Annotated in this window: 49 protein-coding genes (2 of these 49 only partly in view); 30 read left to right on the forward strand and 19 right to left on the reverse strand. The window is 59.4% G+C overall.

The genetic code is table 11. From position 1 onward, the window contains the following. From OHL20_RS14495 to OHL20_RS14515, 5 genes are all read right to left on the reverse strand, one after another. Positions 1–1,647: the 5' portion of an MFS transporter gene (locus tag OHL20_RS14495; RefSeq protein ID WP_263383889.1), read on the reverse strand. 21 nt of this gene lie to the left of the window's left edge; only the first 1,647 of its 1,668 coding nucleotides appear in the window; the start codon lies at positions 1,645–1,647; its stop codon lies beyond the left edge, outside the window. Positions 1,648–1,751: 104 nt separating this feature from the next. Then, on the reverse strand, positions 1,752–3,320 hold the full coding sequence (locus tag OHL20_RS14500; RefSeq protein WP_263383890.1) for a DUF5597 domain-containing protein: 1,569 nt from the start codon (positions 3,318–3,320) through the stop codon (positions 1,752–1,754). A gap of 258 nt (positions 3,321–3,578) precedes the next feature. Then, positions 3,579–5,384: a phosphoenolpyruvate carboxykinase (GTP) gene (locus OHL20_RS14505; RefSeq protein WP_263383891.1), complete on the reverse strand. Its 1,806-nt coding sequence runs from the start codon at positions 5,382–5,384 to the stop codon at positions 3,579–3,581. Positions 5,385–5,555: 171 nt separating this feature from the next. Continuing rightward, positions 5,556–5,942, reverse strand: coding sequence for a hypothetical protein (locus tag OHL20_RS14510; protein ID WP_263383892.1), 387 nt, complete (start codon positions 5,940–5,942; stop codon positions 5,556–5,558). Positions 5,943–5,970: 28 nt separating this feature from the next. After that, on the reverse strand, positions 5,971–6,600 hold the full coding sequence (locus OHL20_RS14515) for an FMN-dependent NADH-azoreductase (RefSeq protein ID WP_263383893.1): 630 nt from the start codon (positions 6,598–6,600) through the stop codon (positions 5,971–5,973). Positions 6,601–6,718: 118 nt separating this feature from the next. On the opposite strand from OHL20_RS14515, the gene OHL20_RS14520 reads away from it, so the two are divergent. After that, the gene (locus tag OHL20_RS14520) at positions 6,719–7,339 is read left to right on the forward strand and encodes a TetR/AcrR family transcriptional regulator (RefSeq protein ID WP_263383894.1); all 621 of its coding nucleotides are present in this window, start codon (positions 6,719–6,721) and stop codon (positions 7,337–7,339) included. Here OHL20_RS14520 and pgm read toward each other — a convergent pair. Beyond that, complete coding sequence (pgm, locus tag OHL20_RS14525) at positions 7,329–8,978, reverse strand: phosphoglucomutase (alpha-D-glucose-1,6-bisphosphate-dependent) (RefSeq protein ID WP_263383895.1); 1,650 nt, start codon at positions 8,976–8,978, stop codon at positions 7,329–7,331. The two genes, OHL20_RS14520 and pgm, sit on opposite strands and share 11 nt — an antisense overlap. 295 nt (positions 8,979–9,273) lie before the next feature. Between pgm and OHL20_RS14530 the strand changes: the two genes are divergently transcribed. Continuing rightward, positions 9,274–12,264 carry a DNRLRE domain-containing protein gene (locus OHL20_RS14530; protein ID WP_263383896.1) on the forward strand — a complete coding sequence of 997 codons (2,991 nt, stop codon included), beginning with the start codon at positions 9,274–9,276 and terminating at the stop codon, positions 12,262–12,264. A gap of 228 nt (positions 12,265–12,492) precedes the next feature. Here the strand turns inward: OHL20_RS14530 and OHL20_RS14535 are convergent, their stop codons facing one another. Continuing rightward, complete coding sequence (locus OHL20_RS14535) at positions 12,493–13,560, reverse strand: 1,9-bis(guanidino)-5-aza-nonane synthase (RefSeq protein ID WP_263383897.1); 1,068 nt, start codon at positions 13,558–13,560, stop codon at positions 12,493–12,495. A 177-nt stretch (positions 13,561–13,737) separates the two neighbouring features. On the opposite strand from OHL20_RS14535, the gene OHL20_RS14540 reads away from it, so the two are divergent. The 5 genes from OHL20_RS14540 (at position 13,738) to OHL20_RS14560 (ending at position 19,034) form a co-directional block, all read left to right on the forward strand. Next, positions 13,738–14,622 carry a hypothetical protein gene (locus OHL20_RS14540; RefSeq protein WP_263383898.1) on the forward strand — a complete coding sequence of 295 codons (885 nt, stop codon included), beginning with the start codon at positions 13,738–13,740 and terminating at the stop codon, positions 14,620–14,622. 144 nt (positions 14,623–14,766) lie between these two features. Further along, positions 14,767–15,147 carry a nuclear transport factor 2-like protein gene (locus tag OHL20_RS14545; RefSeq protein WP_263383899.1) on the forward strand — a complete coding sequence of 127 codons (381 nt, stop codon included), beginning with the start codon at positions 14,767–14,769 and terminating at the stop codon, positions 15,145–15,147. Positions 15,148–15,289: 142 nt separating this feature from the next. Next, positions 15,290–15,784: a VOC family protein gene (locus tag OHL20_RS14550; RefSeq protein WP_263383900.1), complete on the forward strand. Its 495-nt coding sequence runs from the start codon at positions 15,290–15,292 to the stop codon at positions 15,782–15,784. A gap of 392 nt (positions 15,785–16,176) precedes the next feature. Continuing rightward, the gene (locus tag OHL20_RS14555; RefSeq protein ID WP_263383901.1) at positions 16,177–17,433 is read left to right on the forward strand and encodes a threonine synthase; all 1,257 of its coding nucleotides are present in this window, start codon (positions 16,177–16,179) and stop codon (positions 17,431–17,433) included. A gap of 209 nt (positions 17,434–17,642) precedes the next feature. After that, positions 17,643–19,034: an MATE family efflux transporter gene (locus OHL20_RS14560; protein ID WP_263383902.1), complete on the forward strand. Its 1,392-nt coding sequence runs from the start codon at positions 17,643–17,645 to the stop codon at positions 19,032–19,034. 161 nt (positions 19,035–19,195) lie between these two features. Here the strand turns inward: OHL20_RS14560 and OHL20_RS14565 are convergent, their stop codons facing one another. The 3 genes from OHL20_RS14565 to OHL20_RS14575 form a co-directional block, all read right to left on the reverse strand. Beyond that, complete coding sequence (locus OHL20_RS14565; RefSeq protein WP_263383903.1) at positions 19,196–20,530, reverse strand: M20/M25/M40 family metallo-hydrolase; 1,335 nt, start codon at positions 20,528–20,530, stop codon at positions 19,196–19,198. A gap of 26 nt (positions 20,531–20,556) precedes the next feature. Then, complete coding sequence (locus OHL20_RS14570) at positions 20,557–21,468, reverse strand: DMT family transporter (protein ID WP_263383904.1); 912 nt, start codon at positions 21,466–21,468, stop codon at positions 20,557–20,559. Between the two features lie 119 nt (positions 21,469–21,587). Further along, positions 21,588–23,708: a M13 family metallopeptidase gene (locus OHL20_RS14575; protein WP_263383905.1), complete on the reverse strand. Its 2,121-nt coding sequence runs from the start codon at positions 23,706–23,708 to the stop codon at positions 21,588–21,590. 143 nt (positions 23,709–23,851) lie between these two features. On the opposite strand from OHL20_RS14575, the gene OHL20_RS14580 reads away from it, so the two are divergent. Continuing rightward, the gene (locus OHL20_RS14580; RefSeq protein ID WP_263383906.1) at positions 23,852–25,369 is read left to right on the forward strand and encodes a hypothetical protein; all 1,518 of its coding nucleotides are present in this window, start codon (positions 23,852–23,854) and stop codon (positions 25,367–25,369) included. A gap of 58 nt (positions 25,370–25,427) precedes the next feature. Here OHL20_RS14580 and rpsT read toward each other — a convergent pair whose 3' ends face one another. After that, the gene (gene rpsT / locus OHL20_RS14585) at positions 25,428–25,706 is read right to left on the reverse strand and encodes a 30S ribosomal protein S20 (protein WP_263383907.1); all 279 of its coding nucleotides are present in this window, start codon (positions 25,704–25,706) and stop codon (positions 25,428–25,430) included. 409 nt (positions 25,707–26,115) lie between these two features. On the opposite strand from rpsT, the gene OHL20_RS14590 reads away from it, so the two are divergent. The 6 genes from OHL20_RS14590 to OHL20_RS14615 all read left to right on the forward strand — a co-directional run bounded on the left by OHL20_RS14590 (position 26,116) and on the right by OHL20_RS14615 (position 32,787). After that, entirely contained in the window at positions 26,116–27,153 is a 1,038-nt protein-coding gene (locus OHL20_RS14590; RefSeq protein ID WP_263383908.1) for a PhoH family protein, read from the forward strand. Between the two features lie 79 nt (positions 27,154–27,232). Beyond that, positions 27,233–27,724, forward strand: a complete 492-nt coding sequence (ybeY, locus tag OHL20_RS14595) for an rRNA maturation RNase YbeY (protein ID WP_263383909.1) — start codon at positions 27,233–27,235, stop codon at positions 27,722–27,724. Further along, positions 27,721–29,121: a hemolysin family protein gene (locus tag OHL20_RS14600; protein ID WP_263383910.1), complete on the forward strand. Its 1,401-nt coding sequence runs from the start codon at positions 27,721–27,723 to the stop codon at positions 29,119–29,121. The genes ybeY and OHL20_RS14600 overlap by 4 nt, the downstream gene beginning before the upstream one ends. Before the next feature lie 37 nt (positions 29,122–29,158). Then, a complete protein-coding gene (era, locus tag OHL20_RS14605) occupies positions 29,159–30,253 on the forward strand; it encodes a GTPase Era (protein WP_263383911.1) in 1,095 nt (364 codons plus the stop codon). 11 nt (positions 30,254–30,264) lie between these two features. Beyond that, positions 30,265–31,431 carry an alpha/beta fold hydrolase gene (locus OHL20_RS14610; RefSeq protein ID WP_263383912.1) on the forward strand — a complete coding sequence of 389 codons (1,167 nt, stop codon included), beginning with the start codon at positions 30,265–30,267 and terminating at the stop codon, positions 31,429–31,431. Positions 31,432–31,488: 57 nt separating this feature from the next. Further along, complete coding sequence (locus OHL20_RS14615; protein ID WP_263383913.1) at positions 31,489–32,787, forward strand: glycosyltransferase family 4 protein; 1,299 nt, start codon at positions 31,489–31,491, stop codon at positions 32,785–32,787. Positions 32,788–32,850: 63 nt separating this feature from the next. Here OHL20_RS14615 and efp read toward each other — a convergent pair whose 3' ends face one another. From efp to OHL20_RS14630, 3 genes are all read right to left on the reverse strand, one after another. Then, a complete protein-coding gene (gene efp / locus OHL20_RS14620; RefSeq protein ID WP_263383914.1) occupies positions 32,851–33,408 on the reverse strand; it encodes an elongation factor P in 558 nt (185 codons plus the stop codon). A gap of 108 nt (positions 33,409–33,516) precedes the next feature. After that, a complete protein-coding gene (locus OHL20_RS14625) occupies positions 33,517–34,422 on the reverse strand; it encodes a nuclease (protein WP_263383915.1) in 906 nt (301 codons plus the stop codon). Positions 34,423–34,431: 9 nt separating this feature from the next. Then, positions 34,432–35,025, reverse strand: coding sequence for an anthranilate synthase component II (locus OHL20_RS14630; protein WP_263383916.1), 594 nt, complete (start codon positions 35,023–35,025; stop codon positions 34,432–34,434). 96 nt (positions 35,026–35,121) lie between these two features. Between OHL20_RS14630 and OHL20_RS14635 the strand changes: the two genes are divergently transcribed. Beyond that, on the forward strand, positions 35,122–35,358 hold the full coding sequence (locus OHL20_RS14635; RefSeq protein ID WP_263383917.1) for a hypothetical protein: 237 nt from the start codon (positions 35,122–35,124) through the stop codon (positions 35,356–35,358). Between the two features lie 71 nt (positions 35,359–35,429). After that, positions 35,430–36,029: a peptide-methionine (R)-S-oxide reductase MsrB gene (msrB, locus tag OHL20_RS14640; protein WP_263383918.1), complete on the forward strand. Its 600-nt coding sequence runs from the start codon at positions 35,430–35,432 to the stop codon at positions 36,027–36,029. Positions 36,030–36,033: 4 nt separating this feature from the next. On the opposite strand, the gene trpE is transcribed toward msrB, so the two are convergent. Next, on the reverse strand, positions 36,034–37,539 hold the full coding sequence (gene trpE / locus OHL20_RS14645; protein ID WP_263383919.1) for an anthranilate synthase component I: 1,506 nt from the start codon (positions 37,537–37,539) through the stop codon (positions 36,034–36,036). Positions 37,540–37,828: 289 nt separating this feature from the next. On the opposite strand from trpE, the gene OHL20_RS14650 reads away from it, so the two are divergent. Beyond that, positions 37,829–39,118 (forward strand): Glu/Leu/Phe/Val family dehydrogenase, encoded by a 1,290-nt coding sequence (locus OHL20_RS14650; protein ID WP_263383920.1) that lies wholly within the window; start codon positions 37,829–37,831, stop codon positions 39,116–39,118. A gap of 28 nt (positions 39,119–39,146) precedes the next feature. Here OHL20_RS14650 and OHL20_RS14655 read toward each other — a convergent pair whose 3' ends face one another. Next, positions 39,147–39,794 (reverse strand): hypothetical protein, encoded by a 648-nt coding sequence (locus OHL20_RS14655; RefSeq protein ID WP_263383921.1) that lies wholly within the window; start codon positions 39,792–39,794, stop codon positions 39,147–39,149. Positions 39,795–39,977: 183 nt separating this feature from the next. Between OHL20_RS14655 and pgsA the strand changes: the two genes are divergently transcribed. From pgsA to OHL20_RS14670, 3 genes are all read left to right on the forward strand, one after another. Beyond that, a complete protein-coding gene (pgsA, locus tag OHL20_RS14660; protein WP_263385018.1) occupies positions 39,978–40,670 on the forward strand; it encodes a CDP-diacylglycerol--glycerol-3-phosphate 3-phosphatidyltransferase in 693 nt (230 codons plus the stop codon). 345 nt (positions 40,671–41,015) lie between these two features. Next, the gene (locus tag OHL20_RS14665) at positions 41,016–42,398 is read left to right on the forward strand and encodes a dicarboxylate/amino acid:cation symporter (protein WP_263383922.1); all 1,383 of its coding nucleotides are present in this window, start codon (positions 41,016–41,018) and stop codon (positions 42,396–42,398) included. Positions 42,399–42,498: 100 nt separating this feature from the next. After that, positions 42,499–43,782: a metallophosphoesterase family protein gene (locus OHL20_RS14670; protein ID WP_263383923.1), complete on the forward strand. Its 1,284-nt coding sequence runs from the start codon at positions 42,499–42,501 to the stop codon at positions 43,780–43,782. Between the two features lies 1 nt (position 43,783). Here the strand turns inward: OHL20_RS14670 and OHL20_RS14675 are convergent, their stop codons facing one another. After that, entirely contained in the window at positions 43,784–44,170 is a 387-nt protein-coding gene (locus OHL20_RS14675; protein WP_263383924.1) for a hypothetical protein, read from the reverse strand. 39 nt (positions 44,171–44,209) lie between these two features. Between OHL20_RS14675 and OHL20_RS14680 the strand changes: the two genes are divergently transcribed. Continuing rightward, positions 44,210–45,274, forward strand: coding sequence for a DUF3298 domain-containing protein (locus tag OHL20_RS14680; protein WP_263383925.1), 1,065 nt, complete (start codon positions 44,210–44,212; stop codon positions 45,272–45,274). Positions 45,275–45,408: 134 nt separating this feature from the next. Further along, on the forward strand, positions 45,409–47,304 hold the full coding sequence (dxs, locus tag OHL20_RS14685) for a 1-deoxy-D-xylulose-5-phosphate synthase (protein ID WP_263383926.1): 1,896 nt from the start codon (positions 45,409–45,411) through the stop codon (positions 47,302–47,304). 34 nt (positions 47,305–47,338) lie between these two features. Here dxs and OHL20_RS14690 read toward each other — a convergent pair whose 3' ends face one another. Both OHL20_RS14690 and OHL20_RS14695 read right to left on the reverse strand, forming a co-directional pair. Beyond that, entirely contained in the window at positions 47,339–47,860 is a 522-nt protein-coding gene (locus OHL20_RS14690; protein ID WP_263383927.1) for an SRPBCC family protein, read from the reverse strand. 262 nt (positions 47,861–48,122) lie between these two features. After that, positions 48,123–48,674, reverse strand: a complete 552-nt coding sequence (locus tag OHL20_RS14695; protein ID WP_263383928.1) for a fasciclin domain-containing protein — start codon at positions 48,672–48,674, stop codon at positions 48,123–48,125. A gap of 266 nt (positions 48,675–48,940) precedes the next feature. Between OHL20_RS14695 and OHL20_RS14700 the strand changes: the two genes are divergently transcribed. The 8 genes from OHL20_RS14700 to OHL20_RS14735 form a co-directional block, all read left to right on the forward strand. Beyond that, entirely contained in the window at positions 48,941–49,498 is a 558-nt protein-coding gene (locus OHL20_RS14700; RefSeq protein WP_263383929.1) for a DUF2127 domain-containing protein, read from the forward strand. A 316-nt stretch (positions 49,499–49,814) separates the two neighbouring features. Next, the gene (locus tag OHL20_RS14705; RefSeq protein WP_263383930.1) at positions 49,815–50,252 is read left to right on the forward strand and encodes a division/cell wall cluster transcriptional repressor MraZ; all 438 of its coding nucleotides are present in this window, start codon (positions 49,815–49,817) and stop codon (positions 50,250–50,252) included. 57 nt (positions 50,253–50,309) lie between these two features. Beyond that, positions 50,310–51,203, forward strand: coding sequence for a 16S rRNA (cytosine(1402)-N(4))-methyltransferase RsmH (gene rsmH / locus OHL20_RS14710; RefSeq protein WP_263385019.1), 894 nt, complete (start codon positions 50,310–50,312; stop codon positions 51,201–51,203). 192 nt (positions 51,204–51,395) lie between these two features. After that, positions 51,396–51,926 carry an FtsB/FtsL family cell division protein gene (locus OHL20_RS14715; RefSeq protein ID WP_263383931.1) on the forward strand — a complete coding sequence of 177 codons (531 nt, stop codon included), beginning with the start codon at positions 51,396–51,398 and terminating at the stop codon, positions 51,924–51,926. A gap of 43 nt (positions 51,927–51,969) precedes the next feature. After that, positions 51,970–54,297, forward strand: coding sequence for a penicillin-binding transpeptidase domain-containing protein (locus OHL20_RS14720; protein WP_263383932.1), 2,328 nt, complete (start codon positions 51,970–51,972; stop codon positions 54,295–54,297). Positions 54,298–54,339: 42 nt separating this feature from the next. Then, the gene (locus OHL20_RS14725; protein ID WP_263383933.1) at positions 54,340–55,827 is read left to right on the forward strand and encodes a UDP-N-acetylmuramoyl-L-alanyl-D-glutamate--2,6-diaminopimelate ligase; all 1,488 of its coding nucleotides are present in this window, start codon (positions 54,340–54,342) and stop codon (positions 55,825–55,827) included. Next, positions 55,824–57,215, forward strand: a complete 1,392-nt coding sequence (locus OHL20_RS14730) for a UDP-N-acetylmuramoyl-tripeptide--D-alanyl-D-alanine ligase (protein WP_263383934.1) — start codon at positions 55,824–55,826, stop codon at positions 57,213–57,215. The genes OHL20_RS14725 and OHL20_RS14730 overlap by 4 nt, the downstream gene beginning before the upstream one ends. Before the next feature lie 32 nt (positions 57,216–57,247). Then, positions 57,248–57,671, forward strand: partial view of a hypothetical protein gene (locus OHL20_RS14735; RefSeq protein ID WP_263383935.1) — the 5' portion only. The gene runs 221 nt beyond the window's last position; 424 of the gene's 645 nt are visible here — the first part of the coding sequence; its start codon is at positions 57,248–57,250; the stop codon falls past the right edge of the window.

Genomic DNA, 57,671 nt, shown 5'->3' on the forward strand with positions numbered 1-57,671 from the left:
CGTAATCTCTTTCGCATAGATCTGGTGAGTCGTAATCGGCGGTGTGTCCGCTCGATGGAGCGCCCACACGCCTTCTCGAATCAGGGCATCGCTCGCAGTAACGCGTTCGCGGGAGCGCAGGTAGTCCAGCCACGACTCCATCACGAACGTCTCGTTCAGGTTCTCCGGCTCGTTCACGTCGCGGAAGACTCCCCAACGAATCGCTCCGTCCCGCAACCGTACGCCGCGCATCTGGTGGATCGCCCTCGTGAACGCCGGATAGTTCTCCAGCGGGACCCGGTAGGTGATCGAGATCCGCACCGGTCCTGCCGTTGGTTCAGAGTCCAGATAGTCCAGCACAAACTGTGGCGCAGGGCGCTTCCACTGGTACGGCGTAAAGTCCGGCCTGGCCCCACGCAGGATGTGGAAGCGCCGCGCTAGCGGGTAGCTGATCGAGAGACCGACAGCGGCGGTGACCAGCGCCTTGGTCGTCGAAGTGTGCTCGGCGATATATCCCCACAAAACACTGCCGAGAGCAAGCCCGCCTTGGAAGGTCATCAGGTACGCTCCGAGCACGCGAGCCTGCACCCATGCTGGTACTGAGAGTTGCACCGATGTGTTGAGCGTCGCCATGGTGCTCGTCCACGCGAAACCTGCCACGATCAACGTCGCGATGATGATCGCGGGCAGTTTGATGAACGCAAGGATCAGCAGCGTGACGATGTACACGCCGGTCGAAGCCGCGATGATTGAATCCGCGCTGAAGCGGCTGCGCAGCCGATGGAGCGTACTCGCGGCGATCACGGCGCCCAGCCCCATGCTGCCGTTCAGGATGCCGTATCCCATCGCACCCTGGTGCAGATCGCGCTGGGCCACGACCGCCAGCAGCGACCACACCGCCGAGACGAAGAACGTAAAGACAAACGCTCGCAGCAGGGAAGCCTGAATATCCGGAGCATAGCGAATGTAGCGCAGCCCCGCCCGCATCGACCCGGCCATACGTTCTGCCGGCAGCGTGCTCTTGAAGAGCGGAATGCGCTTCCAGTTCACCAACACCCAGATCACCGCGCCAAACGAGATGGCGTTGAGGAAGAAGACGGCACCTGCACCGTTGTCCGTCTTCTTGAAGGCAGCGACCATCAGGCCGCCGAGCGCCGGGCCCACCGCACGCGCAAGATTGTTGCTCGCCGAGCTGAGCGACACGGCGTCTGGAATCAGTTCGCGTGGGATCAGCTCCGGGACGATCGCCTGCCACGCTGGGTTGTTCATCGCGGAGCCGATGTTCAGCAGAAAGGTGAACGCCAGCAGTGCCCAGGGCGAGATGTGTCCGAAGAAGGTCAGCACGGCCAGGATGGCGACCGAGGCCAGCATCCAGACCTGCCAGAAGATCAGCAGCTTTCTCCGGTCGAATACGTCCGCAGTCGCACCCGCCAACAGTCCAAGGAAGAGCACGGGCAGACTCGCCGCCGTCTGCATCAGGGCAATCAGCAGGGGCGACGACGTGAGCGAGGTCATCAGCCACGTGCCCGCCGTATCCTGCATCCACGTACCCACACTGGAGATGGTCGAGGCGATCCACCGGTCGCGGAAGAGCGCGATGCGCAGCGGGCCAAAGCCCCCGGCTGAGGGTAGAGGTATTACTTCGGGAGTGATCTCAGGTGTGTCCAACGACCTCGTCTCTGCTTCTGAATACGATGTGCCGACACTCCATAGCGACTACGGGGCGCATGCAGACTCTACTCAAATTATGCACGAGGGACCGTTGAAGAACGTTAGTACGACATAAGCTTCACGCGAATCATCTTGCCCTCCGCAGGCAGACGAATGCCGAAGAAGGTTTCATCGCCGTTCAGAAGGTGGGTCGTCTTCCACTGCCCATCCACGAAGGTCCCTTCCTCAGCCCGCAGGAATTGGGCGCTCTGATCCTTCGCGCCGACCAGTGGCCGGAAGTCCGCACGCGCGTCGAAGCCGATGATGATGAACTCGTCCGGCGCAAGCTCCGCAACCAGCGCCCTGCCACTCATCTTCGGCGTCTGCGTACCGAAGATGCCGCCGTACTCAGGATGCGGATTGCCAAACTGAATCAGCACATCGAAGCGCGAGGAGCGGACGAGATGCTCCGTCAGGTACTGCTCTTCGACCGCCGCGTGGAGTTTGCCCGTCCCCTGCATCGTCGCAATGAAAGGCAGCGCAGGCGTCAGCAGGCGGAGATCGTCTGCGAGGGGCTGCACCGCCTCCTTCACCTTCGCTCCATCCAGCATCTTGTCGAGGCCGAAGGGCGCGTAACCGAGCGCATCATAGTCGCCCAACGCATAAAAGATGTTCGAGGCGAAGCGCGGCCCACCGGTCTCCGGCACAAGCAGCGGATTGTCAGCGCGATGATAGCCCGCAAGGATCGCCCGATAGTTCACATAGTCCAGCAGGTAGTTATCCGGCGCAACTGCATCGAGCGAAGGCGTCATCGCCTTCCACAACGGAAGCATGTTGAGCGTCCCGCCGCCACTCGGATACGCCTCACCCGGCCGCATGAAGTTCTTCATCTCGCGCAGCCAGACGTTCGCGTAGAAGGGCAGCGGATACTCCTTCTTGCCAGCCTCGGCGACCGAGTTTACATAGCGCGAGACATAGTAGGCGGCGAAGGTCTCACTCGCTTCAGCACCGAAGACCTCCGTCCACGTCCCAGGCTTTTTGTGCAGCGCTGTCAAGACCTCAGCCGGCACCTGCGCAGCAAACTTCGCTTCAGCATCAGGCGAGTGATCACGATCCGTAAAGAGGGAGCCGGACTCATTCTCAACCTGCACCATGATCACCGTGTGCTGGTCGCCGTCGACCTGCTTCAGGTGCTTCATCAGCGCAGCGAACGCTGTGCGATCGGCCACGCGATTGTGGTCGCTCAACGGCGTTAGCACGCGTACAGGCGAATGACCCTGATCGAGCATGCGGGGAAACCGCACCGGATCAGCCTTCACCCAGGCGGGCGCATAGTCCATCGCGCCGTTCTTCCATGTGCCGAACCAGAGCAGGACCAGCCGGAAGTTGTGGGCACGGGCAGACTCAATAATCTTGTCGAACGTATCGAAGTGAAACTCACCTTCACGCGGCTCAATGTCCTCCCAATACGCCGGAACCTCAAGGGTGTTCAAACCCATCGCCGTAGCGCCGGGCAGCAGCGCCTCAAACGGGGCAGGCCAGCCGCTCGAATTGTCGACCTGCGCTCCAAGAACGATGTACGGTTTGCCGTCGACCATCAGCGTGTATTTATCCGCCGTATGGACGATCTGGGGCATCGAAGAAGCAAACATGGCGGTAGAGGCAAGCAGCAGGCAGGGAAGTAGCTTCATAGGTTCAGTCTCAGATCGTGCACGAAGGTGATTGCCCGGTGCAGCGAAGCATACCGGTGCACACGATCCTGACGCAAGTGATGAGGGCTCAGTGACTTAAAATGGAAACCCACGCAGCGCGGTGGGGGCTGATGCGTGGGTGTTCCAGTAAAGCAACGAAGTGGGTGGACTTCGTTGTGGCTAACTCGACCCGAAGGGAGTTCCGCCACTTACTTAAAATAGTGGCTTTTTACCGTCCTGTCAAGCAAGATTCAAGCTCTACAAGCGGCAGATAAGCAACTCCCGCTCGTAAATCATCTCCGCCGGTAGGTGATCGTGGAGAGCCAGAAATAGCTCCTCATGGCCCATCACCTCCTGCTTCCATTGACTCCGATCCACAGTCTGGAGGGTATCAAAGGTCGTTCGCGGAAAGTCGAGACCCTTCCAGTTCATGTCCTCGAAATGCGGCGTCCAGCCGATTGGCGTCTCCTTACCGCGCACCTTGCCGCGCACCCGATCGACGATCCACTTCAGCACGCGCATGTTCTCGGAGTAGCCGGGCCAGAGAAACTTGCCATCATCATCCTTGCGGAACCAGTTCACATGGAAGACCCGCGGCGTAGCCGAAAGGCTGCGCTGCATGCGGAGCCAATGCCGGAAGTAGTCGCCCATGTGATACCCGCAAAAGGGCAGCATCGCCATCGGATCGCGTCGAACCTTGCCCGTCGCTCCGGCTGAGGCAGCGGTTGTCTCCGAGCCCATGGTCGCGCCGATGTACACACCTGCCGACCAGTTGAACGCCTGATAGACAAGCGGCATGGTCGTCGGTCGTCGACCGCCAAAGATGAACGCCGAAATTGGCACGCCCTCAGGATTCTCCCAATCCGGATCGATGGTAGGACATTGGCTGGCCGGGGCCGTAAACCGCCCATTGGGATGCGCGGCCGGAGTCTTCGACGCGGGCGTCCAGTGATTGCCGCGCCAGTCGAGACACTCCGCTGGCGGCGTATCCGTCATCCCCTCCCACCACACGCCGCCGTCAGGAGTCAGTGCAACATTCGTGAAGATCGTGTTCTTCGCCAGTGTCGCCATGGCATTCGGATTGGTCTTTGCCGACGTCCCCGGCGCAACGCCAAAGAATCCAGCCTCAGGGTTAATCGCACGAAGCTGTCCCGTCGCATCAGGCTTGATCCAGGCGATATCGTCGCCGACCGTGTGGATCTTCCAGCCCTCAAACCCATCCGGTGGAATCATCATCGCGAAGTTCGTCTTGCCGCAGGCCGAAGGGAACGCTGCGGCGACATACGTCTTTTCGCCCTCAGGCGATTCGGCCCCGAGGATGAGCATGTGCTCCGCCATCCATCCCTCGTCGCGGGCGATGTTGGAAGCGATGCGCAACGCAAAGCACTTCTTGCCCAGCAGCGCATTCCCGCCGTAGCCCGACCCATAGCTCCAGATCTCGCGCGTCTCCGGGAAGTGGACGATGTACTTCTGCTCGTTGCACGGCCACGACACATCCTGCTGACCGGGAGCAAGCGGTGCACCGACCGTGTGCATGCACGGCACAACACGCTTCTCATCCTTGTCGATCTCGCGAAAGACCGGCGCGCCGATCCGCGCCATGATGCGCATGTTCACCACGGCATACGCGGAGTCCGTAAGCTGCACCCCGATCTGCGACATGGGCGAACCGATCGGCCCCATGCTGTACGGCAGGACATACATCACGCGCCCGCGCATCGAACCCTTGAAGAGTCCCTTCAACTTCTTGCGCATCACGAACGGATCTTCCCAATTATTCGTCGGTCCTGCATTGTCCTTCGAGAGCGAGCAGATGAAGGTCCTGTCCTCAACGCGAGCTACATCATTGGATGCAGAGCGGGCGTAGAAGCAACCGGGCCACAGATCTTCATTCAGCGGGAAGAAGGTCCCAGCCTCGACGAGCACATCGCAGAGCCGGTCATACTCCTCCTGCGAGCCGTCGATCCAGTGCACCGAGCTTGGCTGCGTCAGGTCGGCCATCTTCTCGACCCAGCGGATAAGGTGCTTGTTCGTCGTAGGCGGTGCGCTGATCTCGGTTTTCATAGGTATCGCTCCCTATAAGAATTAGCGATACACGGGCGAGTGTCAACTCGCAACGAAAAACAAGCGCTTCATCCCGATTATTGGCCTGACAGCCAAACCAATACTGGAGAAGCGACCCGCATAAGGTTGCTCATCCAGTATTGGTTCATGGTGCGATCACAACGTGTTGGGTCAGCTTTGTACGCGTTGTTGAAAGATCCCTGCAAACGCAGACCGAACACTGAGGAACGTCAGTATCCACAACACCGTGACGACCAGCGCAAGCGGGAGCCCGCTCGGTGCCATCAACGCATGAAAGAGGAAGATGTTGACGATCACCGGCGCAAGCAGCGCCAATGCCAACGGCACATACCGACCCGCAAGCAGCAGGATAGCTGGTACCAGTTGCAGCAGAAAGATCGGTACTAGGTAGTGTGAGATGAAGAGCGCCCCCATAAACTGCCCGGCAGGTCCAGGCGGCGGAGGCGGCATCGGAATGAAGTGCAGAAAGCCGTTGAGTCCGAAGACGAGGAAGATAAAACCGAGCAGATACCGGGCAATCGTGGAGGCGATCTTCATGCGGGTGTTTCTCCTTCAACTCAGAGGATTAAGCAGCCTTGAAGCTGGAGCGGATAGCCGTAACGTGAGGCGTCAGGAACGTCTCGCGATCGACCTTGCCCTGCATGATGGCAGAGACTCCACCAGCGGCGAGGACCGTCACGTCGGTAACGCCCAGAAAGCCCAGAACGGTCCGAAGATACGGATCGGCAAAGTTGTACGAAGCCATCGCCGTGCCCGCATCGTAGACGCCACCTGCAGCGATAAGAATGGTAGCCTTCTTGCCGGTAAGCAGGCCCTTCGGCACGCCAGTCGCATACGAGAAGGTCTTGTTGACACGCGCAATCTGGTCGATCCAGAGTTTCAGCGTCGAGGGGATGCTGAAGTTATGCATCGGTACGCCAAAGACGTACTCATCCGCAGTTTGCAGCTCACCGATCAGGGTGTCCGAGAGGGCAGTGATCTGCTTCTGCTCAGGCGTAAGCGCTTCAGCAGGCGTGTAGACCGCACCAACCCAGGCGGCGTTGACCGGCAGAATCACAGTAGACGAGACGTCGCGGGTAATGACCTGTCCCTGGGGATTTGCGGTCTTCCAACCCTGAACGAATTCGCTGGTGAGGTGACGCGAGACCGAGGCCTCGCCGAGAGGGCTTGAATCGATGTGCAGAAGAGTGGGCATGGTTTGAATCTCCTTTACGACAGTAGATGTCTAAACAACAGGTGTCGACTCAGGAAAACACAACAGTCGTTGTTTAGGCAATTTCTCCGTAGTCAGATATTCTGAAATCAGGTCCCTCATGGCTGAAAGCTGTAACGAGATCGTCGATCCACGCATCCGGCGGACGCGCCTCCTGCTCCAGCACGCGCTCGGCACGCTGCTCGAGACGATGGAGTTCGACAAGATCTCTGTGCAGGAGATCGCCGAAGCCGCCACGGTAAACCGCGCCACCTTCTACGATCACTATCCCGACAAGTTCGCTCTGCTCGAGTGCATGGTCGGCACGCGATTCCACGAACTCCTCGTCCAGCGAGGAGTCCATTTCAGCGGCGGCTGCTCCTCCGCGCTCACCGGCATCGTCCTCGGCGTCTGCGACTATCTCGCCGAGATCCCCGGCCTCGCCTGCGGTCGCCAGCGCCAACTGGAGCCACATCTGGAATCGGCAGTCATCACCGTCGTCCGATCCATCATCCTCGAAGGCCTGCGAAGGCACGACGACGGCAGTAGCCCGGCTTCCCCTGAGATGCGCGCCACCACCGTCAGCTGGGCAATCTACGGAGCAGCCAAGGAATGGGTTCGCACTCCAAATCGCGTGCCGTCGGAGGAGATCGTGCAAACCGTCATGCTGCTCGTCGCGCCCATCGCGCACCCGGCACCCGCCTCAATACCTATCTCTGCTGAGCCTCTACTTACCCGATAGCCGCGTTCACCAGCGCCTGCGCCTCCGTCTGTATCTGCTTCAAATGCTCCAAGCCCTTGAACGACTCCGCATAGATCTTGTACACGTCCTCCGTACCCGAGGGCCGCGCGGCAAACCAGCCCTCATCCGTCGTCACCTTCAGCCCTCCGATGCTCGCATGGTTTCCCGGAGCCTCCGTAAGGATCGCCGTAATCGCATCACCCGCAAGCTCCTTCGCCGTCACCTCCGTGGGTGAAAGCTTCCCAAGCTTGGCCTTCTGCTCCTTGCTCGCCGCCGCATCAATCCGCTGATACACAGGGTCGCCATACTTCGCCGTCAGCTCGCCATACAGCAGCCCTGGGTCCTTACCCGTCCGGGCCGTCATCTCCGCAGCCAGCAGGCCCGGTATCAGCCCATCCTTATCCGTAGTCCACACCTTGCCGTTGCGCCGCAGGAAGGTCGCCCCGGCAGACTCCTCCCCCACAAAGCCCAGCGTCCCATCGATCAGCCCATCGACAAACCACTTGAAGCCGACCGGCACCTCAAGCATCGGCCGCCCAAGCCCCTTCGCCACGCGGTCGATGATGCTCGACGACACCAGCGTCTTCCCAATCCCTACATTCGCAGCCCAGTCAGGCCGATGTGTAAAGAGGTACTGAATGCACACAGCCAGGTAGTGGTTCGGATTCAGCAGCCCCGTCGTGCGAGTCACAACACCATGCCGATCATGGTCCGTATCGCAAGCCCACGCCACGTCGAACTTGTCCTTATTGGCGATCATCGAAGCCATTGCAAACGGACTCGAGCAATCCATCCGCACCTTGCCATCCCAGTCGCACGTCATAAACCGAAACGTCGGATCGACATACGGGTTCAGGATCGTCAGCGGCAACTTATACTGCTCGGCGATCCTCGGCCAATAGAAGACGCCCGCCCCGCCCAGCGGATCGACGCCCAGCGTCAGCCCACTCGACCGAATCACGTCAAAGTCGATCACGTTCGCAAGGTCGTTGATGTAGTTGGTCGTGTAGTCATATCGATGCGTCGTGTTCGCGCGCAGAGCCGCAGTGTACGGCATGCGGCGAACCTCCTTCAGGCCGCCCACAATGATCTCGTTCGCCCGGTTCTCGATCCACTTCGTAGCGGACGTATCCGCCGGGCCGCCATTCGGCGGGTTGTACTTGAAGCCCCCATCATCCGGCGGATTGTGCGAAGGCGTAATCACGATGCCGTCGGCAAGATCACTCTTGCGCCCATCGTTATAGGTCAGAATGGCATGCGAAAGCGCCGGCGTCGGCGTGTACGCAAGCTCCTGGTCGATCATCACCTCAATGCCATTACCCGCCAGCACCTCGAGCGCCGCAGCAAACGCCGGCTCCGAAAGCGCATGCGTATCCTGCGCCAGAAAGAGTGGCCCGGTAATCCCCTGGGCCTGCCGGTACTCGCAGATCGCCTGCGTAATCGCGAGGATATGGTCCTCATTAAAAGCAGTATGCAAGGAGCTGCCGCGATGCCCCGACGTACCGAACGCAACCCTCTGGGCCGCCACCGACGCATCCGGATGCAGCGCGTAGAAGGCGGTCACAAGGCGGGGAATATTGACGAGCAGGGCGGGATTCGGTTGCTGGCCGGGTGTGTTCGCGGGCGCGGAAGCTGGCATGAGTCAGAGACCTTTCGAGGCAGAGTGCCGATTGACTGCACTATAAGGGATGCCGATGGAGAAGGGAATGTCGGCCAATCTTCTACTGAAAACCTGACACACGACAATAGTCCTTGCTATACCAATTTGGGAACGGTAGAACCAAGGTATTCCCACGGGCCAGATTCAACGCATCCGCAGGGCCAGGCGTATGGCCAGCGGCAACGTGCACTGCTGAGTTTTGATCGTTGAGACGGGTCGATTTCTCGTTGCGCACCTTTCAGGTGTCGTACCGGAGATCCTCCCGGGAGCTTGAATGCGCCTGCAAGTAAGAAGATCGTGCAGGATTGGAGGGCTGTGGCTGGCGTTCACGGGGGCGATCCTCGGTGTGCCGCTCCGCGCCCAACAAGCAACATTAGTAGCTGACGCCCACGTCAACAGCGCCCTCCCTGCAGTCAACAGCGGAGCCATCTCCAACCTCAACGTCGGCAACGGCTATACGACCCTCCTGCAGTTCGACCTCGGCCTCCTGCCTAGCGGAACCACCGCTACCCAGGTCACCCGTGCCATCCTCCTCCTCTACTGCAACCGGATCAACACCGCAGGCCCCGTCTCGCTCAGCGCCGTCAACGCCGCATGGGGCGAGTACAGCGTCACCTGGCAGACCCTCCCCACTCTCGCAGCCTCCGCCCAGACCGTCTCCGTCAGCCAAGCCGGAGCCTATGTCGCCATCGATGTCACGGCACAGGTCAAAGGCTGGATCACGACCCCAACCTCGAACAACGGCGTCGCCCTTACTGCCACAACCGCTGACCTCCAGTTCGACAGCAAAGAAAATGACCAGACGGCCCACGCACCCGTCCTCCAGATCGCGCTCGCAAGCAGCGGAGCCACAGGCGCAACCGGCCTCACCGGGCTAACCGGCCCAGCAGGCGCAGCCGGTCCCGCCGGGGCCAACGGAACAACCGGCTCAAGCGGAGCAGCCGGCGTACAAGGTCTAAAAGGCGATGCAGGCTCAGCAGGGTCAACCGGCCCCGCAGGACTCACCGGTCCCGCAGGTTCCGCCGGTGCATCTGGTCCAGTCGGGAGCGCAGGCCTCGTCGGTCCAGCCGGGGCACCCGGACTGGTCTATCAAGGTACCTACACCTCAACCACAAACTACACCCTGGGCGATGTTGTTCTCTGGCAAGGGGCAAGCTACGCCTCACTCGCCGCAGCAAACCACGGCAACACACCCAGCCTTGTCACGTCCGCATGGGGTGTCCTTACGGCAGTTGGACCCGCAGGCATAGCAGGCCCGCAGGGAGTCGTCGGCTCTACTGGTTCGCAAGGGCTCCCCGGCTTTGTCGGACCCGCCGGCCCACTCGGCACCCAGGGCGTCGCCGGTCCGCAAGGTCCCTCAGGCGCTCAAGGCCTTACCGGCCCCGCTGGCTCCACCGGCGACCACGGCGCTCAAGGTCTGCAGGGAATCGCCGGACAGGCAGGCGCGCAGGGCATCCCAGGCTCCACCGGCGCACAGGGACTCTCCGGCCCGATCGGCCTGCAGGGAATCGCCGGTCCCGTCGGGATGAGCTTTCAAGGCGCGTACTCCTCGATAACGAACTACGGCTTAGGCGAAGGCGTCCTGTACGGAGGCGCTGGCTACGTCTCCCTCACCGCCAGCAACCACGGCAACACGCCCGATCTCAGCCCCGCGCAATGGGCGGAGTTCGCCTCAGGAGGCGCTGGCCCCGCCGGTCCAACAGGCCCAATCGGCATCACCGGAGCCAGCGGCGCTTCAGGGCTGAACGGCGCAACCGGCATCGCTGGCCCACAAGGAGCCATCGGCCCACAGGGACCTGCCGTGGCGAACTACACCGGAGCATACCTCTCCGCGACCAACTACGCGCTACACGACGCCGTCAGCTACAACGGCTCAACCTATGTCTCGCTTACCGCCACCAATCACGGCAACACGCCCGACCAGAGTCCTCAGCAATGGGCAGTCCTGGCCGCGCAGGGAATCGCGGGACCAATCGGCTCAGCCGGGATCGCCGGACCTGCAGGTGCTGCCGGAACGTCTGGAGTCGCCGGAGCCGCAGGCCCACAAGGACCTCCCGTCCAGTTCTCAGGCGGCTGGATCATCAGCACCACCTACACCATTGGCCAGGCGATCTCCTACGCCGGTTCAAGCTACATTGCCCTGACAGCAAACACAGGCCGCCAACCCGATCTCAGCCCACAATACTGGGGTCTCCTCGCGCAGGCGGGCGTTGGCTCGGCTGGGGCAACCGGCCCCACCGGCCCACAAGGAAGCCTCGGTTTCCCCGGCCCTATCGGTGTCACGGGCACCTCCGGCCCGCAAGGGATTCAAGGGCTCGTCGGCGCCCTCGGGCCCTCCGGAGCAACAGGCCCAGCCGGTTCAGCGGGACCGACCGGAGCCACAGGCATCGCCGGGCTGGCCTATCGCGGCACCTACGTCTCGAACACCAACTACGGCCTCAACGATGCCGTCACGTTTCAGGGCGCAAGCTACATCTCCCTCACCACAACCAACGTAGGCCAGACCCCAGGCCTGAGCGCGAACTGGAGCCTGTTAGCCGCGCAAGGTGCAGCCGGAGCCGTCGGAGCCCGTTTCCGAGGCCCCTGGGGCTCAGGCGTTCCGTACGCGCTTAGCGATGCCGTCTCCTTTGCCGGGTCAACCTACCTGGCGCAGGCAGCCAACTCCGCGCTCGAACCGGATACCAACCCAGCAATATGGTCGGTCATGGCCAGCATCGGAGCCACCGGTCCCACAGGCCCATCCGGCCCCTCAGGGCAAGCCGCAACCATCACCGTCGGTTCGGTAGCCACTGGCTTAGCAGGCTCACCAGCCTCCGTCACCAACAGCGGCTCATCCGCCGCCGCAGTCCTCAACTTCATCATCCCACAGGGCGCTGCCGGTTCTTCAGGCGGTGGCAGCAGCGGCTCCGGCATCTCCGCAGCCTCGGTCTACCACCCCATCTCGAACAGCTTCCTCTTCTACTCCGTAACGACAGCCAACTCCGGCATCACCGACACGGCCCCCGTCCTTACCTGGGTCCCCAACGGCTGCACCGCTACCAGCCTCATGGTCTACTCCGAGCAGGGAAACCAGATCACGGTACGCCTACGGCAAGGTTCGCCCACCGCCCTGAACGACACCGCCCTCACCTGCACAGCCTCAGCCAACATCCCCTGCACCGCTACCGGCAGCGTCCCTGTACCACCCGGCAGCTTCATCGACCTCAGTGTCCTCGGAGCCAACGGCACCGCCTCACCCGTATGGACAGCCCTCGTCTGTAACTAAGCAAAATCGTCAATGATGACGCACGCTTGAGGCCCACGACCCTCGGAAGCGTTCCACCGAAATGTATATCTCGAATCGTTTTCAAAAGACCAAACCGTACAAAATCATACAAAATTGAAGTCCAGACTTAACCCGCCTGTTATGAACACTTTGGACCTAAAACGAAAAAAGAATGCCCCACCCCTCGCCACAATCGGCAAAGGGTGGGGCATCGACCTACGGTAAAAACTAAGCCGTGACAGCAACCCGATCAAGGATCGTCGCGAAGTTCTTACCCGTCCGCGCCGCCTGAGCATCCTTGTGGAAGGCGTAGCCCGCGATCAGCGGCAGCGCCATCGTCGCCTCGGCAAAGACCATCTGCTCATAGGTCAGGTCGACCTTACCCCAGGAGCTAGCCTCCTTCAGGGTCGATCCCGAAAGCGCCCCATCGCGAGCATCCGCCACCGTGATCTGGATCGCGTACTTGTGCATCGAAGCCTCGGTGCCCAGAATGTCAGCGGCCACAACAATATCCTGCGCGAAGTTCTTGGGAACACCGCCGCCGATCATCAGCAGACCGGTCGTTGGATTCTCGATCTTCAGCTTCGTGATCTCGTAGAAGTCCTTGGCCGAGTCGATCGAGACCATCGGCTTACCCTGCCGTGCATGCTGATGAGCAACCAGCCCAAAGCCCGCCGAGCAGTCCGAGAAGGCCGGGCAGAAGATCGGAACATTCTTCTCATACGCCGCCAGAACGATCGAGTCGCGACCGCCATCCTGCGGAGTCTTCTGGTTGTCGACAAGGTACTTGCCCATCGCCTGGATGAACTCGCGCGAGCTGTAAGGACGCGGCTCAAGCGAGTTCGTGATCTGGTGAGTCGCCTCGTCGCAGATACGAAGCTCTTCCTCATCGATGAAGGTGTCGTAGATGCGATCGATCATCAACTCGCGAAGCGTCGCGTCTTCAGCGCCGTACTTATACTCATCGCCGGCGATGTAGTGGTTGAAGCCAAGTGCCTCGAAGAAATCCTGGTCAACGATGTTGGCGCCGGTCGAAACAATGGCGTCCACCATGTTGTTGCGCACGAGGTCGACGATGATCTTTTGCAGACCGGCGGAGATCAGCGACCCAGCCAGGCAGAGGATGACGCCGCACTCGGTATCGCGCAGCATCATGTCGTAGATGGAAGCGGCGCGGGCGGTGTCACGCGAGCTGTAAGCCATCTTGCTCATCGCTTCGACGAGGGGGACGACGTTGTGCTGCTTGATGTCGATGTGCTGAATGGGGCGGGAGAGAAGCTCTTTTTTCGTAGGCATGTCGTTATATAGGATACCAAGTCGAAGTGCTGATCCGACGCGGGGTTCTATGAATTTTGAAGCATAACAAAGGTAGAGAGCCTGCGGTCCGACCCTTCCAGAAGCGCCAAACGCTCAACGCTGGCCTTTGCGAACGTCGCTTGGCTGGTAAATTGGTGGCTTAGTTCGGAGGGTGCTGTGCTGCGATGGCTGCCGCTGCTTTTGACCGTAATCTCTGTTTCAGCAGTGCCTGCAATCTCCCCACCGCAGGCCGAGGCAGAGTCAGGAATTCTTCAAAGAAGGTATGCCGAAGGGTCTGTTCTGCACTATCTGATGACAGGCAATAATGACGGTCGGCAGTACACGATTCTAGCTACGGACATCGTCAAGCGTGATGCCAACCGTCGCTACTACGAAGAAGTCGCATGGTCCGGCCTCACATCTAACGAGCAGCAGGCGCTCACTCTCGTCAGCCTTGCCATGCGCCAGACTCTCTCTTTGGATGACCCTGCTACCTATCTGAAGGTGCCAGACCTGTCTAACGTTCAGCCGCTCATGATTGGACCTATCACCGATACGCTGACCTTCTATAGCGATCTCCTTCTCGCCACGAAGGCGCAGCTTGTGCAGCCAGGGCAGAGCACCTATGTGGCGCGTACCGCTCCCAACTCCTGGGCTGATGGACAACGCGTCTTACTCGGCCAGGACGTCGTTGATTTTTCACTCAAAGTCGATGCGGTTGATCCGGTTGAACATACGGAAACTCTGCTCATCCAGCACCTGCCCCCTCCCGCACTCCACGTGCAGCTCCCTGCAAAGTGGATGGAAGAACCAACGTCGGTGAAGCCCAACAACTTCGTCCAGATCTCCAGGCAGAACGATGAGTTTGTTGCCGAAACCGGAAAGGAGACGTTTGACGTGCGGCTTACCGTGGATACCCGTGATGGCCACATCGTTTCGGCAGCGATGCACAACCCTGTTGTTCTAAGGGTACGTACCTGTAAAGACAGGCAACTGACGCAATGCGATCCAGAAACTTCGAAGACTATTCTTCGTGAGATCACCTGGAAACTCGTACCGTAACGCACCTGCCTACGTCCTCTCTCGAGGGTCTAGTCTTGCCGGGTCAAACCTATTGCGGCGCAAGGCGGAGTTACAAAACTCCAACACGCCACCACCGATGGGCGAATAAGATTGCGAAACACTACTTCTCATCTGGAGCAACTCATGCAAGAGCAAATCCGGGAAGCCCTGAACGCGCATTGGCATGCCTCGGCAGTAGGCGATGCAAACGCGGAACACGATATCTACGACGACGATGCCATCTGTGATTATCCCCAGTCCGGCGAGCGGATCTTCGGTCGAAGCAATCTGCAGGCCTTGCGGAGTCATCATCCTGGTAAGCCATCAGGATTCAACGTCAGGCGGATCTCCGGAAAGGGTGATCTCTGGATCACGGAGTACACCATCACCTATCAAGGCCGACCGGCATACACAGTCAGCATCATGGAGTTCCGCAACGGTAAGGTCGTGCACGAGACGCAGTATTTCGCAGACCCTTTCGAGGCTCCGGCCTGGCGGAGCGAGTGGGTTCAGCGCATCGGATAACGCCTCATCCAGTCGCATGTGATGAGGGTTCGCCTTCGTGGAGTACTGCCAGCGTAAGCATCGACTCCTACCGGACCTTGCAGCGGGATAGTCCGATGTCTATTTTGGTTTGAGAAAGTCATCCTGTACGTCTGGAGGAGTTATGAAGATGCAACGCCGCGAAGTGCTTGCAGTACTCACCGCCGCTGCCGGATCGGCACTGCTGCCTGGATCATTTTTGGGCGCAGAGACAGCGCCAGTACCCAACGCTTTGCCAAAGGAGAGAGTGACTGGTATCGGTGGCCTGTTTTTTCGTGCGCAGGATCCCAAGGCTTTGGCGCAGTGGTATCAAGACCATCTCGGTGTCTTCGTCACTCCGCAGAGTAGTGACGATCCTGTTTGGAATCAGCAGGCAGGACCGACGAGCTTTACACCCTTCCCCGAGAAGACCAAATACATTGGCGATGCGACCAAGCAGTGGATGATCAACTTTCGTGTGGTCGATCTGGACAAGATGGTCGCGCAGCTGGAGTCGGCAGGTGTCACAGTGAAGTTGGATCCTACAGCGTACCCCTATGGTCGCTTTGCACACACTCATGACCCGGAAGGCAATTCAATCGAGCTATGGCAGCCTCAAACTTCGGCAGCCGTGAAGTAAGGATTGAGTTTGGCAACTAGGCTTCGCTCCGGACCGCTGCGAAGCCTGAACCTGACGAGACACTGGCTCTCAAGCATGCTCTTTACAGGTAGCAAGCACTTTGGCCTGCTTCAGCGTGCCCGCTCCTCTCGTAGAGGCTGCTGCAAGCGATCTACAGCAGCATCTTGTTGGCAAAGCTATCGTGGACGAGTTCCGACGCCATCTCCGCGTGCCTTGATGACGCATTCGATGGCGAGATAGAGATCAGGTCAACCAGCGCGGCACCTGACAAGCCCTGGTCCGCGAAAAACGGGGGTTTTCGGAAACAACAGGTTTTGCACTCAAGATTTGGATAAGCCCATGGAAGCACCCTCGGGGTACCCGACCGCGATCGGGGCAAGTACGATAGAGAGATGCCTGCTATCGCTTACCTCGAGTGTGTTCGTTGCCATCACCACGTCTCTGCTGAGACCCCGCAGACCCTCTGCCCACTCTGCGCAGGGTCGCTCTACGTCCGCTACGATATGGAGTCGCTGAAGAAGACCGCAAAGCGCGAGGAGATCGTTCCCCGCGCCGCCGCCAGTCCGGCGAGCCTTGGCATGTGGCGCTACGCAAGCGTCCTGCCCGACGTAACCCCCGTGACCCTCGGCGAAGGCTGGACGCCGATGATCCAAAGCAAACGGTACGCCGGGCTGTTCGTTAAGGAAGAGGGCGCGAACCCCACAGGCACCTTCAAGGCGCGCGGCCTCGGGCTCGCCGTCACGATGGCGAAGCACTATGGCCTGCAGCATCTCGCCGTGCCAAGCGCCGGTAATGCAGCCGGAGCACTAGCCGCCTACGCCGCAGCGGCGGGCATTGCGGCACACATCTTCATGCCGCAGGACGTTCCCTTCGCGAACTATCTGGAAGGCATCATCTATGGCGCGGACGTCACGATGGTCGACGGCCTCATCTCCGACTGCGCCCGCATGGTCGGCGAGAACATCAAGGCCCAAAAGGAAGCAGGCACTCCAGCGAACGAGGTCTGGTTCGACATCTCAACCTTGAAGGAGCCCTTCCGCGTCGAGGGTAAGAAGACCATGGGCTATGAACTGGTCGAGCAGCTCGGCTGGACCTACCCGGATGCAGTCTTCTATCCAACCGGCGGTGGCGTAGGCCTGATCGGTATGTGGAAGGCCTTCGAGGAGATGGAAGCACTAGGCTGGGTATCAGGAAAACGTCCAAAGATGTACGCACTCCAGGCGAGTGGCTGTGCGCCCGTTGTCAAGGCGTTCGATGAGGGCAAGGAAGCCAGCGAGTTCTACCAGAACGCAGCAACATTTGCGGCAGGCCTGCGCGTGCCTAAACCCTACGGCGACGCCATCATTCTCGACATCCTACGACAGTCAGGCGGCGAAGCCATCGCGTCGACCGACGAAGAAATTCTGGCAAGTATCCTCGATTGGGCCAAAAACGAAGGCCTCTTCCTCTCACCCGAGGGCGCAGCCGCAACGGCAGCCTACGACAAACTGCTGGCAAGCGGCGACTTGAAGGCTTCAGACAAGGTCGTCCTCTTCAACACCGGCGCAGGTCTCAAATACACCGACATGACCGCCGAGGCCATGCACCTCAAGCGCCCGGGCAGCCTGCCCACCTCCATCAAGATGGGCGGCATCATCTATCCGCAATGAAGCGGCCGCTCTTAGTTCTCTCTCTATCCACAGAACTGTCATCCTGATCGGAGTCGAAGGACCTGCGGTTTGCCCTCGCCTCTCCCTGTCAGTCCCGTCGGTGTCATCTGCACTGATCGGCGCCAGGCCGTTCCCCATCCCCAAAACCTCTCATTTTTGAGAGTCGGATAGACTCTGAGTACCGCCTGGCCCAGTAATCCAACCTGCCCATGAAACACATACGCCGTGAAATCCCGCTCATGTTCCGCCTCGCTCTGCCCCTCATCCTGGCGGAGATCGGCTGGATGTCGATGGGCATCGTCGACACAGTGATGGTCGGGCATCTGCCGAACTCGGCGGTCTCACTCGGAGCCGCAGCGCTCGGACAGGTGCTGTACCACACGCTGGCCTTCGGAGTGGGCGGCGTACTCATCGGTCTGGACACGGTCCTGTCCCAGGCCTTCGGCGCAAAGCGGATCGACGACGCAAACCGCTCGCTGCAACATGGCCTGCTCCTGGCTGCCGGACTGACCGTGATCCTGATGTTGATGGTGGCAGCCATGGGGCCGGGAATCGCGATGCTCCACACCGACCCAGTCATCCTGCGTATGGCGCTGCCGTTTCTGAACGCGCTCAACTGGGGCACGCCCGCACTCTTCCTGTGGATGGTCCTGCGGCGCTACCTTCAGGCATTCAACCATGTGCGGTCGATCGCGGTGACGCTCATCTCGGCGAACCTGATCAATGTGCTCTTCAACTGGCTGTTTATATACGAGCATCACTGGCGCTACCTGTCGATCCCGGCGTATGGCGTCACCGGTTCAGGCTGGTCGACCATGCTCTCGCGCTGCTATCAGGCGGCGCTCATGTTCGGCTATCTCGTCTGGTACCAGCGAAAATGCGGCTACGGTCTATTCCAGACGAAATGGCGCTTTGAGGGAAGCCGCCTGCGAGAGTTGATCGTGCTCGGCGCACCCGTAGGCGCACAGATTTTTGTAGAGGTGGCAATCTTCGGAGCCGTAACGGCGATCATCTCCACCTTCGGGGCGCTGCCCTTGTCGGGTCACCAGATCGCCCTGGATTGCGCCAGCTTCACCTTCATGGTGCCGATGGCCATCGCGACCGCCGCTTCCGTGCGGGTGGGCCAGGCGATCGGGCGTCGAGATGTCGAGGGAGCACGGGCAGCGGGATGGTCCGGCATCCTGCTCGGCGCAGTCTTCATGCTCACGGCCTCGTGTATCTTCCTCATCTTTCCAAAACTCATCGCGCGCGGCTTCTCGCCCGACCCGCACGTCATCGCAGCGACGACGCCAATCCTGATGATCGTAGCCGTATTCCAGCTCTTTGACGGCCTCCAGATGACCGCGACCGGAGCACTGCGCGGAGCGGGGAACACGCGGGTCGGCCTCTACGTGCACTTCTCAAGCTACTGGCTTGTAGGCCTCCCGGTGGGATGGTTCTTCGGCTTCCACATGCACCTCGGCGCCGTAGGGCTATGGCTCGGATTGTGCCTTGGGCTGATTCTGGCAGGCGTAGCGCTCACCTTGATCTGGTGGCGAACAACTGGCGAGATGGTCGGAATTATTGCGCGGAGCCGGCAGGCGGTTCCCTCGACTCTCTGAGAGGGCATCCTCAATTAAAGTGGGCTACTTGACAAATTCACCCCCAAAACAACCCCGGAATGGCCACACGCTGACACCCAGGTATACCGCAGGGAGACTTGGTCCCCACCTAAGTCTCCTGTTTTGTTAGACCTTGGACTTTTGAAAAAACATTTCGCAACCTAAGTCTTCGATAGACGGTACATCAGCAGCGCCATGCGCTTCGCCTCTCTGGGTATCGAGTCCAGAAAAACAGTCTCGCCCTCCGCATGAGCACCCTCGCCCATCGCTCCCGTTCCAACAAGGCCAGCAGGAACGTAAGGAGCCACAAAGGCGATGTCACCCGCGCCACCAAGCATCGGGTCCATGATCTCCTGCGGCGCAAGTCCAAGTGCCGCATTGACCTCGTTGAGCTGCCCGACGAGCGCATGCGCTGCATCCGTCTCGGCCATCGCAGGATAGCCCTCGTTGAAGGTGATCGTCGCTCCGGTCTTGGGAAGATGGTCGCGAACGATCACGCGCATCCTGGCCTCAGTCCGCTCGGTCTGATCGTTGGAGAGCGTGCGAATGTCCCCGCTGGCAAGCGCCGTCGGCGGAATGACGTTGCTCTTCCCAGTGGCTGAACCGCCTGTGTTCGTAGGGTTAACGGTCGCGGTCGCTCCGCCAAGGACCATGCCCACGTTGTAGGTAAGACCATGCTCCGGAAGTTGCGTCCGGAACTGGTCGAGGATGCGCGTGAGTTCGTAAATGGCTCCATAGCCGAAGTGGTCATTGAAGATCTGCGAGGAGTGGCCAGAGACGCCCGTAGTCTCAATCCGCCAGCTCAGCGAACTTCGCCGGCTGATGCGGATCATGTCCTTCCCGCCAATCCGCGAGTTGTTCTCAAACTCCAGCGCCACGTCGGCTCGCTTGCCAGCCTCAATCATGTCGCGGCGGCTTAGGTCCGTCGGCTCTCCGTGAGCCTCTTCGTCCCCACTCAGCACAATCGTGATCTCGGCCATATCGAGCGCGCCTGCAGCCTTCATAGCCTTGAGCGCGGAGAGCATGACAACAAGTCCGCCCTTCATGTCGTTGACGCCCGGACCAGTAGCGACATTGCCGTTGGTGCCGGGCACGATCGTGTACTTCTGGAAGCTGCTGGAAGGCTCGAATACGGTGTCCATGTGGCCGATCAGGAGCAGCCGTTTACCGCATTTACCCGCGCCTGCCGGACAGGCGTGTTCAGCGACGAGGTCGCCAGCGCGCTTGTCGAAGGCTTCCATCGGGTTCCAGCGAACCTTGAAGCCGAGCGCTTCCAGCTGTGGAGAAATGACATCTTTTACAGCCACGACTCCCGGAAGATTCATCGTGCCGCTGTTGATGTCGACGATCCTCTCGAGCAGAGCAAGGGAGGCTGACTTCTCAGCATCCACAGCGCGGACCATCGTGGCTTCGACCGCGGTCAGCTTAGGCCCAGCAGTCTGGGCGGAGCAAGCGGCTGCGAGGGCCAGCAGGGGTGCGAGAACCAGCTTTGTCATGATGCCGGAGGATAGCACGACCAGATCTAGATACTGACAGGCTCGCGGACCTGCGTCTTGCTGTGAGTCGTAAGCGTAACGGCTGCGGCAAGAATGAGGGCTCCACCAACCCATGCGCCGGGACCGAGACGGTCGCCGAGAACGAAGATGCCGAGGAGGGAGCCTAGAAGCGGCTCCATGTTGAGAAGAACGCCAGCCTGAGAAGCGGGAACCTGGGTCATGCCCCAGTTCCAGAGGAGGGTCGTGGTGGCCGTGCAAAGGATGCCGCTCGCCGCTAAGGCAACCCAGGCTTTGGGCGAAACATGATGGATCGGCGGAGCACCGTAACGAAGCGGTACCCAGGCGAGCAGCATGAGGGTGCCGAGGACAATTCCGTAAGCGGTGACGGCAATGTGGCTGTGACGCTCCATCAGGCGCTTGTTGATGAGGAGCCAGAAGAGCGCGATAGCAAGCGAGAAGACAACAAGCAGGTCTCCCTGCAGCGAAGCATCGCCTGGATGGCCATGTTTGCCGCTAAGGGCGATGAGGGCTGCCCCGCAGGTTGAAGTTCCCAGGGCAAGCCAGCCGATCGCGTCCATGCGCTCGTGCGCAAAGATGGCAGCGCCCACCGCGAGGATGACGGGCATGGTGCCCACCATCAGCGACGCGTGGCTAACGGTGGTAAGCGAAAGCCCGAGGAACTGGATCATGAATTGAAGAGGAACGCCGAGGAACGATGCCAGAAGGAGAAGGCCCCACTCGTTGCGATTGAAGGTCGGCAGATGCGTGAGCAGCAGCGGGAGCATCACCACCGCTCCGAAGAGGAAGCGATAGAGAACCATGTGGCCGACAGACATCTCGGCGAGAGCAATCTTTCCGAAGAAGAAGCCGCAACCCCAAAGTGAGCTTGCAAGCGCGCAGGCGCCGAAGCCAAGAAGGCGGTTTTTTTCGTGGGGCATAGTTTCAGGGTCGCATAAAACAGAGGGTGTCGGGCGGTGGCAGGTCCTAAAACAGATCGCCCATCCCCACAGGATACCGCTGCGAGAGGATGGGCTTCTGGTTGGCGATCAGCGGTGAGCTACCAGACCCGACAGCTGTTCGTTGGGACCATTGCGGTGCCTTTCTTACATCCGAAGGCTTCGGAGAATCCCGGCTGGTTGACGATCGCTCCATTGGCACGGAAGTGATCGGGCGAGTGGGGATCGGTAAGAACCCGGGCGCGGACCGACTCGGGTCGAGTGTTCTCGCACCAGTTTTGAGCCCAGCCGATGTAAAAGCGTTGTGGCGAGGTAAAGCCGTCCACCTTGGCGGCGAGGTCGACATGGTTGGTCTTAGCGCGCTCAAGATATGCCATGTAGGCGAGCACCAGCCCGCCGTTGTCGGCAGTGTTCTCGCCGAGAGTCAGCTTGCCGTTGACCTTGATATCGTCAACTGCCGTAAAGCCGCCGTACTCGTTGACGAGGCAATCCGTGCGAGCTTCGAAGTTCTTCGTATCCTCGGGGCTCCACCAGTCACTTAGATTGCCGTGACCGTCAAACTTTTTGCCCTCGTCGTCAAAGCCGTGGGTGAGTTCGTGGCCGATCACTGCGCCGATGTGGCCGTAGTTCACGGCATCGTCAGCCTTGGGGTCATAGAAGGAGGGCTGCAGGATGCCAGCGGGAAAGTTGATGTCGTTCATGCTGGGATCGTAGTAGGCGTTCACGGTAGGAGGCGTCATACCCCATTCCGTGTGGTCGACCGGCTTGCCGATCTTTGCCAGCTGGCGGTCGTTCTCGAAGATGTTGGCGCGCTCCGTGTTGCCGACAGCGTCATCCGGCTTGATCTCAAGCGTTGAATAGTCGCGCCATTTGTCGGGATAGCCAATCTTGTTGGCAACGAGGTGCAGCTTCTCCTTGGCGCGCACCTTGGTGGGCGCGGACATCCAGGTGAGTTGATCGATGTCGTGGTCCATCGCACCTTCGATGTCGTGGACCATCTCGAGCATCTTTGTCTTGCTGTCGCCGGCGAAGTACTGTTCAACGTAGACCTTGCCAAGAGCTTCGCCGAGTGCGGCGTTGACGGAGTTCGAGCAGCGCTTCCATTGTGCCTGCTGCTCTGGCTGACCGTTCAGGATGCGGCTGTAGAAGTCGAAGTTTTCGGCGTCGATTCGCTTGGGTAGGTGGGTGGCGAAGGCGGTGAGCAGGTGATAGCGCATGTAGGCCTTGAGGGTCGGCATGTCGGTCGCCCGGACCTCGCGATAGAGGGCAGGGAAGAAGTCGGGCGTGGCGTTGTTGATCTCAGTGACATGGGGCGAATGAATAGCTTCCTGAAACTGGGCAAAGTTGACGCCAGACATGCTGGCTTCGAAGGTGGCGAGTGGTTGCAGGTGGTAGGTCTTCTCCGGGTCGCGCATCTCGGTGACACCCATGGAGGCCTTGGCGAGGGCAGTTTCAAGGACCATGATGGCCGTGGCATCCCTCTGAGCCTGATCGGGAGCGGAGCCGGCAAGGGTAAGCATCTTGGCAACGTGGGCTACGTACTGCTCGCGGAGCTTGATGTCTTTCTCACCAGTGCGGAGATAGTAGTCTTTTTCGGGCATACCGAGACCCGCCTGGGAGGCGATGGCGATCTGCTTGGTGGAGTCCTTCAAGTCCTGCTGTTCGCCGTAGCCAAAGAAGACGTCGACGCCCATGCGCTGTAGTTTGCCGATGAGGGTGGGCAGGCCAAGCTTGCCGCGCGTACCGTCATTGAGGCCGTTGATCTCCGTGAGGAGCGGCTGGATCGGTGCAAGGTCCTTCTGCTCGATCAGCGAGGTGTCGACGCATGCCTTGTAATAATCGCCGATCTTTTGCTCATCCGGGGAGCGGCTCGCACCGCCCGCTGCCTCTTTGGTAAGAATGCCGTTGAGGGACTGGGTGTTGACGTTGAAGAGGGCGTAGAACTGGTCAACACCGGCCTGATCGGCTGGAATGGGATGGTTCGCGGCGAACTTGCCACAGGCGAACTTGTAGAAGTCGTTGCAGGGGTCGGCGGTGGTATCGAGGCTTGAGGTGTCAAAAGCAGGAACCGGGAGGTAGACCTGGGTGGCTCCGGGTGTGGGCGCAGGAGTTTGCTGAGCGAAGAGCGACGCACCTATTCCCGATACAAGTACTGCTGCTACTCCGAGCGCCAGTCGCTTGCCTGCACCACGGTTCGTTGAACATCTGTCCTCACGCTTCATTTGTCCGTCTCCTCCAGATTTCATTTCAGTTTGGTCTTGCGTCAAACTCGGTGCGGGACGCTTTGCGAGACTTCACCGTCTGTGAAAGAGTGGAGGCTAGCAAATCGCAATTCCGTAACTTTGTACGATACGCGCATCAGACCATGTCTGTTCCAAGCATTCTTCCGGCGTTTCGTCACATCCTCCTCGCGCTGATGTTTGTGCCTGTGAGCACCTTCTCCCATGCGAAGGCACCGGAGCCGCCGCAGCGCCTCGCACTGCAGGCGATGGGCTTTCAGCCGCCCGGAGCGGGAGCGATGGCGACGAGCGGAAATAGCATAACGGTCCATTTCATCGACGATCAGCACCTTCTGGTGACCTTTGCCGTACGTCGGCTGATGAAACGGCTGCCCGATGATCCGCCGGACGATCAGGATCGGACGATCGAAGCGGTTGTGGTGCATCTGCCATCGGGCAAGGTGCTGGCCCGCACAAGTTGGCGGCTGCATGACAACGCACAGTACCTCTGGAACCTGGGGCATGGGCGCTTCCTGCTGCGGATGCGGGATACCCTCACAACCTTTGTACCGCTCGAAAACCTGGAGCATGAGGAGGCGTTTGTAGAGCAGCCATTCCTTGCGTCGAGCCGGAGGTTGGCAGCCATTATCCTGTCGCCGGATCGGGATTTGATCACGGTCGAAACGATCGAGAAGCCTGCAGTCACGGCAGGGGATTCGTCAGCAACTGTACTGAATTCACCTGACTCGGGCAGGGCGCAGCTAAACTTTTACAGGATTGTCGAGCCAGTTCAGCCGGTGGACAGGGTGATCGTCCAGAGTGCCGGAGTAGCCACGGCGGCGGGATTGGTGAACCTATCCATTACGTCGGCTGGCTATATTGAGGTGCTGAAGGAGAGTGCGACGCGGTGGCTGTTCGACTTTGATCCCTACGTCGGCAAGTATGTGGAGCTTTCGCCAGTGGATTCAAGCTGCCGCCCACGTCCAGTCTTTGTGAGTGCGAGCGAATTTGTGGCGTTTGGCTGCAGGGGCGGAGACGACAAGCTGATGCTCGGCGGATTCAATATGCGCGGCGAACAGATGTGGCAACAGAACTTCACGGAGACTCACGCCTTCCCGAACTTTGCGTTAGCGCCAAAGGCCGGACGATTCGCATTGAGCCGGAATCTTGTCGCGTCCGGGTCGGGAATCACGGCGGACTTTGCCCCGTCCGCCTTCACGACGCAGGAGATCCGTGTCTACCAGACCTATAACGGGAAACAACTGCTCCAATTGCAGACGACGCCAGTGCAGCGCGCCGGGCAGAACTACGACCTGTCGCCGGATGGCTTGCGGCTGGCCGTGATTCGGGATCGTGCGGTCGAGATCTATCACTTGCCTCCACTGGTCGGAGCGGACGAGGCGGCTATCCGGGCAGCGAAGGCGCTTGAGCCTGCCGACGTGAGTGCCAGCGTCAACCTGATGTCTCACGCGAAAGGTCCGGCCGCAGGAAAGACGGTTGCTACAGAGCCTGCAGCCTCGGTTCCACCGCCTCCAACGTTTGCTGCACCCCAGCCAACAGCGGCTGCTCCGATAGTGAACGGCGACGAGCCTGCAACAGAGCGACGCAAACCGCCTACTCTGTATACTCTGCCGACGGACAAGCCGGAAGAGAGGCCGCACTAAAAAGCCGACCCAGGTGTCCGGGTCGGCCTTTGAAGCTTTGTTCGAATGAGGCGAAGACCTAGGCGGCCTTGGCGACGACAACGGCCTTGACGCGAGCGTTAAGGCGGGACTTGTAACGGCTGGCGGTGTTTTTGTGGAGAATGCCCTTCTGGACGCTCTTATCGAGAACGGAGACGGTCGCGCGGTACTGCTCAGTGACAACTTTGCTGTCACCCTTGGCAATGGCCTCACGCAGAGTGCGAAGAATGCCGCGCAGCTTGCTCTTGTTGGCGCGATTTACCGCGGTCTTTACCACTGTCTGACGTGCGCGCTTCAACGAGGAAACATGATTTGCCATTGCTGAACTCTCTTCTCTAAGCCGGTTGTGCCGGGAATTGGATGCAGGCCAGAAAGCTGGTTCAGACACAGCCCAACTGAACTAAGACATAAAAGTCGAGGTCACAGCCCGCCGCATACCCTGCAACCTCAAGTGTACGGAAGCTCCGGGGATGGGTCAACTGTAATGTCGCAGACCTGTTGCAATCCCGTCGCATTCCGTTTGCCAAAAATTCGCTTGACGCTGGTCCTTTGACGTTCTAACCTTCGCTCATCTTCGACACCTTGGCACGACTCGCCAACCCGGTCGCAGTCACCCAACGCCTCCCGGCGCTGCGGTCCAGTCTCCCTCGCCACATCCTGATCGACAACCCCACAAGCGACACTCACATCGCACTATCAGCTTTCCCTGACGGAGGTCAGATCCTTACTTGATCAAAAAATCGCTCGAAATCACCACCGGTATTGAGCCCCTGTACGGGACCCGCGACGAAAATCTCCGCTTGATGGAAGACAGCCTCAAGGTCACCATCGATCTCCGTTCCGATTCCATACAGGTCACCGGTCAGCCCGAGGCGGTCGCCCGCGTCGAGCGAATCTTTGGCGACTTCGAAGCGCTCCGCAAAGGCGGGGTTCATCCCCACAACGGCGAATTGAACGCCATGCTGAAGCTGGTGGTTGCTGACCCTGCCGTCAGCCTTAAGTCGCTGATGGATTCAGGTAAGCAGCGTTCGGTCGGCGTAAAGCGGGTTGTGCAGCCGCGCTCGCCAAACCAACGGAAGTATGTCGAGGCGATCGAGCAAAACGACATGGTCTTCGGGCTCGGGCCAGCAGGAACAGGTAAGACCTACCTTGCTGTAGCCATGGCAGTCTCCGCGCTGATGGCAAAGAAGGTAAGCCGCATTATCCTCGTTCGTCCAGCCGTAGAAGCTGGTGAGCGGCTTGGCTTCCTGCCGGGCTCGTTGCAGGAGAAGGTCGATCCGTATCTGCGGCCTCTCTACGACGCGCTCTACGACCTGATGGACCAGGAAAAGGTCGACAAACTCCTGGAACGTAACGTGATCGAGGTTGCGCCACTGGCGTTCATGCGTGGCCGAACGCTCTCTGACGCCTTCATCATCATGGACGAGGCGCAGAACACGACGAACGAGCAGATGAAGATGTTCGTGACGCGGCTCGGAAACAACTCGCGGGCGGTGATCACGGGCGATCTGACGCAGATCGATCTGCCTAACCCGAAGAAGTCTGGACTGTTCGAAGCGCTGAACGTTCTGGATGGCGTCGAGGGAATCAAGTTTTGTCACTTCGACGATGTGGATGTCGTCCGACATCATCTTGTCCAGCGAATTGTTCGCGCCTACGACAGCTATGGGCGTGCCCAGCATCAGCAACAGTTGCCACTGGCGATTGGAGAAACAGAGCTTCCCGGAGTAGCACCCTCAGTCAAGCCGGTAGCGAAAACTCAATAGGCGCGGCAATGATGCGATATCATGGCAACAGAGGGCTCCACGGCCCTCTGTTGCTTTTGCCGTCACGTTCTTATCCACGATGATCACCATCGAACCCCCAAGTACATCCACCATCCCGGCGTCTGCGCTCTCTAAGTCGGGGCTCACGCGCTTCCTGAATCGTGCTCGTTTGGCGATAGGCCTGGTGGGTGACGTCGAGGTGCTGCTTGCCGACGACGCGACGCTGAAGCGCCTGAACCGGGCATATCGCGGGAAGAACAAGGCTACCGATGTTCTGAGCTTTCCTGCAGCTTACAACGAGTTTGGAGGCGAAGAGCAGACAGCAGGTGACCTGGCGATCTCACTTGAAACAGCGGCCAGGCAGGCTGAGGCGTACGGGCACAGTCTGCGCGATGAGGTGCGAATTCTGCTGCTGCACGGTCTGCTGCATCTGCATGGTCTGGATCACGAAGTAGATCAGGGTGAGATGGCCGCGCGTGAGGCGCTTCTGCGAAAAGAACTTCGATTACCCGATGGTTTGATCGGCAGGGTGTCCGATACACCGAAACCATCGCGTAGGACGAAGGCATGATTCCGGTCTTTGGCTTATCACTGGTTGCGTTGCTTGCCATTCTGACCCTGGCTGCATACGTCGATCGCGTGTACTCCGAGATGGGCAAGTTTCTCGCCCGCGAATACCAGGACAATATCGATGCCTGGGAGCAGGTGGTGGAGCCTCGGCTCAGGCTTGGGCGAGAGTCGGTTGCCCTATCCGCTTCGGTGCTGCGGCAACTCTCACTCGCTGCAATTGCGCTTCTTTCCGGGTTGAGGCTCTATAGCTACCCCGTGCTCGCTCCGGGGCTGGCAGTCGCGCCGAGTGTATCGGAGGTCCTGCGAACAGCATTCGAGCTGATCCTCCTGATCCTGCTGTTTGACCGGCTGGTGCCACAGATTCTCTTCACGCGGACACGTGGTTTGTGGATCGCCAAGATTCTGTACCTGCTCGAGGCGTTGTTCTACCTCATTCTTCCGGTCACGCTGCTGCTTGGCCTGCTTCTTTCAATCGCCGCTCTGGCCGAGCCTGAAGATGCTGAGGAAGAGGAGCATCCTTCAGAGGCGATGGATGCGCTGCTTGAGGCAGGGGAAGAAGAGGGCATTCTCGAGGAGTCGGATCGTGAACTTGTACGGTCGGTTGTGGAGTTCGGCGACAAGGTGGTGCGTGAGGTGATGACTCCGCGACCAGAGATCTTCGCTGTAGCCGGCACCATGACGCTGCAGGAGTTCACGGCGCAGTTGGACGAGCACCCCTTCTCGCGCGTCCCGGTCTATTCGGATTCGCTCGATCACATTACTGGTATCGCCTTCGCACACGATCTGCTTCAGATCCTCGATACGGATGCGATGACCGTCACTGTAGCTGAGTTGCAACGCCCCGCGGCGTTCGTACCTGAGCCTAAAAAAGTGGCGGAGCTGTTGCGCGAGATGCAGCGCGAGAAGCAGCACATGCGCGTCGTCATCGACGAGTATGGTGGAGTCGCAGGGCTTGTCACCATCGAGGATTTGATCGAGGCAATAGTCGGTAACATTGCGGACGAGCATGACGACGGCGAGGAAGATGACACTCCGGCACGCGAAGCAGATGGAGCCTACACTGTCTCGGGTGGATTCGAAATCTCCCGGCTTCGTGACTTGTTTGCCGATCAGTTCGAAACGCATCGCCAAACGCGTCCTGCGGAAGATGGCGAGCCCCATCCGGACGACGATGATGCCGACGAGCGGGATACACGCGATGACCCGACGGCATTACGCCTGCCGGAGCACTACGAGTCGACGACGCTGGGCGGGTTGGTCTCAGAGATCGCCGGGCACATTCCGCTGCCGGGTGAAGTGGTCGAAGAGGATGGGCTGCGGATGGAGGTGCTGGCGTCTACGGACCGCCGCATCGACCGAATTCGCGTAAGCCTTTCCACTCATCCTTCGGCTGCCTGAAGCTTCTACGAACCCCCGACAGCGCATAATGGAGGAGATGCCCTTTCGCTCCGGATTCGTCTCTATCATCGGCCGCCCTAATGCGGGCAAGTCAACCTTGCTCAATGCTCTGCTCGGCCAGAAGCTCGCTATCGTCACACATAAACCCCAGACCACGCGGACTCGCATCCATGGTGTGCTTGAAGTTCCGCTCAAGAAGAAGGGCAAGGGTGAGCCGGGACATCCTGCGGCGCAAGTGGTGCTTGTCGATACTCCGGGCGTGCACAAGCCGGATACACAGCTCGATCGGCGGATGATGCAGGAGGTCCACGACGCTCTTGAATCGCGCGATGCCGTGCTCTTTATCGTAGATGTGACGCACCGGCTGCCACAGGCGGAGAAGCCTAAAGAGCAGGGTGCCCTGAAGCCCTTCACGAAGACGCGAGTCGAGCTTTCGAAGGCTGAGGACGATTTCGCGCTGTCGCTAATTAAAAAGCTGGAATGCCCGGTCATCCTGGTGTTGAACAAGATGGATGCGATTCCCCGAGCGGACCTCCTGCCCCTCATGGCTCACTGGTCGGCCCTGCACACGTTTGCGGATGTCATTCCAATCTCGGCGCGCAAGAAAGAGAATCTGGAGCTGCTCCTGGATAAGGTCGTCGGACAGTTGAAAGAAGGGCAGCGATACTTCCCGAAGCATCAGCTCACCGATCAGCCGGAGCGCTTCCTTGTTGCGGAACTCATTCGCGAAAAGATTCTGATGCTTACAGGCGAAGAGGTTCCCTACGCGACGGCGGTAGTTATCGAGAAGTTCGAAGAGCCTGTGCCAGAGTTGACCGAGACAGGCAAGGTAAAGAAGCGAGCCGTCGGTGCGAAGTTGCCGCTAACGAAAATTTCGGCGGCCATCTATTGCGAGCGGACAGGGCAGAAGGCGATCCTGATCGGCAAGCAGGGAACGATGCTGAAGCAGATCGGCACGGCGGCACGGAAGGATATCGAGTCGCTGCTGGGAACGCGGGTCTTCCTCGAATTGTTCGTGAAGGTGCAGGAGGAGTGGCGCAGTTCGCGAGGCTTCGTCGAAGACCTGGACTGGCGTCGTCAGCTTGAAGAAATAGCAGCCCGGCAGGCTTCGGAAGAGGGTTCTTCCGAGTAAGCTTGGAGGACATGAAAATCCTCCTTGGCCTCCTGCTTGCGCTAGCTCCCGTGGTGTCTTCTGGCCAGACCGCCGAAAAGCTGACGCCAGTCCGCCATGACTTTGTGATCAAGAACTTTCGCACCGAAAGCGGCGTGACGCTGCCCGAGGTGCACGTGATCTATGGCACGTATGGACACCTGAACGCAGCCAAGGATAATGTCGTGTTGCTGCCATCGCACTACATGGCCAAGTTCAAGGGCTACGAATGGCTGATGGGACCGGGTAAGGCTCTCGATCCTGACAAGCTCTTTCTGGTGTGTACAGAACTTTTTGCGAATGGCAGCTCTTCATCGCCAAGCAATACAGCGGAGCCATTTCATGGATCACATTTCCCGCTCATGACGATTCGCGACAACGTAAACGCGGGCCATCAGTTGCTGATCGAAGAGCTAAAGGTCCAGCATTTGAAGGCCGTCATCGGCTTTTCAATGGGGGCGCAGCAGGCATTCCAATGGGCGGTGAGCTACCCGACCTTTATGGATCGCGCGGTGGCGACCTCGGGAACCTCGAAGACCTATCCGCATGGTATCGTGCGCCTCGAAGGACAGATCGCAGCGATTACGACAGATCCGGTCTATAACAACGGGGACTACACGGCCGAGCCCTTGAAGGGAATTGAAGACTTTGGGACGATGTGGATGGGATGGCTTTATTCGCAGGAATGGTGGCACGAGGAGCTTTGGCGGGCTACGGCCAAGCCAGGAACGACCTTCGCTCAATACTTTGAGCAGCGCCGAACGCACTTCATCACAGGCGACGCGAACGACATTATTGCGCAGATGAGGACGTGGGAATCAAACGATGTCGGTGCCTCGCCGGGCTTCGGCAAGCTCGACTTTTCGAGCAAGTATGGTGGGAACATCGGTGAGGCCAGCACAAATCCTGCGACGGAGCGCGCCCTCGGTTCGATCAAGGTGCCATTTCTCTATATGCCGTCGGCTACGGACATGTACTTCCCAATCACGGACGCGACGTACGAGGCAAAGTTCATTCCCGGCGTGACCTTCATGCCGATTCCGTCGCTCTGGGGTCATCCGGCTGGAGCAGCCGCCGATCCCGCAGACGCGAAGTTTCTGAACGAAAATATAGCCAGATTCCTTTCGGGTCAGCTTGCCCCTACCAGCCTCACCAAGTAACGGGACGAGGTTTCGGGCATCGTAGTACAACGGTAGGTGATTTTCTGGAGGCAGTCGATGCGTGTAGGTTTGATGACCCGCGAGTATCCGCCAAATGTGTATGGCGGGGCCGGTGTGCATGTCGAGTATCTGAGCCTGGAGTTAGCGAAGAAGATTGAGGTTGAAGTGCACTGTTGGGGGACCCAGCAGGAGGATCGCGGCGATCTGCAGGTACGCGGGTTGGAGCCGCCGCCAGAGGTTACAGGCGACACCAAGGCCAAGTTCAAGGCTGCTGTTGACGCTTTTGCGCTGAATCTTTCGCAGATGAAGCAGCTTGCCGAGATCGACATTGTCCACACCCATACGTGGTACGTCTCGATGGCTGGCTTCCTCGCGAAGAAGCTATACAACATCCCGTTCGTGTTGACGACCCATTCACTCGAGCCACTGCGTGCATGGAAGGCGGAGCAGTTGGGCTCCGGCTATGCCATGTCATCGTGGATGGAGCGCACAGCCATTCTCGATGCCGACGCCATCATCGCTGTATCGAACGGCACGAAGGCGGATATTCTGCGGGCCTATCCCGAAGTGTCGCCTGACGTAATCCATGTGATCTACAACGGTATTGACCTGAACGAGTATCAGAAGACGGACGATACGTCGGCGCTGCTCAAATACGGGGTCGATCCAAGCAAGCCTTACGTGCTCTTCGTGGGGCGAATCACGCGCCAGAAGGGCGTCACGCATCTGGTCGAGGCAATTCCGTACATGCCACCCGGAACCCAGGTAGTGCTATGCGCCGGTGCACCCGACACGCCCGAGATTGCTGCAGAGATGCGGGAGAAGATCGAAGCACTGCGCAAGCTGACGCCCGGCAGTCGACCAGCTGCGGTCGAGAACTTTACGGACGATGGCGGCCACTCCATCGCGACGGGCGACCCGACTGATACGGGTCACAACATCGTATGGATCGAGCAGATGGTCACGAAGCAGGAGGCTATTCAGCTTTATTCGCACTGTGCGGTCTTCTGCTGTCCTTCAGTATATGAGCCCTTCGGCATCATCAACCTGGAGGCAATGGCCTGCAAAGCTCCCGTTGTAGCCTCGGCGGTTGGTGGCATTCTTGAAGTCGTCGTAGAGGGTGAGACCGGACATCTGGTGCCGTTTGAGGCTGATCCGGTGACAACCTTTCCTCTGGACGCGGATCGGTTTGCCCGGGACCTCGCGGAAAAGGTAAATGCGTTGCTGGCCGACCCTGCGAAGGCAAAGGCGTTCGGTGAGGCAGGCCGCAGGAGGGTTGAGGAAAAGTTCGCATGGTCAGCCATAGCCGACCAGACCATTGAACTCTATGCAAAGCTGATCGCCGCTCGAAAGTAAGTCGTGGGTCAAAGAAAAGCGGGCCTCCTGATCAGAGGCCCGCTTTTCTTCATTGAAATAGGTCTAAGCGCGGGACATGTAAGCGCCCTCGGTTGTGTCGACGCGGATCTTTTCGCCTTCATTGATGAATGGAGGGACCTGCACGACGAGGCCGGTCTCCGTCTTGGCTGGCTTGGTCACGGAGGATGCGGTTGCGGACTTGATGCCCGGCTCGGTCTCCATCACGGTCATCTCGACCACACCCGGAAGCTCGATACCAACCGCCTTGCCGTCGTGAAAGCTGACGCTGATGGAAAGATTGGGCGTGAGGTACTGCACCGCGTCGCCCAGCGTCTCGTACTTCAGCATGGTCTGCTCGTACTTCTCATCCATGAAGTAGTAATCTTCGCCTTCGTTGTAGAGGAACTCCATCTTGATCTCGTCGACATAGACCCGTTCGACAGGGTCAGGAGAGCGGAAACGCTCAGTAAACATGGCACCTGTGCGGACGTTGCGGAGCTTCGCCTGGATAAACGCGCGCAGGTTGCCGGGGGTGCGGTGTTCGACCGAAAAGACAAGGTGAAGATCGTCTTTGTACTTGATGATCATGCCCGGGCGCATCTGCGTTGCTGGGATCGACATAACAATTAACCTCTGATCTATGGTGCGTGTGATGGTGGAGGGCGGCTATAGGCGCAGCGGTTCGCCAGGTCCTCAACCCATCAATTGTAGCGTGTATGGCGGCAGGATTTAGTTGCCGCCGAAGAGGTGTTTGAAGAAGTGACCGAGGCGGTGACCGAAGCCTGAAGGTTGTGCCGATGGCTGGGTTGCTGCCACCGCAGGGGCTGTGGCCACGGCCGCCGGATTGCCGGAGATGGAGCCTGCCCCGTCGCCGGTGTAGCCAAGGGTCGTGACCACCTGGGCGTGTGCGACCCCGGGTGCGGCCTGGGGAACAGGTGCAGGCGGAGCCAGCCCCTCACTGATGGCAGAAGGAAAGGGGTGCTGCGCCGCCGCCTCATCGCTGGGAGTGGACGTATGAGTGGGAGCTGCGAGTAGGGCATCGGCGATTGACATCCCCGGCGCCGCGGTCGGACAGCCGCACGGAGAGGTCTCATTATCGACCACCTCCTTCAGACTGCCGTGTTCGAAGAGGACGTGCTGGTTGGGGCGTAGCTCGTAGGACGCCTCGCCAAACTGATCGGTGATCCCGAGCGTGGGAGCCGTCGCCCCATGGTTCTCAACGCAGGTATCGCCATTCTTCGTCACGCGAAGGCGAAGATCAAGAGGGCCAGCGGAGCGGAGGGCAAAGCGCAGATCGGGCGTCATCACGATGTCCGTAGCAAGGGCAGCCGTCTGGAGTTCAATGGCGCCGCGGTCAAGCGCGAGCATCAGCGGTTGCGGCCCTGCACTCTGCGACTGCGTAAGGTGGAGGCCGCTGGTCGCGCAGACCCGGACGGTGCCCCCACGGTTTAGCGCGATCTCGGCAGTGTGGTCTTTCGCGATGACAGTACTGCTGCCGATCAGGATGGCCCGGCCGTTGGTGATCGAGAGATCGCCAGACACGGTCGCATCCTGCACACCTACCGTGCCGATCGATTGCTGGGCATGAAGGGACGACGCGATGGCGAGTATCGGGATCAGCCGGAGAGCTCTCATGCGTCCAGCCTAACTCTTAAGGTTCATGAAGTTCTGGATGATCTGCTTGCCGTGCGTCGTCAGCACGCTTTCAGGGTGAAACTGGACGCCTTCAATCGGAAGCTCACGGTGGCGGAGAGCCATGATGGTCTCGCCATCGGACGTGCGTGCGGACACCTCAAGCTCGTCCGGAAAATCCTGATCCTCGACGATAAGCGAATGGTAGCGGGTGCAGGTCATTGTCAGCGGAATGCCATCGAAGATGGTTTTGCCGTCGTGGTCGACCTCGCTTGTCTTGCCATGCATCAGCTTGGGAGCACGAACGACGTTGCCACCGAAAGCCGCGCCAATCGATTGGTGACCGAGGCAGACGCCGAGGATAGGGACCTTGGTGCCACCACTCGAACCAAGCGCTGCGAAGTGCTTGATGAGGTCGATACTGATGCCGGCGTCCTGTGGAGTGCATGGACCGGGCGAGATCAGGATGCGTTCAGGGCGGAGCGCCTCGACCTCAGCGGGAGTGAGTTCGTCGTTGCGGCGAATGACCATCTCGGCACCCAGTTCGCCCATGTACTGGACAAGGTTATAGGTGAAAGAGTCGTAATTATCGAGAACGAAGATCATACTCAACCAGTTTACGCCCGCGCTCACCGGTTGATCGTGCGGCGAATACAACGGCAAGCGGGATGGCGGCGCTCTAAGGTACAAGGTGACGCGACGATGTTCTTAACACAGAAGCGCTGGAAGCATTTTGCAGCCATGGCCTTGATCGGTGATGGCGTGATGGCTGTTGTTCGCCCCGAGCACGACGCGATGGCCTGGAAGCAAGGACCCGCCCCATGGAAGAAGCTGATGCACGAACTTCATGACCGCCCTGCCCTCACGCGGCTGATTGGGATTACCCAGATCGTCGGCGGAATCTGGTGGGCGCTCCAGCAGGAAAAGGTCGACGACTAATCCGCACGCTCTGCGTAACCTTTCTGGCAGATCTACGTCGGACAAGAAGCAAATTACGCGAGGTATTGGCAATGTTTGAGTCCGAGGTGAGTCAAGATGTGCAGTCGAAGAAGATGACGCGCCGAATGTTCGTTTTGGGTGGAACTGCGGCTGCAGCAGCGACCGCCGTGCTTGGGTTGCGTCGCTCCTCCATCGTCGAGGCAGCAGTACACGGTACGCCGGGTGAGGTTACCATCGTCAACTTCTCTAATGATGGAAAGAATCTTGGCAAAGAAACTGTCGCAAAAGTGGTGAAGACAGACGGTGAGTGGCGGCAGCAGCTAGGAGCGAACTCATTCGGCATTGCACGGCAGGCGGACACCGAGATGCCCTACTCCGGCGTCAGTTGGAAGGAGCATGGCAAGGGAATCTTCCGCTGCATCTGCTGCGACACGGCGCTTTTCAGTTCGCAGACAAAGTTTGAGTCAGGAACAGGATGGCCGAGCTTTTGGGCTCCTCTGTCCAAAGAAAACATAGTTGAGAAGACGGACCGCTCGATGGGTATGGCGCGAACCGAAGTCTCTTGCGTCCGGTGCGAAGGGCATCTGGGACACGTCTTCGACGACGGCCCCGAGCCGACGGGGATGCGGTATTGCATGAACTCGGCTTCGATGCGCTTTGTGAAAACTTAGGCTCTCACTGCTGACGTGCACGTTCGATCGCCCGAACCACGGCACGGGCCTTGTTGCCGCACTCTTCGAACTCTTTCTCTGGCACCGAATCCGCCACGATTCCTGCACCCGCCTGAATGTGTCCCTGATCGCCGTTCATAAAGAGGGTGCGGATGGCAATGCAGGAGTCCAGGTTACCCGAGAAGTCAGCGTACAAAATGCTGCCTCCGTAAACGCCCCGGCGGGCAGGTTCCATCTCTTCAATAATCTCCATGGCGCGAATCTTCGGAGCGCCTGAGAGCGTTCCTGCAGGGAAGCATGCTTTGAAGGCGTCGATCGCCGAAAGCTCCGGCTTGAGCTTTCCAGTGAGCGCACTGACAAGGTGCATAACGTGGCTGTAGCGCTCTACGAACATCAGGTCCTTCACCTTCACCGACCCAAACTCACTCACGCGACCTACATCGTTGCGGCCCAGATCGACGAGCATGATGTGCTCAGCCACTTCTTTTTCATCAGCGCGGAGGTCGGCTTCCATGGCGCGATCCGTGATCTCGTCAGCGCCGCGCGGGCGCGTTCCGGCGATAGGCCGATACTCGACGGCGCGGCCATGCACGCGGACCAGCAGTTCAGGTGAGGAGCCGACGATGTGAGCCGGGGTGAGGGCCCTGCCGTTCTCGATACCAAAGCGCAAAAAGTACATATACGGTGACGGGTTGACGATGCGCAGCGCACGATAGATATCGAACGCAGGCACACCAGGGGTACAGTCGAAGCGCTGCGAGAGAACACATTGGAAGACGTCCCCTGAGCCAATGTAGTCCTTGGTACGATGGACGGCTTTGAGGAAGGCTGCCTTCGACGTGCGGGCGGTGAGTTTGAGCTTGCCTGCGATAGAGCGGTGCTTCTGCTTTGGAAGAGCCTGCGCAAGGCGGCGTTCCAGCTTGTTAAGGCGACGAACGCTGCGGGCATAAGCCGTGCCGCGGGCCTCGCGGGTTAGATCCGCCGTGACGATGAGATGGATCTCCTTCTTGACGTGGTCGAACGCAAGCACCTGGTCGAAGAACATAAGGCACGCATCCGGAACGCCAAGCTCGTCCTTCGCGGTCGCCGGCAGCCGTTCGATCTGCCGAACAACATCGTAGGAGAAGAAGCCCACGGCTCCTGCGGTAAAGGGTGGCAGACCTTCGAGGCGTGCGGGTGTGTGGCCGCTGAGGGCTGATTTCAACTCCTCGAAAACATCGCCTTCAAACGTGCGGCGCTTCCTGCCCTCGTCGATGACAATGTGTCGGCCACGAGAGACGATCTTCTTGTATGGCTGAATGCCGATAAACGTATAACGGCCGACATGCTCGCCACCCTCGACAGACTCGAGCAGGAACGCTTCCGGTTCTTCGCTGGCGATGCGAAGAAAGGCCGAGACAGGCGTTTCGAGATCTGCGGTAACGGTGCGGTAGACCGGGACGAGGGTGTGGTGCTTCGCCAGTTTGTCGAAGTCGCGGGGTGTTGGGGTATTGACTGCTTTCGTTGGCACAGGAGCTCCGTTGCCATGGTAAATGCAAGGCGACTATCAGACGGCGCAGGCAGCGAAGAACCAGAAAGAACCGTGTTCATGGAGAATTGACGGCACCTTTCCGGGTTGCGGGTCATCCTTAGTAGAGTGGCTTGTTTGCAGGTCGTCTTCTGAGCGGCCTATACTCCCCAGTTTGGGCGTATACCGGTGTTCCCAAGCTGTATGCTCGTCGCAAGCTGTAGGCGCGAGGGCATCCACGATGGCCGGAGAATCGTTAATACCAGCAGGACTTGAAAAGGATTGTAAAACCATGGCAACACTCGCTCCTCCCCTCCCCCCACAACTTTCCTTTGAACAGGAGACCAACCCCTGGGAAGCCCAGGCGGCCCGCTTCGACTTTGCAGCCAGGAAACTCAACCTCGATCCGGGCATCTGGAAGGTGCTTCGCTACCCGGCCCGCGAGCTGATCGTGCACATTCCGGTCGGCATGGATGACGGAACGATCGAGGTATTTACCGGCTATCGGGTGCAGCACTCGGTTGCGCGTGGACCGGCTAAAGGCGGCATCCGCTATTCGCCGGATGTGTCGCTCGACGAGGTTCGCGCGCTCGCAAGCTGGATGACGTGGAAGTGCGCGGTCGTCAACATCCCGTTCGGCGGCGCAAAGGGCGGCGTAATCTGCGATCCGAAGAAGATGTCGCAGGGTGAGTTGGAACGCATGACACGGCGGTATACGGCCGAGTTGATCGAGTTCATCGGACCTGAGAAGGACGTTCCCGCTCCCGATATGGGAACCGACGAGCAGACCATGGCGTGGATCATGGACACCTATTCCATGCACATGCGGCAGACGGTGACGGCAGTTGTGACGGGCAAGCCGGTCAACATCGGCGGCTCGCGGGGCCGTCGCGAGGCGACAGGACGCGGAATCTCCGTCGTCTGCGATCAGGCTTTGCGCTATCTCGGCATGCCGGTTGAAGGCTGCCGGGTTATTGTTCAGGGATTCGGCAATGTCGGCTCAAATGCCGCCAAGCTTCTCAGCGAGAAGGGTTACACGATCATCGGCATCGCCGAGTACGACGGCGGAATCTATAACGCGTCGGGCATCGACATCGCGGCGCTCACCGAGCATCGGCGTGTTGCGGGGACCATCGTCGGCTTCAAGGGTGCCGAGGTGGCTGACAAACATGAGTTGCTCACGCGCTCGTGCGAGATCCTGATTCCGGCGGCCACCGAGAATGTGATTACTAGCTTGAATGCGGCGGATCTAAACTGCCGGATTCTTTGCGAGGGCGCAAATGGGCCGACGACGATTGTTGCGGATGACATCCTTGCAGAGAAGGGCATCTTCGTCATTCCAGACATTCTTGCAAATGCGGGCGGTGTGACAACGAGCTACTTCGAATGGGTGCAGGATCGCATGGGCTATTTCTGGACCGAGGCCGAGGTGAATCAGCGGTTGGACAGCATCATGATTCAGAGCTTCGTCGATGTGATTCGCTATGCTGAGTCGCACGCGGTAAATAATCGAATCGCCGCTTATATGCTGGCGATCGATCGCGTGGCGTATACGACGAAGCAGCGCGGCTTCTACGCTTGACGGGCTGCCCCGTTTCTCTGAAACGTACTCAGTACTGGACTTGAACGGTGACCGGTACGGTGACGAGATCGCCCAACGCGAGAGCCTGGGTTCCGACTGCGGTTCCATTGAGCTGGAAGGTGTAGGTTCCCGGCTTGGTGCCGAGGTCGGTGCAGTGGCCGCAGCCGGCGAGTCCGATGGTTGTGGAGATCGCGATGAGGCCGAGCAGGCCGCGAAGCCAGATGCGACGGCGTGGAAGCCAGAGCAGGAGCAGGCCTGCAAGTACCGGGCCGATGTAGTTGAGGCTCGCGCTGTTTCCGTAGAAGTAAGGCGTTGTTGATCCGCAATCGTGGGGCGCGGCGGTGGTGAAGGCGAGTGCCGTGTTGCCGCCGCCACCAGGAATGGTATCAATCGCGAAGGTACAGGAAGCCTCAACCGGCAGGTCGGCGCAGGTGAGTTTGACCGGCGTGTTGTAAGCACCAACAGGTGAGACGGTCACCAGAAGTGACGTTGAGAGGCCGATGCCAGCCAACGCGGGGCCGGACGCCAGATCAGTGACCGTGATCGTATAAGCGTTGGTCCCGCTGGAGAACACAACTTTTGGCGCCACGTTTGCAGCAGGTTTGCTGGTTTGTGCGGAGATGCAGGGCACAAAAAGACCAAGGGCGATAAGGACGAGGAGCCGAGGCAGAGGCATAAGGGACCATCAGTTTTCCAGTGAGGATGAGTCGACTCTACCATGTCAATGTGAACAGCTGTCCTGATACGGCACTGTTGTTGCTGTGACTGACGTTTCGCGAGCAGGTGCGCGATGTGGCAGAATGCTAGCATCTGCCGTGTGTGACGGCCTCCATGCTGCGCTATGCGTTGGCCTACCTTCATGAACCTGCCTAACTCCATCACGCTGAGTCGCATCGCGAGCATCCCGCTTCTAGTCTGGGTGCTCTCGTCTGCCTTCCCATGGCATGGCGGGCACGGTTTGACGGGTCTTGCTGGCGGTCAGCAGGAGCTTGTGGCGTCGGTACTGTTTATTGCTGCGAGCATCACCGATGGACTTGACGGCTACCTTGCTCGGCGTCGCGGCCAGATCACGACGATGGGCATTCTGCTTGATCCGCTGGCGGATAAGCTCCTGGTCTCTACGGCGTTCATCATTCTGGTGGCGTATACGCCGCAGATTGTTCCGCCCTGGGTAGCGACCGTGGTGATCGGTCGGGAGTTCCTTGTGTCAGGGCTGCGTTCGATTGCCTCAGCGGAGGGCTTTACGATCGAGGCGAGCGAGATCGGCAAGCTGAAGACTGTGATCCAGATCGTCTCGGTGGTGGCGGCGATCCTGGCACATCGATGGCTCTACTGGAACTGGTTCGGGTTCATCGTCGGCGTTCACCTGATTGCGGTTACGGCCATCTACTGGATGATTGTGGTTTCTATCATCTCGGCTGTGGACTACTTTGTCGGCTTCTGGAAGAAGATCGACCATGCGTCGAACACGCAGCGGAAGAGTGCGGTGCTCAGCCGGCGCAAGCCGAAGGTTCCGGTTGGTGGCCCGGAACAGTCTACCCGTGCGCTGTAGGACACTCTTCCCTCTGCCTGATATTTTTCAGTTTCGGGGTGGAGTTTAAGTCGCTTGTTTGCAAGTACTTAGGTCGCGAGGTCCAGCTAAAGTATTCTATCCATTGCGTTTAGAGGCAAACTACTCATTCTGAAAGGCTTGAGAGTGTGCGTTCAAAGCCCCGGCTTGTGGCTGGGGCTTGATTTGCCTCTGTTCTCAGTATATTGGATAGGGTGGAACTAACCGGCCAACTTTCTTTCACTCTTTTCTTCATGTAAGTTGTTCTTTTCAGGCGAGTTGCGCTTTGTGCGGTAAAGGGTGGGCTTGACAGTTCTTTTGGAAGGTTAGATCGAGGGACCAGAAGCGATGACGACGATGATGCGGGAGCGGATGTTACTCGGGCTGGCGTTGGTGATGCTGGCGGCGGGAGCGGTGTTGCCGATGATGCATCAGGTGGCTGCGGGATCGGTAGTGCGATGGATTGCGGTGGTGCTGCTGTGTGGTTTTGCCATGGGACGTCGTTCGCTGACGCCCTGGATCTTTGTAGCTATGGTGGCGGGTGCGGAGATCGGCTTCGATGCGCCGGGCTTTGCGGTGCAGTTGCGCGTGTTGAGCGATATCTTCCTGCGACTGATCAAGACGATTGTGGCCCCGCTGATCCTCGCGACGCTGATTACGGGAATCGCCGGGCATGGGGATATGAAGAGCGTGGGGCGGATGGCGTGGAAGAGCCTGGTCTACTTTGAGGTGATTACGACGCTGGCGCTGGTGATCGGGCTGGTGGCGATCCGTGTGACCCAGGCCGGGGTTGGTCTGAGCGTTCCTATCGCGGCTGGGGCGACGGGGTTAGCTGCACCTCCGGTACAGCACTGGCAGGACTTTATCCTGCATACCTTTCCCGAAAACATTGTGAAGGCGATCTACGAGGGGCAGATTCTGCAGGTGTCGGTGTTTGCGGTGTTCTTTGGGATTGCGCTGGCGCTGCTGCCGGAGTCGAAGCGCGCTCCTGTGCTGCGGCTTACGGAGAGTCTGAGCGAGGTGATGTTCGGGTTCACCAATCTCGTGATGTACTTTGCGCCGGTAGCGGTGGGGGCGGCGCTGGCTTATACGGTGGGGCAGATGGGCGCGGGGGTTCTGGTCAACCTTGGCAAGCTGGTGCTGACGTATTACGGCGCGCTGATCGCGCTGGCGGTACTGGTGATGCTGCCGGTCATGCTGCTGTTCCGGATCCCGGTGCTGGGGTTTGTGCGGGCGGTGGCGGAGCCAGCTTCGATTGCGTTTGCGACGAGTGCGAGCGAGGCGGGGCTGCCACGCGCGATGGAGGCCATGGAGGCGTTCGGGGTGCCGCGTAAGGTGGTGGCGTTCGTGATTCCAGCCGGGTACAGCTTCAATATGGATGGCGCGGCAGTCTATCTGACGCTGGCGTCAATGTTTGTGGTGCAGGCTGCGGGAATGCATCTTTCGCTGGGCGCGCAGATTGGCATGGTGCTGATGTTGATGCTGGCGAGCAAGGGCGTGAGCGGCGTTCCGCGAGCGACGCTGATGGTGTTGATGGCGGCTGCGGCGTCGCTACAGCTGCCGCCGGAGCCAATCTTCGTGATTCTTGGAATCGATGCAGTGATGGATATGGGGCGGTCGACGGCGAACTTAGTGGGGAACTGCCTGGCAAGTGCGGTGGTTGCGCGGTGGGAAGGAACGTTTGGCATGGAGCTTCCGAGTGCGGTGGTGGTGGAGGGAATGGCGGAGTAGAAATTCACTTGCCGGATTCAGTTTTTTTGTCATGATCACTTCATCCCGGCTTCATGATCGCGGGCTATGCTGGCCACCACATCTTGTGAGGAGTTGTGCGATGAAGAAGCTGCTTGACGACGACGTTACGCCTGACACGAAGAAGAAGCCCAAGCCGACGACACCGCCGTTGCCAACGTCCACCCCAGCCCCTACAGGCGGAGGCGGGCAGCCGGTGTTCTCTCAGCCTCTTCCGTCGCCTGATCCAACCGGGTTCAAGAATCCTGTGACGGACCAGAAAGATATTGAACTGAAGAGCCTTGGCGCGGTGCCTATGCCGCGAGGTGGTGCGGTGGAGCCGGTGCTGACGCTGGCTGCAGTGTACGGAAGCGCCGGAGCGGCGAAGGTGGCGGCGCTTACGGCGGCGGGGCAGATCGTCTTCCACTCGGTCGGGGATACGGGAAATGTACAGGGACCGCAGATGCAGTCGCTGGTGGCGGACAAGATGGTGTCGGATTTTGTGGAGGCGAAGGCGGCCGATGTGCCATCGTTCTTCTTCAATCTCGGGGACATTGTTTATTACTTTGGCGAAGCGACGTATTACTACGACCAGTTTTACGAACCTTATCGCGAGTATCCTGCGCCGATCCTCGCCATTGCGGGCAACCATGACGGCGTGGTGTATGCGAAGGATCCGGAGGCAACGCTGGCCGCCTTTCTGGCAAACTTCTGCGCACCTGCGGCGGTGCAGTCGGGAGACTCGGGTGGCTTGTTGCGGACGACGATGATCCAGCCGGGTGTTTACTTCACGTTCGAGGCCCCGTTTGTGCGGGTGCTGGCGCTGTATAGCAATGTGCTGGAAGACCCGGGCATGATCTCGAACCAGGGCGCGACCGGATCGGTGCTGGATGGGCGGCAGGTGGCGTTTCTGACGGCGGCTTTGAAGCGCATCAAGAGCGAGAAGTTTACGGGTGCGGTGATTATCGCGGTACACCATCCGCCGTTCACGGGTGGTTCGACGCATGGCGGGAGTCCGCTGATGCTGGCGGATATCGACAGCGCGTGTACGGCTGCAGGGGTATGGCCGCATGCGGTCTTCTCGGGACATTCGCACAACTATCAGCGGTTTACGCGGACGGTGGATGGACTACAGATTCCGTTTATTGTGGCGGGGTGTGGGGGACATTCGCCTCTCTCGAAGATGAGCGGGACATACCGGACGCCCTACGTGGTCGACAGCACGCTGACGCTGGAGAACTACGATGCGACGGACTTCGGCTATCTGCGGGTGATCGTGACTGCGACGACGATGACGGTGGAGTTTCATCCGCAGAGCGATGGCAGCACGACGAAGACGCCGAACGACGTGGTGACGATTACGCTGGCGACCCACACGGTGGTGTAGGTCAGTAGCGCTGGATGTCGTTGTAGAGGACGACGTAAGTCTCGATATACCAGGAGACGGCGAAGAGGATAATCATGGCGGCGGTGGCCCAGCAGAAGACCCGGACGGGGAGGGTCTTGGCTAGGGATGGCGCGGGCGCGGGTGCGGTGGTGGTGCCGAAGAAGGCGTTGAACTCGGCGTCGAAGCGCGCTTCGTAGTCGCGCTCGGCTTCGCGGAAGAGCAGGCCGCTGATGATGGCGATGCCGGCGGCGAAGGCGAGGCGGAAGAGGCTGTCGTCGATGCGGTCGTTGACGGTGGTGGCCGTGACGAGGAAGGCGGCGTGGAAGACGCTGAAGAGCGAGAGGATGGAGAGGAGCAGGGCTACGGGTTTGGCAATGTCCAGAACCATGGTCGGCCTCGTGCTGTGCCAGTTTACGGCTTTCTGAGGATGAGATGGGGCCAGAGTAGTATTCGGTTGACGGTGGAGGCTGGATTGCGGCGAGTGGTGGTGGGGCTGATGGTGGGACTGCTGGCGCACGCTGCGTCTGGAGCAAGCTTCGATTGTAAGAAGGCGGTGCGGCCTAAGGAGAAGGCGATCTGCGCCGATGCGGACCTCGGCAAGGTCGATGAGGAGGTTGCGGCGGCGTACCGGGTGGCCCGGCGGAAGGTGTCGCCTGCGGCTGCGGCGCTGATGCTGGGGGATCAGCGGGAGTGGCTGCGATGGCTGAGTACGGTGTGCGATGCGGCACGGTCGGTTGATGCGAAGAAGCTGGCGGGGTGCCTGGTGGGGCCGTATCGGGAGCGGGCGGAGGTGCTGGAGAAGGCGGTTTTGAAGCGCGGGGAGACGATGTTCTTCACGCGGACGATGTACCTGGCAGGGGCGGACATGTCGGGTGAGGAGAGTGGCGCGCCGGCGTTTCCGGGCTTCGGAACGATGGAGGCCGATTGGGTGCAGGCGGATTCTGCCGAGGCAGGATGGGGCGTGTGGAACGCGGCGGTGGAGCGGTGGGCGCATGAAGCCTTCGGTGATAAGGGACAACCGTGGCGGAACGAGCAGGCTGCGGGGGCGGACGGGAGCGTCTCGGTGACGCTGGCGCAGATGACGCCTGATCGGGTTTCGGTGCTGGTGGTACAGGACTCCATGGGGCATGGGGCGGCGCATCCGATGGAGTATGCGGAGGAGATTCACTGGCTGTGGAAGGAGCAGCGGGAGCTGCGGGCGGATGATGTCTTTCGAGCGGGGTCAGGATGGAGGCAGGTGATTGCGCGTCGGTGCTGGGCTGCGTTGCAGGAGGAGCCGGGTGCTGATGAACTGCTCATCAAGAGTTCGCATGAGAAGAGTTTTTTGACGCAGGTTGGATCTCCAAGGAACTGGACGCTTGATCGGAAGGGCCTGACGGTGAGCTTTCAGGAGTACTCGGTGTCGCCGCGTGCGGCGCCTGCGCCGGATGTTCTGGTGCCCTGGGCGGCGCTGAAGCCATACGTTGTTCCAGCATTTTTTCCGGTTCGATGACTGCAGGGGACGCGATGGCGTCTTACTTTGTGGAAGTGCGTGGAACGTCCATTGATATACTTGGTGGTTAGGTTTGCCGAGTACGGAAGTTTCGGTGTTTAGCTGCTGAGCATAAGAAGTGAAACGGGTCTTCGATGAGCAATTTTCTTGAGACGATACACTCGCCGGCCGATGTAAAGAAGCTCTCGCTGACGGAGCTCGAGGGTCTTGCTGCGGAGATTCGCGAACGGCTGATCGTGAGTGTAGCGAAGACCGGCGGGCATATTGGGCCAAATCTTGGCGTGGTTGAGCTGACGATTGCGATGCATTACGTGTTCGACACACCTACGGACAGTTTTGTCTTCGATGTGAGCCACCAGGCGTACGTGCATAAGTTGCTGACGGGGCGCGAGAGCCAGTTTCATACGATTCGGCAGCCGGGTGGGTTGAACGGCTTTATGCTGCGGACTGAATCGGAGCATGACAGCTATGGCGCGGGGCATGCCGGGACAGCGTTGAGTGCGGCGCTGGGGATGGCCGTGGCGCGGGATATGTCGGGCGGTAGCGAGCATATCGTGGCGCTGGCGGGGGATGCGGCGTTTACGAACGGGATCTCATTTGAGGCGCTGAACAATATTGCCGCGCAGACGAAGCGTCTGATCGTGGTGCTGAACGACAATGCGTGGTCGATCGACAAGAACGTTGGGGCAATTGCGGAGTACTTCCACAAGATTGTGACGAACCCTACGCTGAACAGCCTGCATGATCGCGCGGCTGGGTTGCTGGAGCGATTTGGCGGCAAGACGGTGCGGCATGTGGCGCGCAAGGCGGAAGAGGCGGCAAAGGGCTTGATCGGTCCGGGCATGTTGTTCGAGGAGTTTGGGCTGAGCTACTTCGGGCCACTCGATGGGCATAATCTGCCGCTGCTGATTGAGACGTTCAAGTTCCTGAAACAGCAGAATAAGCCGGTCGTGCTGCACGCGATTACTCAGAAGGGCAAGGGGTTTGAACCGGCGATCACGATGCAAAAGAAGTTTCACGGGCTGGGGCCTTACGACGCTCAGACCGGTGAGACGAAGCCTGCGGGGCAGAAGACCTATTCAGAGGTCTTTGCGGAGTCGTTGACGAAGCTGGCGAACGGCAACGACAAGGTCGTGGCGATTACGGCGGCGATGCCGAACGGGACCGCGCTTGATCTGTTCCGGCCGCATCATCCAAAGCGGTACTTCGATGTGGGGATTGCGGAAGAGCATGCGGTGATCTTCGCGGCGGGGATGGCAACGAAGGGGTACAAGCCTTTCTGTGCGATCTACTCCACGTTTTTGCAGCGAGCGTTCGATCAGATTGTGCATGATGTTTGTTTGCAGAATCTGCCTGTGGTGTTTTGCATGGATCGCGGTGGGCTGAGTGGCGATGATGGGCCAACACATCATGGGCTATTCGATATCAGCTATCTGCGGAGCGTGCCGAACCTGATCCACATGGTGCCGAAGGACGAGGATGAGTTAGCGGACATGATGTACACGGCGATGCTCCATGAGGGGCCGAGTGCGATTCGGTATCCGCGTGGCGTTGGTCCAGGGACGGTAGTGAAGGCTCAACCGGTGGCGCTGGCGATCGGCAGAGCCGAGGTGATCGCGGAGCCGGAGCATGTTGAGGTAGCTATCTTTGGTCTTGGCGCGATGCTGCCGGAGGCGGTGCGGCTTGCCGCGATGCTCGAGCGTGAGGGGTTCGCGGCGGCGGTGATCAATCCGCGATTTGCGAAGCCAGTTGACCGGGAGTGCGTTGGGGATTTTGGTGGGCGATGTGGGCTGGTCGTGACGCTTGAGGATCATGTGCTCGCTGGAGGTTTTGGGTCTGCGGTATTAGAGACGCTGAACGCTTTGGAGCTTACGGTACCTGTAGTGCGGGTGGGCTGGCCAGATGAGTTTATCGAGCACGGCAAGGTGGAGATACTGCGGGAGAAGTATGGCCTCACGGCTGAGGCGGCGCTTGCAAAGGCGCGGCCTTATCTAGCGGCGATGGAAAGCCGCAAGCTGGCTGTGCGGTAGAGCTTTCCAAAGGCTCAATGCCGATCAATGTGGATCACGCTGATATTTCTTGCAGGAGTTCGGCAGTCCGGCGGTGGCGGAAGGCGAAGGCGCTACGGATCTGACCGCTGACGGCTAACCAGTTGGCGAAGACGCCGAGTGGACCTAGCGGAACCTCGTAGTGAAGATCATCGCGGAGGAGGGTGCCGACTATGTTGTCGCGGGTCTCTGCGGAGACGTGATGGCAGTGATGCCAGTAGGCGAAGGGGCCGGTGAGCTGCAGGTCGCAGAAATGATCGTTCCAGGCGAACTCGTCTATCTCAGCGTCCCACTTGAGGCGGATGGGCGCGAAGGGAACGGGGTGGAAGCTGAGGAGTATCCGGCTGCCTTTGCCCGCGACCGGAGTTCCCGGAATATTTGAAGGGTGTGCGGGGGCGGGTGTCAGCGTGGCTTTGTCGATGCGGGCTTTCTGCCAGTCGGGCATGAGGCGCGGGAGGTTTGCCGGGTCGGAGAAGAAGCGGAAGACGTGTTCGACCGGGTAGGGCAGCCACTGCTCGGATTGGAAGTGATAGCGCATCTTGCTGGTTGGATGCGAATGGTGGCGTGGGGAAGGAAGGCCTGACGCGGATCAGTTCGGATGAACGGATCAAGGCGCGGGATGAGGCAATTGCAGGTGCGACAAAGAAAGCAACGACAACCGCAGGTCCTTCGGCTTCGCTCAGGATGACAGTTTTTTGGGTTGTAAGAAAGATACGGTGATCAGGACTCTTGCGCGACGTGAAACAGGCGCCTCCATAGAGGCGCCTGCGAGAGTACGTAAGGCTGGGGAGGTGTTGCAATTAGGGCATGAGAACGGTGTCGATGATGTGCGCGACGCCGTTCGACTGGAAAACATCTGCAGTGGTGATGGTGGACATACCGCCCTTGGCGTCGGTCAACATGATCGAGGAGCCGGACATGGTAGCGGTGAGATCCTCGCCCTGAACGGTCTTGAGGGTGGCCTTGCCGCCGCCCTTCTTGATCATCTTCATAAGCTGCTTGGAGCTGATCTTGCCCGCTACAACATGGTAGGTGAGGATCTTGGTGAGGGTGTCCTTGCTCTCAGGCTTGACGAGGGTATCGACAGTGCCGGCAGGGAGCTTGGCGAAGGCATCGTTGGTCGGTGCGAAGACGGTGAAGGGGCCGGGGCCGCTGAGCGTCTCAACCAGACCGGCAGCCTTGACGGCGGCAACGAGGGTGGTGAGGTTCGGAGCGGTGGAGGCGTTCTCAACAACAGTCTTGTTGGAGTACATGGGTGCGCCGCCAACCATCGGATCCTTCTGAGCCGAGGCGGACAGGGTTGTGATGGCGAGGGCTGCTACGGCAACTGAGGCGAGAAGCGACTTCTTCATATGGTTTCCTTTTACTTCGGTCGATCTTGGGTCTTGCAAGCTTGGTGATCGCTACCTAACTCGGTCCCCTCTCGGGGCGTTCAGTTCTCTTACGAGACGGAACAGCGACTGGATTGCTTCTACTTACGTGGGATGCGGACGATCTATTTGAGTACTTGGTAGTTCCTCGTTGTGCGGCTGCACAGACAACCATTGCCGATCTGTTGACAGAGTGCACATCGTCTCGGCGTTGACAATTGGGCATGTTCCCCGTCAACTGAAGAGGAATGGATGCCGCAGATAAGCTCGAAGTGCCGAAGCACGATGCAGACTTGCCAACAAGTGACACCCCTCCAACGGCGCATGGTCCTCGTGATCGTGGACTTTGGCTGATCGGCCTCTTCAAGCTGAGCAAGTCAGTATTTTTCTTCGGCCTGGGCATGGGTGCGTTGCACTTCCTGCACAAGGACCTGGGCGATGAGGTGGTGCGACTTGCCGCTGCGTTGAAGTTCGATCCGGAGAGCCGGTTTGTTTCGGTGATGTTGGATAAGGTCGACCTGATCGATGCGCATCGACTGCGGCAGATCAGCCTGGCAACCTTCTCCTATTCGGGACTGGCGCTGACCGAAGGGATTGGGTTGATGCTGGAGAAGGTATGGGCGGAGTACCTGACGCTCATCTTAACGATCTCGTTCCTGCCGTGGGAGCTCTACGAGCTGGCTCGCCGGCCCGACTGGTTTCGCCTCGGACTGCTCGTGATCAACCTCGCGGTGCTGGCGTATATCATCTGGCTGTTGCAGAGAAAGAAGCTGCTGAACGCGACGACTTCCTCGGCTGTGAAATAGCGTTTTCGCTTTTTATTTGCTTTACCAGAGAAGGCTCGTTTTCCACAAGCCCCTGGACCAGCCGAGATAACACTAGATGTAGTGGTCGCCCTAGCGTTCCCCGCAAGTTGACCGGATTTCCACATTTCATTCTGGGAAACTCACAAAGCTTAGCTATTTTTTTCTTTACATGATGGGCGGCAGTCAGGCAGTCTTGGTTTCAGAAGTGGTCTAAAGTGGAGTGAAGCGGTCCAAATCTCTCAAGAACTGCCTGAAGTGTAACCGCACTGAAGGATTTTGAGAGGACTGTAAACCGAACTTGGTACCGAGGTAGCAAATGTTTCGTGGAAATCACCCGACGCGCGTGGACGAGAAGGGCCGGCTGAAGCTGCCGGCTGCGTTCAAGCACCGTGTGGACGAGTTCTACAAGGCGAACGACTTCTTCATTACGAGCAAGGATGGAAAGCGTGCCGAACTCTGGCCGCTGCAGGAGTGGGAAAAGATCGAAGCGAAGGTGGCGTTGATCCCGCAGATGAATCCGCTGCGAAAGCGGTTCCTGGAGCTAACCAGCTACTGGGGCCAGATGGCGGAGATGGACGGGCAGGGCAGGTTGTTGATTCATCCACGGCTGCGGGAGTCGGCGCGGACGATTGGCGAGGTAGAGGTGGTCGGGATGCAGGTGTATCTCGATGTGGTCAACAGTGAAGGATTCAAGTCGGAGCTGGCACCGATGTCGGAAGCGGAGCAGATGGCGCTCTCCGAGTTTGGACTGTAGTTGGACGAGGATGATTTTCAAGAAGGTGCGAAGTTTACTCCCCAGGGAGAGCGCGTGGTGCAGAAATCGCAGCATGTGCCGGTTCTTTTAGAAGACGCATTGGAGTATCTGAATGTGCGGCCGGGCGGCGTGGTGGTTGACGCGACGCTGGGGCTGGCGGGGCACTCTTCGGCAATTGCGAGGAGGCTGGGCGGTAAGGGCAGGTTGATCTGCTTTGACCGTGACCCGCAGGCAATGGAGTTGGCCAGGGCAAAGCTCGATGAGTTGAAGGACGAGCTTGGCGACGAGATGCCAGAGGTGGTGTATGAGCCACGGGCGTTCTCGGAGGCAGCGAGCCAGATCAAGGCAGGAAGCCTGGATGGTTTGCTGGCGGACTTCGGGGTGAGCAGCCTGCAGCTGGATGAGGCGCACAGAGGATTCAGTTTTCGGCACGAAGGTCCACTTGATATGCGGATGGATACGCGCAGTGGAGAGACGGCCGAGCAAGTGGTAAATCAGGAAGACGAAAACGAACTCGCCGACCTGATTTACGAATTTGGAGACGAAAGGAGATCGCGGAGAATCGCCAGAGCCATTGTGCGGGCCCGGCCTATATCGACGACAGCGGAACTAGCTCGAGTGATATCGGCCGCGGCCCCATCAATGAAAGGTGACAAGATCCATCCGGCGACGAAGACCTTTCAGGCACTCCGAATTCGAGTGAATGATGAATTGGGAGAGATACAGCGGCTGCTTGAGAGCGCCCCCTCCCTGCTGAAACGAGGGGGACGGCTGGTGTTGATCAGCTTCCATTCGCTGGAGGACAGATTGGTGAAAGATTCGTTTCGTGAGGCTGGTCGGAACAAGGTGTTTGAGGTGTTGACGAAGAAGCCGGTGGTGGCTGAGGAGCAAGAGGCTATGCGGAATCCTCGATCGCGCAGTGCTAAGTTGAGGGCGGCGGAGAAGCTTTAGAGTTTTGTAACTGACGAAGTGCCAAGTTTAGCGGTACAAGTGATCGGGCCGGGATTGTCCCACCTTCTTTCAGGCGAAAGACAATCAGATTCAAAAAGTCCCTTCCTCATTAGCGATCCCGGTCCGATCGTACTTTGAGGAACGGCAAGTTTCAGCAGGGCAGCCCGGGGCGACGGGTGACAGGAGCAGACAATGGCGACGATGGCGATAGCGACGGGGATGATGGCGGGACAGGCGGCGAGCAGTTCGCGTGCTGTTCGAGGACGTGCGGAGACCCTGGCAGAGCGGAATCGTCGTCTGTACGACGAGCAACGCAAGGCTCGCCGCGGGCCGGCGCTCGAAGTCTTCTTTGCAAAGCACATCGACAACAGCCGCATTGTGAAGGCGAACGATCCGGAGCGGCAGCGCGAGATGCGCAGCTTCACGATGGCGATGAGTGTGTTGTTCATGCTGGTGATGGTCTATGTGTGGCAGCACTTCACGGCGATTGAGGTTGGGTATCACGTTGAGTCGCAGAAGGTGCAGGTAGAGCAGTTGCGGGAGCAGAATCGCGAGCTTCGGCTGAGCGAGGCACAGTTGACTGATCCGGGCCGGATCGATCGCATGGCGAAGCAGCTTGGGCTTGATGCTCCTGAACCGGGCCAGGTGGTTCGACCGGATGGCAGCGACGGCAGCGCACCGGTGATGGCGCAGGCTTCCGCACCAACGGTACCGACGTACTAGTTTCTCAACGACAACGACAGCAGGAAGATAGCAGGAAGCAGCGATGAAGCAGGCGCCACCACGGCAGAATCTGACCGCTCCGATACGGAGGATCCGCTTCGCCTACGTGGCGCTTTTCTTCTGTTTCTGGACGGGCATTATCGGCTTGCGGCTGGTGTGGCTGCAGGTGGTTCGACACGGACACTATGTCCATACAGCGGCGCTGCAGCAGCAGAGCGGCTTCCTGGTTGCGCCTCGGCGTGGACTGCTGTACGACCGCAACCTCCGCGAATTGGCGATGACGGTTTCGGTGGATAGCGTCTTTGCGATTCCGTCGGAGTTGGGGGACAACAAGGAGAGTGCGGCGGAGCTGCTGGCGGAGATCGTGCATGCGGATCCAGCTGACAGCTTTACGTCGAAGCAGCAGATGCTGGCGCGGTTCAATGCGTCGCACGGCTTTGCGTGGGTGGCGCGCAAGCTTGATCCGGAGACGATCACGCGTGTCCGCGAATTGAATCTGAAGGGCGTTTACTTTCAGAAGGAGTTCAAGCGGTTTTACCCGAACGGCGATCTCGCGGCGCAGGTGCTGGGGTATGTTGGCACGGATGATAATGGGCTCGGCGGCCTTGAGTTGCGGTTCGATGACGAGATGCATGGTGCGCCGGGGCACATGATTACGGCGCTCGACGCGAAGCGGCATGTGCTCGGGAGCGATGAGATTCAGCCGATGCCGGGCGAAAACCTTGTGCTGTCGATCGACGCTAATATTCAGTACATCGCCGAGCGTGCGCTTGACGCGCAGGTCGAGAAGATGAAGGCGCTGCACGGGACGGTCGTTGTTCAGGACCCGCATACCGGGCAGATTCTGGCGCTGGCTATCTCGCCTCGATTCAATCCAAATGACCAGCGGCACATGGATGCGAGTGTCTTGACGAACCTGGCCGTGAGCGATGTGTATGAGCCAGGATCGACCTTTAAACTGGTCACGTATTCTGCGGCGCTCGATGGTGCAGGTGTCGAACCTACGGACATTGTTGATTGCCAGGGCGGCGCAATGACGATGTACGGCAGGACGTTGCATGACGATCATAGTGATCACTTTGGCCGCGTCACGGTGCAGTATGCGCTCGAGCACTCAAGTGATGTGGGAGCGGCCAAGATGGCGCTCAAGCTGGGGAGCCAGAAGTTCTACGATTATGTAAAAGGCTTTGGATTCGGGGATCGGTCGGGCATCGAGTTGCCGAGCGAGACACGGGGCCTGCTAAGGACGCCAAAGAGGTGGGGTGCTACGAGCATCTTATCGATCGCCATCGGGCAGGAGATCGGCGTCACTCCAGTGCAGCTGGTTACGATGGTGAGCGCCATTGCGAACGGCGGGGTGTATATGCCACCGCATGTGTTGCTTGAATCCACGGACCAGATGAAGGGTGATCCGCGTTTGTTGCCAACAGCATTTCGGCCATCGAACCAGCTTCCGGAGAAGCTGCCCGAGGGAGCACACCGGGTGATCTCGGAGCTGACTTCAGCGAAGATGCGGGCTATGATGCAGGGCATTATCGTGGAGGGGACGGGCAGTAAGGCGGCCCTGAACGGCTACAGTGCGGCAGGAAAAACGGGGACCGCGAACAAGGTGGACCAGGCGACGCACACCTACTCGCACACGAAGCTGGTGGCGAGCTTCGCCGGTTTTGCGCCGGTAAGCAATCCAGCTATTTCCGTCGCAGTGGTGATCGACAATCCGACAGCAGGAGGCGCTGCCTCGCACTATGGCGGTACAACAAGCGCCCCGGTCTTTGCAGATGTAGCGCAGCAGGTGCTTGAATATCTTGGTGTTCCGCACGACCAGCCGTTGAAGGCGAAGAAAGGACTCCAGGTTGCGGTGAAGGATGCGGGCGCTGGCGATGCTCCGAGCGATAGCGGGGCGGATGTCGGTGCGATGCTGGCGGACGTAAGCAATTTACCGTCGGACGATCCGTTGCGGTCTGTTGCGGGTCCGAGCGTTGCGGCCACTGAGCCTGTCTCCCAGGTTCACAAGGTGGTCGCGAAGCCGCAGGGCGTCATGGCGTTGTTCCCAGCGAAGGTTTTGGCGGCGTTCCACGCTGGTGGTGGTTCGAACTCAATCCTGAACGATGGTGAATCGGCGAAGGCGGATGCGCCTCGGGCAGTTTCTCCGGTGCAGCGCAGCGATAGCGGCGGGTATGTTGTGGATGCCGGGCAGCAGGTTGCGGTGCCGTCATTTGCGGGGGCGGGTCTGCGGGCGGTCGTCGTGCAGGCAGGACAGGCGGGATTGCGGATACAGCCAATGGGAAGCGGGCTGGCGCGGGAGCAGGCTCCTGCAGCTGGAACGATGGTCCCTACGGGGACCGAAGTGGTTGTGCATTTCAGCCGGTGATGTCGGGATTTTATTACATCGTCCAACAGTAGAATGCAGCTTATGACTAGTCATGAGGCGATGCTCGGCGTTGACTCTCTTGCGCGAGGGACGGGCGTTGCTGCGGTAGAGGGTGTTGAGTACGATTCGCGCAAGGTGAAGCCGGGCAGTATCTTCGTTGCGATGCGCGGCGAGGCTACGGATGGGAACCGGTTTATTGCGAACGCGGTGAGTTGTGGTGCTCGCGTGGTGGTCACAGATTCGCGTGAAATGTGGGAGCGTGCGGGCGAGTTTCCGGAAGCCGAGTTCTATTTCTCAGAACACGGGCGGCAAGCGTTGGCGACAGTATCGGCGAATGTGTTTGGGCATCCCGAAAAGTCGCTGGCGCTGAGTGCCGTGACGGGTACGAACGGGAAGACGACTACATCCTACTTATTAGAGTCGATGCTGCGGAGTTTGGGGCGGACGTGTGTACTGATCGGGACTATCGAGTATCACGTCGGCGATGCGGTGCGTGTTTCGCCTCATACAACGCCCGAGAGCCGCGACGTATTGGAGCTTTTTGCAGATGGTGTGACGGTGGGCGCGACCGAGGCAGTGATGGAGATGTCGAGCCATGCACTGGAGCAGGAGCGTGTGTGGGGCCTGCCTGTGGACGTGGCGATCTTCACGAACCTCACGCAGGATCACCTGGACTATCACGGGACGATGGAAGCTTACTTCGCCGCGAAGGCGCGATTAATTGAGGGCGTGGGCACGGAAGCACCGCGGGTCGCCGTGCTCAATGCAGATGATGTTTACGGTGAACGCCTTATCAGGACGGCCGGCAAGTCGCAGGTGGTGAGCTACGGTATGGAACGCGGCGACTTCCGGGCAGGGCAGGTGCGGATGCGGGCGGGTAAGACGACGTTTATGATGACGACGCCACATGGCTCCGTCGAGATGCAGTCGCCCCTGACGGGCCGAGTAAATGTCTACAACCTGCTGGCGGCCAGCGCGGCTGCTATGGCTCGTGGTTTGACGCTGGAGCAGGTCGTTGCGGGTGCGGCGGCGGGGGCACAGGTTCCGGGACGATTCCAGGTAGTGCCTTCGACCAACGGAGTGACGGTCGTTGTGGATTATGCGCACACGGATGACGCGCTGCGGAATCTAATCGCGCTGGGGCGTGAGTTGGTGGCGGGGCGCGGCGGGCGGGTGATTACTCTTTTTGGGTGCGGTGGTGATCGAGATCGAACGAAGCGGCCACGTATGGGAAGAGCGGCGGGTGAGGGCAGCGACCTGGTGGTGCTGACGAGCGATAATCCCCGAAGAGAGGAGCCGATGACGATTATCGAGGAGGCTCTTGCCGGGGTGAACGAGACGGCGACGACGTGCATTGTTGAAGAGGATCGGGCGGGTGCGATTGAGATTGCGATTCGTGCGGCAAGGCCGGGAGACATCGTGCTGATTGCAGGTAAGGGACATGAGAAGGTGCAGATTTTGAGTGATGGGAAGATTCCGTTTGATGACGTGGCTGTGGCTGCGGGAGTGTTGCAGGAGATGACGCAGTGAAGCTGACGTTGGGAGAGATTGCAGACTTTATTCACGCTGAAGGAGACTTCACGACGAATACCGAGGTTGTGGGCTATTCGATCGACTCGCGGACGATCGGCGCAGGGGAGCTTTATTTTGCGGTAAAGGGCGAGCGGCTTGATGGACATGACTTTGTTGAGGCTGCATTGGCGAACGGTGCGGCTGCGGCGGTTGTGAGCATGCGCTGGCTGGCTCCCCCGGAGATGGATTCGTGCAAACTGCTGAGGGTTCCGGATGGCGATACCTGTGGCGTGTTGATTTCGTTACAGACGCTTGCTCATGCGGTGCGAAGGGCCTGGGGCGGACGCGTGGTCGGGGTGACCGGGTCAGCAGGAAAGACGACCACCAAGGAGGCCGTCGCAGCGGTGTTGGAGGCGAAGTTCCGCGTGCTGAAGTCCAAGGGAAATCTGAACAACGGGTTTGGCGTCCCACTGCAATTGTTGAGGCTTGAGCGAGAGCATGAGGTTGCGGTAATCGAGATGGGCATGAATCATGCGGGCGAGATCGCGGCGCTGGCGAAGATCGCGGAGCCGAACTGGGCCGTGGTCAGCAATGTTGCGGCAGTGCATCTGGAGCATTTTCCGGAAGGAATCGCAGGTATTGCTGCGGCCAAGTTTGAGTTGGTTGCAGCGCTGCCGGATGATGGCATCGCGGTCTTGAACGCGGATGACCACTATGTCGCGAGCTTTGCGCGCGGCATGGGCGAGCGGGCGATTTTGTTTGGGATGGGTGAGGGTGCGGCGGTGCGTGCCGTCCTCGTGACGGAGCTTGGCACGGACGGGGTGGTGTTTACGGTTGAGGCTCGGGGGGAACGGGCAAGCGTGCAGTTGCGCCTGCTTGGCCGGCATAACGTCTATAACGCGCTGGCCGCGATCGCCGTGGGACTGCAAAGCGGCATTGGGTTGGCGGAGTGTTGTGCGGCACTGGGTAATCTAACCGCTGGAGACAAACGCGGAGAGGTTCTAGCGTGGCGCGAGGCTACGTTGATCAATGATTGCTATAACTCAAATCCAACAGCACTGGACTCCATGGTCGATGCGCTGCTGGCGATGCCTGCGGAGCGGCACGTTGTGATTGCGGGCGAGATGCTGGAGCTGGGGCCGGATGCGGCTGCTCTGCACGCGTCATGTGGGCTGCGGATGGCAGAGCGTGGAATCAATGTGGTGATCGGGGTTCGTGGTGCGGCGGAGTCGCTGGTGGATGCAGCTCGGCTGGCGGGAGTAGAAGCTCTCTTTTTTGCGACACCCGAAGAGGCTGGTGGATGGATGCAGGCAAATCTGATGCCGGGCGATGCAGTGCTCCTCAAAGGGTCGCGCGGTGTTCGTCTGGAGCGGGCGCTGGCAGTTCTTACGACAGACGCAGAATGACGCGGAACATGCTGGGAGGCATCTAAGAAATTATGGCTAAAGAATTGGCGAAAAACGGCACGAAGGCTTTGGCGGCGAAGAAGTTTAGTGTAGTGGCCAAGCACGCGAAGAAGGCGGCGAAACATGCTGCTAAGAAACATGCGAAAAAAGCGGCGAAGCATGCAACCAAACATGCGAGTGAGAAGACTGCAGGATTGAAACACTCAGGAGCGCATGGGGGCATTCGGACTGCATTCCACCATATGCAGCGTGCATCGGTGGTGATCTCCCTGATGGAAAAGGGAACGGGTGAGGATCTGCGCGACCTGCTGGACCGGGGCGTTAAGCTGTATGAGCACGCGATTGAAGGGAAAGGTGGAGATGTGACCATCCTGAGAGCCGTGGGCGTGCTGCGCGCGGCGGAGCACCTGTCGATGGCGGGACTCTATGCGGCTCGTCATAAGCACCGGCAGAAGG

The organism is Granulicella arctica, assembly GCF_025685605.1.
GTDB classification, from domain to species: Bacteria; Acidobacteriota; Terriglobia; order Terriglobales; family Acidobacteriaceae; genus Edaphobacter; species Edaphobacter arcticus.

Bases quoted from the DNA above. Each gene is read 5' to 3' on its own strand.
- OHL20_RS14630 (WP_263383916.1), bottom strand. From the start codon at position 35,025: ATGATCTTCGTTCTCGATAATTACGACTCTTTCACCTATAACCTTGTC.
- OHL20_RS14665 (WP_263383922.1), top strand. From the start codon at position 41,016: ATGACGACGATGATGCGGGAGCGGATGTTACTCGGGCTGGCGTTGGTG.
- OHL20_RS14680 (WP_263383925.1), top strand. From the start codon at position 44,210: ATGAGATGGGGCCAGAGTAGTATTCGGTTGACGGTGGAGGCTGGATTG.
- OHL20_RS14700 (WP_263383929.1), top strand. From the start codon at position 48,941: ATGGATGCCGCAGATAAGCTCGAAGTGCCGAAGCACGATGCAGACTTG.
- OHL20_RS14560 (WP_263383902.1), top strand. From the start codon at position 17,643: ATGAAACACATACGCCGTGAAATCCCGCTCATGTTCCGCCTCGCTCTG.
- OHL20_RS14505 (WP_263383891.1), bottom strand. From the start codon at position 5,384: ATGAAAACCGAGATCAGCGCACCGCCTACGACGAACAAGCACCTTATC.
- msrB (WP_263383918.1), top strand. From the start codon at position 35,430: ATGTTTGAGTCCGAGGTGAGTCAAGATGTGCAGTCGAAGAAGATGACG.
- efp (WP_263383914.1), bottom strand. From the start codon at position 33,408: ATGTCGATCCCAGCAACGCAGATGCGCCCGGGCATGATCATCAAGTAC.
- pgsA (WP_263385018.1), top strand. From the start codon at position 39,978: ATGAACCTGCCTAACTCCATCACGCTGAGTCGCATCGCGAGCATCCCG.
- OHL20_RS14650 (WP_263383920.1), top strand. From the start codon at position 37,829: ATGGCAACACTCGCTCCTCCCCTCCCCCCACAACTTTCCTTTGAACAG.
- OHL20_RS14610 (WP_263383912.1), top strand. From the start codon at position 30,265: ATGAAAATCCTCCTTGGCCTCCTGCTTGCGCTAGCTCCCGTGGTGTCT.
- dxs (WP_263383926.1), top strand. From the start codon at position 45,409: ATGAGCAATTTTCTTGAGACGATACACTCGCCGGCCGATGTAAAGAAG.
- OHL20_RS14565 (WP_263383903.1), bottom strand. From the start codon at position 20,530: ATGACAAAGCTGGTTCTCGCACCCCTGCTGGCCCTCGCAGCCGCTTGC.
- OHL20_RS14510 (WP_263383892.1), bottom strand. From the start codon at position 5,942: ATGAAGATCGCCTCCACGATTGCCCGGTATCTGCTCGGTTTTATCTTC.
- OHL20_RS14570 (WP_263383904.1), bottom strand. From the start codon at position 21,468: ATGCCCCACGAAAAAAACCGCCTTCTTGGCTTCGGCGCCTGCGCGCTT.
- OHL20_RS14690 (WP_263383927.1), bottom strand. From the start codon at position 47,860: ATGCGCTATCACTTCCAATCCGAGCAGTGGCTGCCCTACCCGGTCGAA.
- rpsT (WP_263383907.1), bottom strand. From the start codon at position 25,706: ATGGCAAATCATGTTTCCTCGTTGAAGCGCGCACGTCAGACAGTGGTA.
- OHL20_RS14625 (WP_263383915.1), bottom strand. From the start codon at position 34,422: ATGAGAGCTCTCCGGCTGATCCCGATACTCGCCATCGCGTCGTCCCTT.
- OHL20_RS14515 (WP_263383893.1), bottom strand. From the start codon at position 6,600: ATGCCCACTCTTCTGCACATCGATTCAAGCCCTCTCGGCGAGGCCTCG.
- pgm (WP_263383895.1), bottom strand. From the start codon at position 8,978: ATGCCAGCTTCCGCGCCCGCGAACACACCCGGCCAGCAACCGAATCCC.
- OHL20_RS14575 (WP_263383905.1), bottom strand. From the start codon at position 23,708: ATGAAGCGTGAGGACAGATGTTCAACGAACCGTGGTGCAGGCAAGCGA.
- OHL20_RS14695 (WP_263383928.1), bottom strand. From the start codon at position 48,674: ATGAAGAAGTCGCTTCTCGCCTCAGTTGCCGTAGCAGCCCTCGCCATC.
- OHL20_RS14500 (WP_263383890.1), bottom strand. From the start codon at position 3,320: ATGAAGCTACTTCCCTGCCTGCTGCTTGCCTCTACCGCCATGTTTGCT.
- OHL20_RS14720 (WP_263383932.1), top strand. From the start codon at position 51,970: ATGAAGCAGGCGCCACCACGGCAGAATCTGACCGCTCCGATACGGAGG.
- OHL20_RS14580 (WP_263383906.1), top strand. From the start codon at position 23,852: ATGTCTGTTCCAAGCATTCTTCCGGCGTTTCGTCACATCCTCCTCGCG.
- ybeY (WP_263383909.1), top strand. From the start codon at position 27,233: ATGATCACCATCGAACCCCCAAGTACATCCACCATCCCGGCGTCTGCG.
- OHL20_RS14715 (WP_263383931.1), top strand. From the start codon at position 51,396: ATGGCGACGATGGCGATAGCGACGGGGATGATGGCGGGACAGGCGGCG.
- OHL20_RS14670 (WP_263383923.1), top strand. From the start codon at position 42,499: ATGAAGAAGCTGCTTGACGACGACGTTACGCCTGACACGAAGAAGAAG.
- OHL20_RS14725 (WP_263383933.1), top strand. From the start codon at position 54,340: ATGACTAGTCATGAGGCGATGCTCGGCGTTGACTCTCTTGCGCGAGGG.
- OHL20_RS14550 (WP_263383900.1), top strand. From the start codon at position 15,290: ATGAAGATGCAACGCCGCGAAGTGCTTGCAGTACTCACCGCCGCTGCC.
- OHL20_RS14555 (WP_263383901.1), top strand. From the start codon at position 16,177: ATGCCTGCTATCGCTTACCTCGAGTGTGTTCGTTGCCATCACCACGTC.
- OHL20_RS14600 (WP_263383910.1), top strand. From the start codon at position 27,721: ATGATTCCGGTCTTTGGCTTATCACTGGTTGCGTTGCTTGCCATTCTG.
- OHL20_RS14655 (WP_263383921.1), bottom strand. From the start codon at position 39,794: ATGCCTCTGCCTCGGCTCCTCGTCCTTATCGCCCTTGGTCTTTTTGTG.
- OHL20_RS14545 (WP_263383899.1), top strand. From the start codon at position 14,767: ATGCAAGAGCAAATCCGGGAAGCCCTGAACGCGCATTGGCATGCCTCG.
- OHL20_RS14705 (WP_263383930.1), top strand. From the start codon at position 49,815: ATGTTTCGTGGAAATCACCCGACGCGCGTGGACGAGAAGGGCCGGCTG.
- OHL20_RS14615 (WP_263383913.1), top strand. From the start codon at position 31,489: ATGCGTGTAGGTTTGATGACCCGCGAGTATCCGCCAAATGTGTATGGC.
- OHL20_RS14635 (WP_263383917.1), top strand. From the start codon at position 35,122: ATGTTCTTAACACAGAAGCGCTGGAAGCATTTTGCAGCCATGGCCTTG.
- OHL20_RS14530 (WP_263383896.1), top strand. From the start codon at position 9,274: ATGCGCCTGCAAGTAAGAAGATCGTGCAGGATTGGAGGGCTGTGGCTG.
- OHL20_RS14675 (WP_263383924.1), bottom strand. From the start codon at position 44,170: ATGGTTCTGGACATTGCCAAACCCGTAGCCCTGCTCCTCTCCATCCTC.
- era (WP_263383911.1), top strand. From the start codon at position 29,159: ATGCCCTTTCGCTCCGGATTCGTCTCTATCATCGGCCGCCCTAATGCG.
- OHL20_RS14535 (WP_263383897.1), bottom strand. From the start codon at position 13,560: ATGCCTACGAAAAAAGAGCTTCTCTCCCGCCCCATTCAGCACATCGAC.
- OHL20_RS14520 (WP_263383894.1), top strand. From the start codon at position 6,719: ATGGCTGAAAGCTGTAACGAGATCGTCGATCCACGCATCCGGCGGACG.